Below are 55817 nucleotides of genomic sequence, written 5' to 3'. Positions count from 1 at the left end.
ACTTGCCCTCCAACGGCTGTGCTGCTTGCACGAGCTGGCGGATCAACGTCCCCAGTTCCGTGCTCGACCCCTGCGACTTCGACCTCAGGGTCGAGAGCGTCTGCGCCCCCATGTCGAACTTCATCGGGCTCCCCCTGCCAGACTTGACGATTGTTTGTACTCATGCTTATCAACGGCGAAGCCACTGGTGCAATCCGCAATCCCGATGCTATGACCAAGATGTGACAATGACTCAGGACGGCTACGAGCCCGCCCGCCTACCCATGCCTGCAGCGTGCTTGGCAGGGAGGTCCACGCGGATGCCCAGCCGGTCCAGGTGCTCTCACTCGCCATTCAGATGCCGCACCAGGCGCTCGAAGTCCTGCCAGCCCGACAGGTCCAACGGGTCACCCGGCAGCGGGTAGTACATCGCAGGGCGGGTCTTCGGACCGAGGGGGACAGGCGGCTTGGACAGTGGCGTCTTCCGCGCACGGTCGCCGGGCATCTGGCGGACCTCCTCCGCGCCGAGCACGAAGGCCAGCGGGACACCGGGCCCCTCGAAGCAGGGCGGAACGGCCAGGTCCCGGCGGGCTTTACGGATCTGCACGAGCATCGACAGGAGGCGGTGGCGGGTGGCGAGCACCTCCGCGGCCCTGGGCAGGGACTCTACCGGCGGCTCCTCGTCGGGGCCGTAGCCGAACATCAGCGTGACGTACTCCTCGACGCCCGCCTTCGTCCGGTTGATGCGCACTGTGGCGAGGCCTGGTCGGTCCGGGCTGCCGACCACCACGAACCAGGTCGGTTCCGGCGCCCTCTCATAGGCGAGGTCGGTCATCTGGCGTGGCGACCAGGGGAGGTTGGCGGGTTCCGCGGTTCCCCACCCAGCTGGGGGCTCGCCGGTGAGTTCGCGCCATGTCGACTCCAGCGCGCCGCCGAGGACCAGACGGTCGTCCGCGGGGTGGATCGTGCGGAAGGTAATGGCCAGCTGCTGCTCGCCGGTGTCCGTGGCCTCCTGGTAGGAGGCGGCTACCGGGGTGCGGGGGTCGTCAGCGGTCGCGTCGGCTGCCGCTACCGGTTGGAACATGCCGTCCTGCCAGCGCAGGACGGCTCCGGACTGCCCGTCGTAGTAGCCGTCCCGCTCGTCGCGTACGACCCAGCGGGAGGGCCAGTTATTGAGGCTGGCGCGTACGGCCGGGGAGAGCGTGGTTCCTGGCGGGGTGACGACCTGGAGGCCCAGCTCGGCGCCTGCCGCGGTCTGGATAGCGTCCTGGAGCCAGGCCGTCATGGCGATGACCGGGCGGTCCTGGATGACGACGGCGACCTTGTCGGTCAGGACGTCGACCGCGGGCTGCCCGGCGGCGGGCGTGGGCGCAACGCTCACGCCTTCGGTTTTCACCACGGCCAGGGACTGCGCGGCTTCGGGCGGCCAGGCGGAGCCGTCGGCCAAGGCGGCCAGCCGGGCCGCGAAGGTGCCCGCGAGCCGCTCGGCTTCTTCCACACCGGTGGTCGCGCGGGCCTCCGTCCACCAGTACGGAAGCGGTGGCGGGGTGGCTCCGAGCAGACGCTCGGCCTCGCCCGCGACCTGCACGAGCAGCGGTGCTTCGACGGAGACGAGGGGGCGTCCCTCCTCGTCGCACAGTCGCACGACGGCGCCCTCGCCCGCCGTGTCCACCAGCTTGTCGGGGCCTCCGGAGAGCAGTCCCGCGAGCATGGCCCACGGGTCGGGCATGCGCTGAGTGAGGGCAATGACGTCCTTGGTCATGTGGTCGTCCGGTCCTTCGTCGTTCGTGGCATGGATGCCGTACGTCTCGTGGTCCGCGTGGGCGGGAGAGCTCTCCTCGATGTCACGCGGGGGAGTACACGGTCTGGATCAGGCGGTTGGTCTGGCCCCTGCGGATGAGGACACCGCGGCCCGGCGGCTGCCAGGAGGCGTAGACGCCGGGGAACAGCTGGCCTTCACCGCGGTCGCCGGCCATGAGGAGCGCGGAGGAGCCCGACTCGCGCAGGCCCTGCACCAGGGGCTCGTAGATACCGCGTGAGGCGCCCGCGACGCGGCGGGTGAGGACGAAGTGGAGGCCGATGTCCACCGCGGAGGGGATGTACGGCAGGAACGGCGCCAGGGGTTCCTGGCCCGCGGTGGTGAGCACGTCGTAGTCGTCGACGAGGACCACGATCCGCGGGCCGCCGCCCCAGCTGCCGGGTTCCAGATCCTCCAGGCGCGCGCTGTCATCGGGCAGCCGCTTGTCCAATACGCCGGCGATACCCGTGGCGAGGCCCGCGCACAGCTTGGCGTTGTACGCGTAGCCGCCGTTGAACTCCTCGGGGATCGCGCCGCGCAGACTGCGCCGGGGGTCCATGACGGCGAAGACCAGCTCGTCCTCGCTGTAGCGCTCGATCAGGCCGCCTGCGATGGTCTTCAGGAGATTCGTCTTGCCGCACTCGCTGTCGCCCATGATCAGCAGGTGTTGGTCGTGTTGGAACAGGTCGAGCAGAACGGGTTCGAGGGCCGTCTGGTCCAGGCCGATCGGCACCCGCTGGGATTCGGCGACCGGGCCCGGCAGGAGGTGGGGCTCCAGGAGGTGCGGCAGCACACGCACCGGCTGGGCGACCTCGCCGCTCCAGGTGGCGCGGATCGTCCGGGCCGTGCGCTCCAGCACCGCGCCCATGTCCGTGGTGTCGGCAAGCCCGTCCGTACGGGGCAGCGCCACCTGCGCAAAGAGCTTGCCGGCGGTCAGGATGCGGCCGGGCTCGTCGGGCGAAAGGGTCACTGCCAGCTTGCTGTCGATGCTGGACTCGCTGGGGTCGTTGAGCCGCAGCTCGACGCGGGTGCCGAAGTTCGACTGGACGGCGATACGCACGTCGTTCCAGCGGAGCATGCCCGCCACGACGTGGATGCCGTAACCGCCGCCGCGTTGGAGGATGTCGGCGACGGCGTCGTCCAGTTCGTCGAAGTCGTCGCGGAGCGCGCCGAAGCCGTCGATGACAAGCACGATCTCGGCGGAGGCCAGCTGGGGCAGCCGGCCCGCCGCGTGCAGGGTACGCAGCTGATCGACGGAGTCGATGCCGTGCTCGCGGAAGAGTTCCTCCCTGGCCGCGAGCATGTTGCGTACCTCGTCGACGGTGCGGGCCACCCGCTCACGGTCGACGCGGCCCGCGACACCTCCGACGTGCGGCAGGCCCCCCAGGGCCGCGAGGCCGCCGCCCACTAGGTCGAGGCCGTAGATGCCGACCTCTTGCGGAGTGTGGGTCAGCGCCAGTGAGAGGACGAGGGTGCGCAGGAGCGTGGTTTTTCCGGACTGCGGGCCGCCGATGACGGCGGCGTGGCCACCCGCCATGGTGAGGTCCAGGTACCACTCGCCCTGCCACTGCCTGGCCGGATCGTCGAGCACACCGAGCGGTACCTCAAGCGGCCCGCGTCGCTTGGCAAGCTGCATACCGCGCGCGCCGACGTCGAGTGGTCCGGCGACCGTATCCAGGGCGATCGCGTCGGGCAGCGGGGGCAGCCAGATGCGGCGCACCGGGCCGGCGGCGTTCGCCAGCTGCTCCACCATGACGGCCAGCTCGGTCGGCCCCATCTCGCGGCGCCGCACCGCGGGGTCCTCGACGTCCGAATCCTCCGCACCGGTCATCGTGTTGAAGGTGTCGTAGGGGAGGGCGAGCGGTCCTGCGTCCTCTTCCTCCCCACGCCGCACGGGCCCCCGGTAGGCGCCCGAGACATAGCTCGCCTTGAAGCGGTCGTAGTGGCTGGTGTCGACCTTGAGGTAGCCGAATCCGGGCAACGGGGGCAGGTGGAAGGCGTCCGTGGTGTCCAGAACCGTACGCGATTCGTCGGCGGAGAAGGTCCGCAGTCCGAGCCGGTACGAGAGATAGGTCTCCAGACCCTTGAGGTTGCCGCCCTCGATGCGCTGGCTGGACAGCAGCAGGTGCACGCCGATGGAGCGCCCGATGCGGCCGATGGACAGGAACAGGTCGATGAAGTCCGGCTTGGCGGTGAGCAGTTCACCGAACTCGTCGATGACGACGAACAGGTGGGGCAGCGGCTCCAGGTCGGGCCGTCGGCCGGCGCGCAGCGCGGTGTAGTCACCGATGTCGGCGATGTTGCCCGCGTCCTTGAGGACCTGCTGGCGGCGCTTGACCTCACCGGCGAGCGAGGCGTGAACGCGTTCGACCAGACCGGCCTGGTTCTCCAGGTTGGTGATGACACCGGCCACGTGCGGCAGGCCAGCGAACGGAGCGAAGGTCGCACCACCCTTGTAGTCGACGAGGACCAGCGCGAGGTCTTCCGGCGGATGGGTGGCCACCAGGGCGAGGACGAGGGTGCGCAGGAGTTCCGACTTCCCCGAGCCGGTGGCGCCAACACACAGACCGTGCGGGCCCATACCGAGCTCGGAGGACTCCTTCAGGTCCAACAGCACCGGCTCGTGGCAGTCGTTGATGCCGATGGGTACGCGCAGGAAGGCACGTTCGCCGCGCGGCGCCCACAGGCGTGACAGGTCCAGTTGCGCCACGTCTTCGACACCGAGCAGCTCGGCGAAGTCCACCGGCCCGGTCAGGGGGGCGTCGGTGAGCGATTCGGCGGACAGGCGCAGCGGCGCCAGCATCCGGGCCAGCCCCTCCGCGAACGGGATGCCGGCCTCGTCCACGGTGCCGTGGGCGCTGACCGGCTCCTGCGCGCGCAGGTCCTCGATGAGCACCTCTTCGCCGTCCACGGTGATCCGGACCCCGACATCCCCCGGCTCTTGGACCCGCTGTTCGAGCAGGTGCAGGACGGTGACGCCCATCTCCCGCAGGCCGACCGCCTCGTCGGGACGCGGCAGGTCGACGGCGTCCTCGCCGTGTCCGTCGGCGACGACGAGCAGCCGGGACGTCATGGACAGCGCGTCGTTGCCGGACAGGCCGCGGCGCACCTCGGCCGCGTAGGAGGCCCGTCGGCGCAGCTCGGGGCCGAGCAGCCGGGCGAGTTGGGGCGCGGAGGGGGCGATGCGGCGAGCGGCGACGGGGCCGTCGAACTGCTCGGTGTCGAGCAGATGCGGCAGCCACTTGGCCCACTCCCAGTCGGCGAGCCGCTCCCCGGGCACGGCCAGCGCCATCACCACGTCGTCCGGCGCGTGCACGGCGGCGGCCTGGACGAGCAGGGCCCGCGCCACGCGCAGACAGTCCTCGCGGGGGCCGATCACGCTGACGTTGCCGACACGGTCGAGCGGGACAGTGAGCGGGAGTTCGGTGCCGGTTCGGAAGCGGGCCATCAGCGCCGACGCCTCGTTGAGCATGAAGCGGTCGGGCGGAGTGAGGACCGACGAGCCCTGCTGAGCGATCTGCAGATCGCGTACGGGCATCTCGCCGGTGCCGACCCGTACGCGCAGGAAGTCGCCGTGGACGCGGCGGCGCTCCCACAGGCGAGCCGGATCGCGCACGATGTCGTACAGGGCGGGCGGCGGTGGGTTGAGAATGCCGGCGCGCTCGCGCCGCGCTCGCTCCTCGGCAGCGAGCTCCTCGCGCAAGTCCTCCAGATAGGCGAGATACGCCTCGCGCTGGGTACGCCGGGTGCGCTGGGCTTTACCGCGCTGCGAGAAAACGAGCGCGACGGAGCCGATGACGGTGACGACGAGAATGATCGCCCCGAGCCCGGCGAACTGGCTGTTGCGCACCACCGTCATCATCACCACCGACGACATGACGCCGGCGATGGGCAGCAGCGACATCGCGATGTTGCCCGCCTTCCCCTCGGGGAGGTTGGGCGGGGCCTCGATGATGCGCGCCTCGGAGGCGGCCGGTGGCCGGGTGGCCCTGGCCGGGCGGTGTATCAGTCGGGTACTCATCGTCGTCCGTCATTCACGATCGGGCTCGGCATCTGGTCAGTGACGCTGCTGGGAGAGGGAGAGCTGGAAGACGTCCGCGGCAAGGCGGGCAGCGGCTTCCCTGGTCGGCTGAGCAAGCAACTCGGTATGGACTCGGCCACCGGCTGCCAAATGCCGGTCATACGGCAGAACCTGGACACTTACTCCCGTGGACTTGAGCTCCCGGGCCGCCTGGTCGAGGTCGAGTCCCGAGTGGGGCACCAATTCGGTGAGCACGACGACCGTGCCGGCGATCACCTGACGGGGCAGCTTCTGCATCCACTGGAGCACCGAGTACGTACTGGTGATGCCTTCCGGCGTGGCGGGTGCGGTCAGGACGCGCCCATGGGCGGCGGCGAGTGCAACACGGGCAACTTCGGCGGGCAGTGTCTCGCAGTCGATCACCATCACACCGAAGTAGCGACGCAGCGCGACCACGGCGCGCTCGTACGCCCGGCTGTCCAGCATCACACCGATCTGCCCCTGACTCGCAGGCAGCAGCCAGGCGTTGTCGGGGAGCTGGACGAGATATCCGGTGACGTCGAGCAGGGACATGTCCGGCTTGACGATGTCCGCGATATCGCTGGTCGTCCAGCGCAGTGCCTCGGCGCCGAGCCGCTGCGGCAGCGAGCCAAGTGCCGGATCGGCCTCCAGGAAGAGGACCGGGTCCTGCCGGTAGTGCTCGTACGTGGTGCCGAGTAGCGCGGCGACGGTCGACTTGCCGGACCCGCCCCGGATGGAGGTGACGGCGATCTGCCGGCCCGTTGTCACGGGCTGTTGCAGCGCCGCAGCGGTGCGGGTGATCGCGGCGACCTCGCGCGCGGCTGAGGAGGAAAGCGTACGGCGCAGGGCACGTGCGGCACGCGCCGCGTAGGACTCGCCGTGCCGGGGCTTGCTGCGCAGCGCGTGGGCCAGGCCGCCCTCGTCCACCACGGGCTGAGAGTCGGGACCGTTCTGGGGCTGGGGGCCCGGGGCGTACGCGGTTGGGGCCTGCTGCTCCTGCCGCTGCTCCTGGTACCCGGCTTTCTGCGGCCAGCCGCCCGGATGACCCGCGTGCCCCTCGTACGGGGAGCTGGCCTGCCGTGGCGCACCACCGCCGGGGGTGGCGTCCGGCGCTTGGGTGCCCTGCGCCGGCAGTGCGCGGCCCGGTGCGGAAGCGCGGTACGCCTGTCCGCCGGGGCCTTGTGCACCCTGCTCGGCGCCGCCCCTCAGGTCGCGCAGTACGTCACCCTGCCAGCCGTCTCCGCTCGGCATGCCTGTTCACCCCCCACTCTGCTGCCCGCCCGCAGCGCCGGCACATCGACTTAGAACTGTCAGAACTGGTTGAGCAGTTGCCCATACACACCGAACACGCCAAAGGCGAGCGGGAAGAGCCCCACCATGCCAATGGACTCGACCAGATCGCCCATGCGCCGTAGCCGCACCTGAACATGCTCAGGCACCTGCACCGCCAAAACGACCAACGGCAACACCGCAGCTGCACACAGCACAGCCAGTGGCCCGGCACCCCCCGCGTGCTCCATCCACCAAGCCACCAGGCGCACCACCAGGCACGACGCGGCAGCGAAGAGCGCAACAACCTCAACGACCAGCGGGAACGCTCGCGCCCTCGACACCAGCACCACGACAACGAGCGCTGCCAGCACCACGGTCCATACGGTCGGCTTCCCGGCCAGCGTGAGCAGCCAGCCGGCGGAGGCCGCCGAAACCGCAGTGACGATCGTCGAGAGGGCAAGGCCGCGATGCGTCGCAGCAAGTGCGGTACCCACCTGGTGACGGCTCACCGAAACGCCGCCCGAGCGGCGGTCATCGAGTGCGGTGAGCCCAGACATCATCAGCGCCAGCCGCGGCAGCACACCGAGCACCACCAACGAGAGGACAGCCATAACGGCTCCGAGCCGGGCCGGATCACCCTGAACAGCGGCAGCCGTCTCCCACGCAATGGCGATCGCGGCAGTGGTCACCGCGCCAACGAGTCCACCCTTGCCCAGCGGAGAGAAGTATCCAAGGAACACAAGCGTCACGACCAGCGCACCCGCCATGGCAGCGAGCCGCGCGGTGCCCGGCCAGCCGTACGCATCGGCAGCCGTCCACGCCGTGAGAACACCAAGCCCGCCGGCGGTGAGAAGGAGCGCGGTCGCCAGTCCCCGGTTCCCCCGCCCGATTTTGGCAACGAGCGCACCGGCCGCCAGGAGCACAAGCGCTACAGCTGACAGAGCACCGACCAGGGCGCCAAGCGGGAACTCATGGCGGGCGAGCAGCGCGGCTATCACGGCGAAGACGACCGTTGCCACACCCGCACTGGCTCGGCGCGCAGCAGGACGCCAGCGCCAAGACCGCAGATCGAGGTCGTCAGCCACCTGATCGGTGACGTCGTGCACAACGGGAGCGGGCGGCGCAGAATGCGTCGTCACCAGCCGGAGCACGGCGCCGTCGGCTACCCCGGCCGACGCCAGCGTGCTGTCGTACGGCAGGACAGAACCGTCGGACGTAATCAACTGCCGGGCTACCGGCCGCGATGCGGGCCGATCGCCCAGCAACGGCAGGACATCTGGGATCAGTTGCCCTATCGGCGTATCGGAGAGCAGGACGACATCGGCCCGGCGTCGCTCACCGACCAACGTCACTCGGCTCAGTTGCGCCCGGGAACTCGCTGCTCTGCTCACCACTCACCGGAACCTATCATCGCGGGCTGACGAACTATCAGGCCAACCGGCCATATACCTGCGCTACTGACGTCCGCCCCTACCTCACGTCAGAGCTGACGGAACGCTTCTGCCGTCGCGCAGAACTCATTGCGTATGTCCTTGGATACCGCGAAATCTGTCCGAATCTGATCCATGGAGTCCCGGGACTTCGCCTACTTCGTCGGCTGCCCGTACTGCTGCACCTGACGCTGCTGCTTCTCCTGCTCAGCCTTCTGCGTGGCCAGCGTGTGCTGAAGGAACGACCACCCCACGCACCCCGCGCACAGGACAGCCGTGATCGCGATCCCCGCGAAGACCTTCCCCAGCCGCTCGTCCGCCGTACGCCGCCCCCGCTGCACGCCGAACAGCAAGGCGTCCCGCAACCTGCGTCGCCGTACCGCCACCGACTCCAGCAGCTGACTGTCGTAATCCCGCGCCATTTTCCCATCCGTCGCCGCAATTCGCCTGCGCGTCAACCATGTTCGATGAACTTCGACCATGTGCGGTGCCCCGCTGGCAGCTGCCCCGAAGTCCTCTCACATGATGGCCCACTTCTGAGGCTGCCGTTGAGCAGGCGACCCGTCGAGCACCTTCATATGCCGCGCGTGTGACCTGATGGTGTGTGCGGTACTCGCCTGTGGGCCGGCGCGCAGCCGAATGCCGGCCCACAGTCGGTGCTTGCGGCCCCCGCGTCAGCACGGCTGCGAGGCAGAAAGCTCGCGGCGCCCGGCTCACCGAAGAACCATCGTTCAGCGCTTCGCCGGCGTTTGGAGTATGGGAAGGTAGAGAGTGAAGGTGGAGCCGCGGTCGGGTTCGCTCGTGGTGTGGATCTCACCGCCCAGCAGCCGTGCCACTTCCTTGCTGATGGAAAGCCCCAGGCCGGTACCACCGTACTTGCGGCTTGTGGTGCCGTCTGCCTGCTTGAAGGCTTCGAAGATGACATCCAACTTGCTCTGATCTATGCCGATTCCGGTGTCGGCTACTGAGAAGGCGAGTATGTCGGAATCTGAGGAAGGTAAAGAACCCTGCTCCAGCATCAGTTCACGGATAGTTTCGGGGGCATCGGCCCCCGCCCGTCGAATGGTCAGCTCGACGGTGCCTTCGTCGGTGAATTTGAGGGCGTTGGATAGTAGGTTGCGCAGTACCTGCAGTAGCCGTCGTTCGTCGGAGTGCAGCACTGAGGGCAGCCCCGGGGGCACGTTTACGAAGAAATCTAGCCCCTTCTCGGCGGCCAGTGGTCGGAATGTCGCCTCGATATAGTCGATGAGCTGAGCTAATGCGATTTGAGTTGGGAAAACATCCATTTTCCCGGCCTCGACCTGAGTGAGATCGCGAATATCATTGATGATCTGGAGTAGATCGGATCCTGCGCCATGGATGGTTTCGGCGAATTCCACCTGCTTCGGGGACAGGTGTCCTTCGGCGTTCTCGGCCAGTAGCCGGGAAAGAATCAGCAGCGAGTTGAGTGGGGTGCGCATCTCGTGGGACATGTTCGCCACGAACTCTGTCTTATGGCGCATAGCTACCGCCAGGTACTCGCTGCGCTCCTCCAGAACCTGCCGTGCCTCCTCGATGTCATGGTTGATCTCTTCGATTCGTTGGTTCTGTGCGCGAAGCTGCTCGGCTTTCTCCTCCAGTTCAGCGTTCGAAGTTTCCAGGGCGTTTTGGCGCTGCAATAGCTCTTCGGAACGTTCCCTCAGTTGTTGAGTTAGTTCAAGTGACTGAACGAGCTGTGACTCGGTTTTCTCGTGTGCTACGACCTGTCGCTGACTCTCATCGATCAGGGTGGTCACGTTGGCTGGGATGTCTTGAACGCGCTCACTCAACCAACCCTGAGCCTCGGCCACGCGCTGTGCGGATAGGAGATCGCCTTCGGTGGCTCTTTCTTCCATCATTGTCAGCCACCTCTGAAAGTCCGCATCGGCGTCGACCCAGTTGGTGAGCCTTCGCCATTCGCGAATAAGTGCCTCATGGGCGATTTCAGCGGTACCGGGCCCATGCGACCCCAGCACGACGAGACGGTGCTCCGGGGCCGCCAGCTGCTGGGCGACATGCCAGTCATGTTGGAGGTGATCTTGATATGCCGTGGCACGTAGTGCATCCGTGGCCCCGCTGCGTGCTCTCACCATCGACAGCAGTACGCGGCGGATACGGTCCTCTTCCAGGTGGCGCGTCAACGAGGAGAAAGCTTGCTCAGCATGCCGGTTCAGCGCCCCCGTGACACCGCCCACGCGGTGGTAGCTGTCATAGGTGATGTGGTGCTGCCTTTGCTGTGGCCAAAGTTCAGTTAAGGCAAATTCCAAGAGTGGCAGGCCGCCGGGCCCCTTGCTTGCGTCGGCCGCGATCATGTCGGCCAGCCCTTCGGCGAAGGTGACTCCCGTCATCCGTGCGGGCTCAATGATCACCCGTGTCATCGCTGCCTGGTCCAGGGGCGAGACGTTGAGCTGTCGGTCTTGGAGGCGTGATCCGATGTCTGGAAGATTCAGCAATGTGGGTAGAAAATCAGACCGCAATGTGCATACGAGGCGCACGTTCGGAGTATGAGGGTGGTCCTGAGGAGGTAGAAATGATTGCAGGAAAGGTAATGCTTCTTCTATTGCTCCGTGTGCAGAGCTGAAGAGTTCTTCGAACTGGTCAGCAACAAGAATGAGTCGCTGATTTGACGCGAGAGCGGTCTTCGCCGCAACATTCCAAAACCCCTCTTCGCGTAGACGCTCCACCACGCTATCGAGATCCTTTACGCGGTCGCGCCCGGAGCCTTCTACCTTCAACAGTGCACGGGCGGCCGCATAGGACGGAGAGGTGCCGGGACGGAAGGTGACTACTCGCCATCCTTCAGCTTGCAGTGCGGGCTTCAATCCGGCTGCGACAAGGGAGGTTTTCCCCACTCCAGAGGGCCCTGTCACCATAGCCAAAGGCTGAGATTTCACCATCTCGTGCAAGCGGGACACTTCATTTTCTCGCCCGACAAAGAGACCAGCTTCCGCGTCTTCCGGGGTGAAGGCGTGGAGGCCACGGTAGGGACAGGCGGGAAGCATGCTGCGCCCAAGTACCTGCGGCCAGGCTGCTGCGACCTCCGCTGCTGGCACTGCGTACGCATCGTTGGCAGACTCAACCCGGCTGGCCACCGCAAGCATGGCCACGACAGCATCGCCCCACTGGTCCCGGATCACGACCGGAGCGCCGCTGTAGCCGGGCTGCACCCGTAATGCCGACTCTGATTCCCTATCCAGTTGCATCATGCCGCCGCCAACGGCCCCACGGAGCAGGCAGCTGCTCCAGGCGCCGGTCGCAGCTCGCGTGGGGGTTGCGGGATATCCAAAGACGTCGGCTTCGTCGGCGCGACTTGCAGGAGCATCCAAGAGCCGTGCTGCGCCAGCGCCGGCGGGCAAAGGCTCACCCCCAACCATCACCAAGCCGGCAGTATCACGCCCAGAAACTCCATCGCCTGACGGCGGATCCCAGGCATCGACCCGGCAGTTCCGCAATGGCGCACCCTCAGCATCGCCAAGCAGTACGAATTCAACCTGGACCCGGGCATTCGCACTGGGACGGGATCTGGTGGCCTTGTCCCGGCCCAGTGCAACATTCACTACATGGGCGCACGTCACAATGTGCTTTTCGCCGACGACGTAACCGACCCCCGCAGCTTGCCCGCTCGCGCTCTGTCGGACCTTGACGATGAATCCTTCTCGCTTCACAGGCACTGCTTCAGGAAGCGTCCACCGTGCGAGCCCACTTGAGCCGAACAGCGAAATTTACCTCCGCCGTCCCCTTTGCGATGATCACTGAGGTGTCGCCGCCGATCTTGAGTCCGAACTCAACCTCGGCCTCGTCGGGACCCAATTCCCGCAAGGTATCAACCACCCGGGCGAGTGTCGGTCGGACCTGAGTCATGGCGTCGTCCAACGACACGCGCGCCCGGCTCACCACGCCAGCGTCGCCTGCTGCAAGTTCAAGGTCTGAGCCGATGAGCTCGATGTCAGTTTCGAACACCGCTGGCTCTTTGTCGCCATCGTTAAGCGGTACTGCGATAAGTCCCATACTCTCCACCCCTGTCGGGCGATGTGCTCGCGTTGTCGCTGCCACCACCTTCTGATGATCAGAGTAGGCAAGACCGGTCGTGGACGTTGATGCTTTCGTCAAACGCCATCGTCGTGACGCCCGGGGACAAGGACGGGTGAGTGGAGGAGCTGCACAACAGGCCGACGGGCCTTGAGCCAGCTGTCTCAACCTGAGTCGGATAGGGAGAGAAGCGAGAGGACACAGCGGGCTCGGTCCGGCATGTCCGCCTTGCGGCGCTCCACACTATCGACCAGGCATGAGGCCGGACCCGCTACCAACAACACCAGCCACTGCGGCACGCCAGAGGCCGCCAGGGACCCCGTGTGTTCTCAAGGGCGTCCAGTCCTTGAGGAAGGCGATGAGCGGCTGCCGTCGTCCATCGCCCAGGGCCGCCGGTGCAGGCTCAGCATCGTTGGTCAGGCAGCTCCAACCAGGGGCGCCCGCAGGGACTTTTCAGGGACTTTCAGCTCTGTCCCAGGGACTTTCCAGGGATTTTCCGCTGAGTAAGAGGGAAAGGGCCCGACAGCTCTGAAAGACGCAAAGTCCCACGTCAGGGCTTGATTCTTGTCAGTCGATGACGCTCCGCCGGGCAGACCGCACGGACCGGGCAACGCAGCGTAGGTGAGAGCCCGGAAAGGGCTGTGAAAGCCGGCCGGACGCAGCGCCGTTGCCGGCGCTGCGTCCGGTGAACTCAGCCTTGAACAGGTTCAGTTGGCGCGTCAGCGTACTTCCTAGTACGAGTAGAACCCCGACCCCGACTTCCGCCCCAGCCGCCCCGCGTCCACCATGCGCGCGAGCAGCGGGGGAGCGGCGTACAGGGGCTCCTTGTACTCGTGGTACATCGACTCGGCGACCGAGGCCACGGTGTCCAGGCCGATCAGGTCGGTCAGCTTGAGCGGGCCCATCGGGTGGGCGCAGCCCAGCTCCATGCCGTTGTCGATGTCCTCGCGGCTGGCGATGCCCGACTCGAACATCCGGATCGCGGAGAGCAGGTACGGGATGAGCAGGGCGTTGACGACGAAGCCCGAGCGGTCCTGGGCGCGGATCGCATGCTTGCCCAGCACGTCCTGCACCAGCGCCTCGGAGCGCTTGATGGTCTCCTCGCCGGTGGTCAGGGCCGGGATCAGCTCGACGAGCTTCTGCACCGGCGCCGGGTTGAAGAAGTGGATCCCGATGACCTGGTCGGGACGGGAGGTGGCGACCGCCAGCTTCACCAGCGGGATCGACGAGGTGTTGGAGGCCAGGATGGCGTCCGGACGGGTGATCACCTGGTCGAGGACCTGGAAGATCTCGGTCTTGACCTGCTCGTTCTCCACCACGGCCTCGATGACGAGATCGCGGTCGGCGAACTCCCCGAGGTCGGTGGTGAAGCTGAGCCGGCCGAGCGTCGCGTCGCGCTCCGCGGCGGTGATCTTGCCGCGCTCGGCGGCCTTGCCGAGAGAGTTGGTCAAACGGGTGCGACCCAGCTCCAGAGCTTCGCCGGTGGTCTCGGCGACCATGACGTCCAGTCCGGCGCGGGCGCACACCTCGGCGATGCCTGCGCCCATCTGGCCGCAGCCGACCACTCCGACGCGTTCGATGTCGGTCACATCGTGCCTTTCGCTGATCTTCAGGACCGGCGGTACGCCGTAAGGGTCCGGCACCCGCCTCGACCCCGACGTTACTCCGCGCGGTGCTGGGTCACGGGTGCCGGGGCGGGCATTCTGAGCCCTCAGGACGGACGAACCGGACAACTTGGGGACTTTTGATGAGACGGATCACCCGCAGAACGTTTGCCACGGCCGCTGTGGGGGCGGCCTCCGCACTGCTCGCCACGGTCACGGGGTCCGCGAGCGGGGCGCCGCGACGTGAGCTGCGCGGTATGTGGCTGGCCACCGTCGCCAACCTCGACTGGCCCACCAGCGCGAAGCTCCGCCCCGCCGAGCAACAGCGCGAACTGCGCGCCCTTTTCGACACGGCGGTCGCCCGCCGGCTCAATACGGTGTTCTTCCAGGTGCGGCCCACCGCGGACGCCCTGTGGCCGTCCCCGTACGAGCCCTGGGCGCAGTATCTGACCGGGCAGCAGGGCCGCGATCCCGGCTGGGACCCGCTCGGCTTCGCGGTCCGCGAGGCACACGGGCGGGGTCTCGAACTGCACGCCTGGTTCAATCCGTACCGGGTCGCCAACCACACCGACCCCGGCAGGCTGACACCGGACCACCCTGCCCGCCGGCACCCCCGCTGGGTCCTTCCGTACGGCGGCAAGCTCTACTACAACCCCGGACTGCCGGAGGTCCGGAGCTTCGTCCAGGACGCGATGCTCGACGCGGTGCGGCGCTACCCCGTCGACGGGGTGCACTTCGACGACTACTTCTATCCGTATCCGGTCGCCGGGCAGCGCTTCGACGACGATGCGGCGTTCGACGAGTACGGCAGCGGCTTCGCGAACCGGGCCGCCTGGCGGCGGGACAACATCGACCGGCTGGTGTACGAGATGGCCGGGAAGCTGCGGGACGGGAACGAGCGGGCGGGGCGCCAGGTGCGGTTCGGGGTCAGTCCGTTCGCGGTCTGGCGCAATCACGGCACCGATCCGCAGGGCTCCCGTACGCAGGCCGGCGTGCAGACCTACGACGATCTGTACGCCGACACCCGTCGCTGGGTGCGCGAGGGCTGGCTGGACTACATCGTGCCGCAGGTCTACTGGCCCCTCGGCTCCACGCCCGCCGACTACGCCGAACTCGTGCCCTGGTGGGCACGGACCGTCGACGGCACGGGAGTGGACCTCTACATCGGCGAGGCCCTCTACAAGGCGGGTGACGCCCAGCCCGCCGCCTGGAAGAACCCGGCCGAACTCTCCCGCCACCTCACCTTCGCCCGCGGCTACCCGCAGGTGGGCGGCCATGTCTACTTCTCGGCGAAGGAGGTGGTCAGGGACCGGGCCGGTGCCATGGCGCGGGTCGTACGCGACCACTACGGGAGCACGGCACGCCCGTAGGGGCGGTCCGCGCGGGCGGCACAGCCGTCCGCACGGCCGCGGTGGCGATCCGTGTACGAGGTCCGGCTACCGGCCGGAGTCCACGTCGGTGGTCTTGCCGTGCCGGACGACGGAGTCGGGGCCGGGCGACATGATCGCCTCATGCCCGTCCTCGGAGCGGACACGGTAGGGCGGGTCGCCGTTCGTGCCCAGTACCTCGATGATCTCGACAACCCGGTCGTGATGCCCGACGGTCCTGCCGTGCACCACCAGCCGGTCGCCCCTGCTTGCGTGCATGAGGGTCCTCCCCGCTTCGGGGCGGCCGTGCGACCGGTTCGGCCGACAGCGTGACGGCCAACGGTTGAACGGCCAACGGTTTCAACGGTTCACGGGCCGGGAGCGGCCCGGGCGGCGGTATCTGCCGTCGCGGCAAGTTTACGTCCGCAGGCGGCGGCTGCACCCGGTAAGTGCCGACTCGTCCCCTTCCGGCGACGCGGCCGTCACCCGCGGGACCGCTGGGTGACCGCGATGCACGCCAGGACCGCCAGCGATGCCGCCGGGGCGGCCGGCGGCAGTTGCTCGCCCAGCAGCAGCACGGACCAGACCAGGGTCAGCAGCGGCTGGGCGAGCTGCAGCTGGCTCGCCTTGTGGATGCCGATCGCGGCCATACCGCGGTACCAGGCGACCATCCCGAGGAACTGCGACCCGGTCGCCAGCCACAGCAGTCCGCCGATCGCATGCGCCGTGAGCCGCAGCGGCTCGGTGGACAGCGCTACCGCGGCGCCCGCCACCGTCACCGGCAGCGCCAGGACCAGCGCCCAGCCGATCACCTGCCAGCCCGGCATGTGGCGGGCGAGCCGGCCGCCCTCGGTGTATCCCGCCGCGCACACCAGCAGCGCCGCGAACAGCAGCAGATCGCTGCGGCCCGGCGCCCCGCCGCTCTGCTGCACGGCGAAGCCGATGACGACGACGGCGCCGACCAGCGAGGCGATCCAGAAGGTCCGGGAGGGCCGGGCCCCGGTCCGTACGGCCGAGAAGGCGGCCGTGGTCAGCGGCAGCAGGCCGATCACGACGGCCGCGTGCGAGGTGGTGGAGGTCTGCAGGGCGAGGGTGGTCAGCAGCGGAAAGCCGAGGACGACACCGCCGGCGACCACCGCGATACCCGTCCAGTGGCGCCGCTCCGGCAGGCGCACCCGGAAGACGGTGAGCGCGCCGCCGGCCAGTACGGCGGCCAGCACGCTGCGCAGCATCACCACCGTCCAGGGGCCCATGCCCTCCAGCGCCCAGGCGGTCGCGGGGAAGGTCAGCGAGAAGGCGGCCACGCCGAGGGCGGCGAGCAGGGCACCGCGGCTGACGAGGGTGCCGCGGGCGGGGGTGGCGGCCGCCGTCGGGGTGTCCTGGCCGGCGGTGTCCGGGGTGCTGACCGCTATCGTGACGGTTGCAGTAGCGCTATCGTTGCTTCTCATGCAAGAGCGTAGCAGTGGTGCCGAACTGGCCGCGATCCTCCGTGCGGAGCTGAATCGCTACTCTCCCGGTGAGAAGCTGCCCTCCAGTCGTGCGCTGGTGGAGCGGCACCGGGTCAGCCCGGTGACCGTCTCCCGGGCGCTCGCCGAGCTGGCGGCGGAGGGCCTGGTCACCACCCGCCCGGGCGCCGGGGCCTTCCGGGCCGAGCCGCGCAGCGAGGCGCCCCGGCCGGTCGACACCTCCTGGCAGGAGATCGCGCTGAGCGCGGAGCCGGGCGGCGACCAGGTGCCGCGCAGCGTCGACGCCTCGGGTGTGGTGGCCACGCTCGGCGTCCCGGGCCCCGGCGTCATCGAGCTCAACGGCGGCTATCTGCACTCCGATCTGCAGCCCGAACGCGCCCTGGCCGCCGCACTGGCCCGCGCCGGGCGGCGGCCGGGTGTCTGGGGGCGGCCCCCGGTCGAAGGGGTCCCGGAGCTGCGGGCCTGGTTCGCGCGGGAGATCGCCGGGTCCGGCGGCCCGCTCGCCGCCAGCGATGTCCTGGTCACCGCGGGCGGCCAGAGCGCGCTGACCGCCGCGCTGCGGGCCCTCGCCGCGCCCGGCGCTCCGGTGCTGGTCGAGTCCCCGACCTACCCGGGCATGCTGGCCGTGGCCCGCGCCTCCGGGCTGCGGCCGGTGCCCGTACCGCTCGACGCGGACGGGGTCCGTACGGATCTGCTCGCCGACGCCTTCCGCGTCAGTGGCGCGCGGCTGTTCGTCTGCCAGCCGCTGTTCCAGAACCCGACCGGCGCCGTGCTCGCCGCCGAGCGGCGGCGCGAGGTGCTGCGGGTGGCCCGCGCGGCGGGCGCCTTCGTGATCGAGGACGACTTCGCGCGGCTGCTGGTCCACGGGGACGCCCCCACGCTTCCGCCGACCCTGATCGCCGACGACCGGGACGGCACGGTCGTCCATGTCCGCTCGCTGACCAAGGCCACCTCGGCCAATCTGCGGGTGGGCGCCCTGGCGGCCCGCGGACCGGTGCTCGACCGGCTGCGCGCCATCCAGGTCGTCGACAGCTTCTTCGTGCCCCGGCCGCTGCAGGAAGCCGCCCTGGAACTCGTCGGATCGCCCGCCTGGCCCCGCCATCTGCGGCTGATCGCCGGTGAGTTGACCGCCCGCCGGAACGCCCTGACCGCCGCGCTGCACCAGCAGCTGCCCGCGCTCGCCGGGCCGGAGCCGGGGACCGGGGCGGCGTACGGCCACGACGCTGCGCCCGGCGGCCTCTATGTCCCGCCGGGCGGCTACCACCTCTGGCTGCGGCTGCCGGACGGTACCGACGAGGGGGCCCTGACCGGTGCGGCGCTGCGGGCGGGCGTCGCCGTCGCGGCCGGCCGCCCGTACTTCCCCGCCGAGCCGCCGGCCGCCCATCTGCGGCTGAGCTTCGCGTCGGCGTCCGGCACCGGCGAGATCACGGAGGGCGTCCGCCGGCTCCGGACGGCGTGCGAGGAGCTGGGAGTGCCGGTGAGCTGACGGCGGGGGAAAGGCGGCCGGCCGCCGGGCCGCGGCTCTCGTATACCGGTTCGACGCCGGCCCCGCCCTTCTGCCAACCTCCCGGCATGAATGATCGCGCCCTCGACGGCTACGAGATCTCCACCGACCCGGTCCGCCTGGACACCGACCTGGTCCACTACTGGCTCGCCACCGACGCCTACTGGGCCGTGGACCGCCCCCGGGAGCTGCATGACCGCGCCGTCGCGGGCTCGCTCAACTTCGGCCTGTACGCCTCCGGTTCCGGCCGCCAGGCCGGGTACGCCCGGGTGGTCACCGACCACGCCACCTTCGCCTGGCTCTGCGACGTCTACATCTGCCGGGACGACCGCGGCAAGGGCCTGGGCACGGCCCTGGTCGAGGCCATCGCCGACCATCTGACGCCCTGCGGGCTGAGCCGGCTGACGCTCGCCACCAAGGACGCCCACGGTGTGTACGAGAAGATCGGCTTCCGCGCCCTGGTGGCCCCGGAGCAGTGGATGACCCTCGGGCTGATCGACCCGGGTCCTGTCGAAATGTGATCAACGGGGGCCGCGCGGGCGGTGCTGCTCTTACCATCGGCGGATGAGCGTTCGACTCAAGCTGCTCGCCGCGGCCCGTAACTCCTCGCTGCTGGAGACACGGTTCGACGACGACCGCCCCCTCGACGCCGCCGGATGGCACGAGGCGGAGCGGGCGGCCCCCGTCCTGTGCCGGCTCGCCGCCGCCGAACTCCGCTACTGCTCGCCGTCCGCCCGCTGCCGGCAGACCGGCGAGGCCCTCGGTCTGCGCCCGCTCGCCCAGCCGGCCCTGCGCGACTGCGACATGGGGCGCTGGCGCGGCCGCACGCTGGGTGAGGTGACCGCCGCCGAACCCCGCGCGGTGGAAGCCTGGCTGGCCGATCCGCGCTCCGCACCGCACGGCGGGGAGTCGCTGCTGGAGTTCATCACCCGGATCGGCGGCTGGCTGGACACCCGGCCGGCCGACGACGCCGCCGGGCTGCTCGCGGTCGCCGAACCCGCCGTCGTCCGCGCCGCCCTGGTCTATGTGTTCCAGGCGCCGCCGCATGCCTACTGGCGCATCGATGTCCAGCCGCTCTCGGTGATCACCCTCACCGGCCGGTCCGGCAAGTGGGACCTCCTGCTGGAGGCGTGAGGCGGCGCCCGGTCACGCGGCGCCGCCCGACCGGGCGCGCCCCGGCCGCCACCGGGCCGCCCGGGGGCACCACCCGGAAAGCCCAGCCGTCCGGTTCCGCCGTCCGGGGCGTACGCACCCGTGTGACCTGCGGAAAGACGCAGAAGGCGGGTGTCTTCCGGGGCAGTTGGACCCGGGCGGCGCACCCCATCGAGGTGCGTACCGCCGGGCCGGGCGCTTCTCTCGGTTTATGCACATACGCCACATTCCTCTGTACGCCCTGGCGGCCGGCGCGCTGGCGGTGTCCGTCATGCTCTTCGGTGACGGCGACGGTGCCGACGCCGCCACCGAGGCCGTCTCCGGGACGGTGAGCGAAGCCGTCTCCGAGGCCGCCCCCGCCGTGGACACCTCGCACGCGGTGGTCGTCGAGCCCGACCCGGTGGCACCGGGCGGCACCTTCTCCGTCCACGACGGCGGCACCTGCCCGGGCGACACCGCGGAGGCCACCTTCGACGGTGACATCCCCGCGATGCAGCTGAGCCCCCGGAGCGACCGGATGGGCGGCAGCGCGATCATGCCGGAGGGCACCGCGCCCGGCTCGTACCGGGTCACCATCACCTGCGGCAGCACGTCAGGTGCCCGGCAGAGCGCCACGGACACGGACCGGACCGGCGACGAGGAACAGGGCGAGGCATACGGCGCGGAGCGCGGTGACGCCGACGGCGGAGGGCGCGGGACGGAACACGGCGCCGGCCGCAGGACCGTCACCGGCACCATGGTCGTCTCCGGTGACGCCGGTGAGGTCGTTCCGCAGGGCGGCGCGGACACCGGCCTCGGCGGCGCGGCCGGCTCCGGCCGGGCGGCCACGGCGCTCAGCGGAGTGGTGCTGCTGGCCGCGGCCGGCTGGGGCGCCCTGGCCCGCCGCCGGCGCACCCGCGGCGACCGGAGCTGACGGCGGTGAGCGCACCTCCGCCACGGCGCGCCCTCGTCCTCGGTCTCCTCGCGGCCCTCGCCGTGGCGGGCGTGCTCGCGCTCGCCGCCGCCCGGCTCCGCGACCGCGACGCCACCAGCGAGGTCGACGGCGGCACCCACACCGTGCTGCGCACCGAGATCGCCAGAACCATCAGCGGCCAGCTCACCCTCCCCTTCCGCAACGGGCCCGACGCCGTGCACTGCTCCGGTGACCTGCGCCCGGTACGGAACGACGAGGTGAGCTGTACGGCACACTTCCCCATCGGCCTGGACCGCCATCTGACCGTCGAGGTCACCCGCGTCCGCCACAACCTGGTCACCTACCGGCGCCACTCCCTGCCCCGCTGACCGGCGCCGGCCGGCCTGGGCGCGCCCTACGGCTTGAGGTCCAGGGCGGCCAGCCCCGACCCGTCCATCAGGAACGGCACCGAGTCGTGCGTATGCGTGATCTTCCACGCGCCGTCGGTCTTGCGGAGGCCGACGGTGGAGCGGCTCCACAGCTCCACCTCGAAGCCGCCGGTCTTCGTGCCGTGCATCCGGTTGATGCTGTGGCCGAACGCGACATCGCCGCCGACCGTGATCTCGACCTGGGTGAGCGTCACCTCGATCGGCCCGTCCCAGGTCGCGTACCAGGCCTCGACGGCCTGCTGATCCAGTGCCTCGGGCCCCTTGTGCTGCAGCGGGGGAGCGAGACTGAAGTCCACGAGGTCCGGCGCACAGGACGCCAGGAACCGCCGGGCGTCCCGCTCCTTCGTCGCCTCCGCCCGGTCCGCCAGCAGCTCCCGGATCTGTGCCTCGTCCGTCGGGCGCGCGATGTCGGTGGTCATGAGGGATCCTCCCGTCGGACGGCGCCCGCGGCGCCGGAATCTCTGTCCGACGGGTAGACCCCGGCGGGTACGGAAACTCATCGGCGGGAGCCGCACGAGCCGCACGAGCCGGCGGGGCCGCCGGCTACGCGTCGTCCTCCGTCAGCGCGCTGCGCAGTGCGGCCAGCCAGTGCGCCGTGGTCCGTCGCGCCGGGCCGCTCTCCGGCACGTACGCCTCGAAGAAGTGCCAGGCGCCGGGGACGTCCTTGACCTCGACCGGCACATCGGCCTCCGTCAACCGGCGGGCGTAGTCGAGCCCTTCGTCCCGCAGAGGGTCGAGCCCGCAGGTGAGGAGGTATGCGGGCGGGAGGCCGGAGAGGTCGGTGGCGCGGGCGGGCGCCGCATACGCGGGGACGTCGGGGCCTCGGCCGGGGCCCAGGTAGGTGTCCCAGGTGTGCCGCATGCCGGTGCCGTTGACGATGCGGCGATCGTCGACCCGGCGGGCCGAGGCGGTGCCGCCCCGGTCGTCGAGGCAGGGGACCAGCAGGCACTGGAAGGCGATCCGCGGCCCCCGGCGGTCGCGGGCCATCAGGCACAGCGCGGCGCTCAGACAGCCGCCCGCGGACGCCCCGGTGACGGCGATCCGCCCGGCGTCGAGGCCGAGTTCACCCGCGGCCGCGGCCATCCATTCCAGTACGGCGTAGCAGTCCTCGGCGCCGGCCGGATACGGGTGCTCGGGCGCCAGCCGGTAGTGGACATTGACCACGACCGCACCGGCGGCGGCACAGGCGTCGCGCGCCATGGGGCTTGGCCCGTCCAGTTCCCCGTACACGAAGCCGCCCCCGTGCACATAGAGCACCCCCGGCAGCACCCCCTCGGCCCCGGCCGGACGCAGTACCTGCACCTCGACGGTGTTGCCGTCCGGCCCGGGGACGGAGGTGTGCCGGACGGTGACCCGGGGGTCGTGGGCGGGCATCCGCGGTGCCATCAGCGCCCGGAACCCGGCGCGCACCGCCTCGACGTCGGCGTACGGATTCTCCGGCCGCTCCGGCAACGCTGCGAAGGCGGCGGCCAGTTCCGGATGGACATACGGGCGCGCGCCGGGCTCCGTCGCGGCCCCCGCCCCGCCCCTCGGACCTCCCGCGTCCTTCGTGTCCCTCAGGTCTCCTGCGTCCACTCCGCAGCCCCCGTTCCCTGGCATCCGGATCGCCATCCTCTCATTGATATGGTCTCGGCGGGATGGACGGTATGGTCCCATTGAGATGGTGTCAAGGGGAGCGAGGAGCGACGGATGGCGGAGTTCACCCCGGCGAGATATGTCGTGCTCGGTCTGATCGCCCGGCACGGGCCGATGACCCCGTACGAGCTCAAGGCCCGGGTCGAGGACGACATTCAGCCCTTCTGGCCGATCCTGCATGCGCAGCTCTACCGGATTCCGGCGGAGCTGGCGCAGGCCGGCCTGCTCCGGGAAGAGGCCGAGACGGAGGGCCGCCGCCGGCGGATCTTCCACCTCACCGACGCCGGCCGCGCCGCCCTGGAGCGCTGGCTGGCCGACCCGGACACGGCCGAGGCGGAAACCCGTGACCCGGCGCAGCTGAAGCTGTTCTTCGCCGATCTCGGCGACCCCGCGGACATCGTCGCGCTGGCCACTCGGCAGGCCGAGCGACACCGGAAGTGGCTCGCGCACTATGCGTCGCTGCGCGGTGATCTCGATCCGTCGGCGGACTCCCGGCAGCGCTCCCGCGCGCGGCTGCTGCGGCTGGGTGTGCTGCACGAGCGGGCCCATGCCGAGTTCTGGGAGTCGGTGGCCGCCGACCCGGAGCGGCTCGACGGCTGATCCGCGAGGCGGCCTACGGCCCGAGCCGCACCGCCGCCTGATCGCGGGTCAGCCAGGCGTTCGCCGCCTCGACCCGGCTGCTCACCCGCAGTTTGGCGTAGGCGTGCTCCAGGTGCTTGTCGACGGTGCGCGGGCTGATCGCCAGCCGGTGGGCGATCTGCTGGTTCGTCAGCCCCCGGGCGAGCAGCGCGAGTACGGCCGACTCCCGGTGGGTGACGGGGGAGGGCGGTGGCGTCGGCGGGGCGAGCCGGTGGAGCACGCGGCTGAGCCGGGTGCGCAGCAGAGCGGCGGCCGCCACATCGTCGTCGGAGAAGTCGCTGCCGCTGCGGTTGATCGCCACACAGACCTTGCGCGGCAGGCCGGCGGCGTAGCCCGCGGGGAACGACATCGCGAGCTGCTGCTCGGCGCCGAACGGCCGGTAGACATCGGCGTAGGCGGCGAGGGCGTGGAACTCGGTGCGGGTCTGCAGCGTGGAGCGCCGCATCGGGACGCCGGAGCCGAGAGTGGTGTGGGTGACCAGGGAGTCCGCCGCCGCCTCCCGGGCGAACGCTGCCTGTACGTCCGGGGTCAGCAGACCGGCGGGCAGTGTGAGCGGGCGGTCGGCGGAGCCGGCACGGGGAGACCAGATGATGCTGTCGCCGGGGACGGCGCCGAGCAGCAGCGGGAGCAGTGCCGGAACAAGGGTCTCCTCGTCGACGGCATCGATCAGGAGGTCCACGACGGCGAGAATGCGTCGCAGGCCGGCCTCCGCGGCCGCGGTCATATGTCCAGCGTGCCGAGGGGGCAGGGGCCCGTCAAGCGAGGGCCACCCGGCCGGCCGGGGGAAGACCGGCCGGGCGCGTCAGGCGCCTTAACGCCCGACGGCATAGACGCGGTTGACGGGGCTCTCGGCGGCGAGTCGCCAGTGGTGGAGTCCGGCCTCGTCGGCGATCTCCCGCATCGCCTCCTCACCCGCGTGGTTTCCCAGTGCCCGCGGACCGTGCTGGGCCAGCGCGGACGGCAGACAGACGGCGACCGAGGCGGCGGTCAGCGCCCGGCCGACGGGGTTGGCGTTCTCCTGGGCGTTCGCCGAGGCGTTCGGCTCGACGACCATGCAGGTCCCGCCGTCGGCCAGGGTCTCCTCGGCGTGGTGAAGCGCACCGCCCGGATCGCCGGTGTCGTGCAGACAGTCGAAGAACGTGATCAGGTCGAAGTCCTCGCCCGGGAAGTCCTGGGCGGTGGCGACCTCGAAGCTGACCCGGTCGCCCAGCCCCGCCTCGTCCGCGATACCGCGGGCCGCCTCGATGGACGGGCGGTGGAAGTCGAAGCCGTGGAAGTGCGAGCGGGGGAAGGCCCGGGCCATCAGCGTCGTGGAGTAGCCGTAGCCGCAGCCGACGTCCGCGACGCGCGCGCCGCGCTCCAGCTTCTCCACCACACCGTCCAGCGCGGTCAGCCACTCCGGGACCAGGGCGGCCGCGTAGCCGGGGCGGAAGAACTTCGCGGTGCCGGCGAACAGCGCCGGGCCGTGTTCCTCCCAGCCGACGCCCTCGCCGGTGCGGAACGCCTCCATGAGGGTGTCCTCGGTGGCGTAGAGCGCCTGCATCGCGGTGAAGAAACCCGCCGCGTACGTGGGCAGTTCCGGGTCCGCCAGGACCGCGGCGTGCTCGGCGGGCAGCAGGTAGGTGCCGGCGTCCGGCGCATAGCTGACGTACTCGCCGGCGACCTGGGCGGCCAGCCATTCGCGGACATAGCGCTCGGCCAGCCCGGTGCGGGCGGCGAGCTGGGCGGAGGTGAGCGGACCGGCACCGGCCATGGCGGTGTACAGGCCCAGCCGGTCGCCGAGCGAGGTGCACAGACCCGCGACCGCGGCACCGGCGTCGGTGATCACTCTCTCCAGGAACGCCTGCACCCGGTCCCGGTCCGGGGCCGCGCCCGAGGTGACCTCGGCGGATGTCGCCATGGCCCTCACCTCCTCGTCCTCTCACTGCAGCAGTCCGGCCGCCCCGCGCGCCATACGGGATTCGCCGTATACGGCCGGGGGCGACGACCGGCCGACACTGGAGGAGAGGAGGTGCACCATGCGGAAGAAGGTCGACTGCCGGGACTACCCGAGCGAGATGAACTGCACCCTCGTCATCGTCGGCGAGGAGGAGGAAGTGGTCCGCGCCGCCAGCGAGCACGCGGTCTCCGTCCACGGCCACACGGACAGCCCGGAGCTGCGGGAGCAGATCAGGGCGTCACTGAAGGACGAGATTCCGCAGCACGCCTGACGCGCCCGTCCGACACGCCGCCCCTGACCCGGGGCGGCGGTCGCGCGGTGCCCGGGCGTCGTCGCGGTGACTGAGCGCTTCAGCCGGCGGGCTTCGCCGGCTGAAGCGCTCGGCGCGGGGCGTGTCCGTTACCGTCTTGGTCCTGCGATGGCGTACACCACGGTGCCGCTCGCGAACAGGGCCCACGCGGTCCCGGTGGACGCCGTCGTGGCGGGGGAAGAGATCATCCACATGACCACGTCTCCCGCGGTGCCGCCCGGAGGCGGTCCGAAGAGGGTGAACGCGAGCCAGCCGGTCGGCAGGGTCCATGCGAACTGTGCCCCGCACAGCGCCGCCCCGAGCGCGGCCAGGCCGACCAGGCCCGCGCTGTCCCGGACGACGACCTCGGTGGGGGCGAGCTGCACTCCCGCCGCCTGGACCGTCAGCAGCGCCGCACCGGCGCACGCGCCGGCCAGCAGCACGTGCGCCGCCCGGCGGGGCATCCACCGGATCGCGGCCGTCCTCTCCAGCACGACGTCCCACCCACCGAGCCCGACGGAAGCGGCCGCCACGTTCGCGGTGAGGACCAGGACCGCCATCGCCTGATCCACCGGTCCTGGGCCGTGGAGGGTCCACACCGCCAGCGCGACGAGCGCGACCGCGGCGGCCGAGGCGGGCACCTGCCGTGAACGGCCGTACAGGATCAGCCACCTCATCGCGTCGCCTTGCCCGCCAGCACCGCGAGCTGGCGGTCCGCCGCGCAGGAGAGGCCGGCGGTGCGCAGTTCGGCGATCCGCGAGCGCTGCTCGGCCGGTGACAGCGCCGTCAGCCTCTGCCAGGCGACGTCGGCGTCCAGCCAGATCGTGCGCAAGTACGGGTCGCTGCCCCTCTCCGCCAGCGGCTGGAGCCGGGAATCGTGCAGGGCCCAGCTCACGGCGACGCTCTGGACAGGGACGTTGCCTCGCCCCCCGCCCTCCCGGTCGTTGTTCCCGTAGCAGCTGGGTGCCAGACCCTGGGCGATCAGCGCGCGGGTCAGTTTCTCACCTGTCGCATCGGCGAGCAGCCGGTCGTCGAAGTCGACCAGCACCACGTCGCCGGAGGGTTCGCGTTTGTCGGCGATCGCGCGCAGCCTGGTGTCCTCCCGCACCGCGTTCGGCGCCTTGTCGCCCAGGACCTCGTGCAGCACGCGCAGCGCCTCCTTGCCGCGCCGTGCGAGCTCGGGCAGGCGTGAGCGGTTCGCCTGCGTCACGCACACCGGTCCGTCGCAGACCAGGGCGGCGGCGGCCTTGTCGACGACGTAGGTGTCGCGTGCGGCGGCCGGGAGGACCAGCAGGGCCAGGGCCGCACCGGCCAGGACGGGGATCACCGCGAGCAGCCGGGCCCGGCGGGTCACGGCCGACAGCAGTGCGAAGCCGGTGGCGAGCAGGCCGAGCAGCCAGAGCGTCTGACCGAGGTGCACGGAGCCGGACAGGGTCAGCAGCATCTCCCGCGGCTCCGCGGTCACCGGGAGCAGCTGGGCGAGCCGGTTCGGCGCGATGCTCGACGGCAGTGTCTCGTCACTGTTCTGCTGTAGAAGGGCCGTCAGCATGAGGAAGAACAAGACCAGGCCCGGTGGGGTGAGCACGGAGGGCAGGGCTCGCGCGACGCCCATGCCGAACACCGCCCCCGCGACGAGGGCCAGCGCCGCCACGAGTGAGATCGGCAGCCAGTCGAGCGGCGTGTAGGTGGTCCGGCCGAGGGCCACCTGGACCCCGCCCACGAGGACCAGGAGGCCGAAGCCCGACGCCAGCGCGAGCGCCATCGCACCGGCCGGCAGCGCCGCACGGCGCCAGGCCGGCCGCGGCACGGTCGTCAGCAGTTCGGCCATCCGCGAGCGGGGTTCGCGCAGCCCGTACACCGCTCCCGTGCCCACCGCGAGCGGCCACAAGAAGGTCAGCAGGGACCGGGTCCACAGCGCCATGGAGGTCCACTGGGCCGTCCACCCCGCGGTGCCCCTCCACCAGAGCCCGTCGTACAGACAGAAGATCGCCAGGCTGCCGCCCAGGACGACGATGCCGGGCCACGGGGCGACGGAGCGCTTCAGCTCGATGCGCAGAACACGTCCGGTCACCAGGCGCCTCCCCGCTGCCCGGAGTTGCGCAGCAGCGCCGAGTAGCCGCGCTCCAGGGGGCTGTCGCCCGGGAACTCGGTGCTGCCCGCCGCGGCCAGGTCCTCCGGCGTGCCCTGGAAGACGAGGCGGCCGTCGGCGAAGAGCACCACGTCGGAGCAGGCGGCCGCGACGTCCTCGACCAGGTGGGTGGAGACGACCACACAGGTGTCGCGGCCCAGTTCCTGGAGCAGCTCGCGAAAGCGCAGTCGCTGCGCCGGGTCCAGGCCGGCCGTCGGCTCGTCCAGCAGCAGCACCGCGGGGTCGTTGACGATGGCCTGGGCGATGCCGGCCCGCCGCACCATGCCGCCGGACAGGGTCTTCATCCGGTGGTCGGCGCGGTCCGCCAGGCCCACCCGTTCCACGGCCCGCTGGACGGCCGCGGGGACGTCCGCCTTCGGGACCTCCTTCAACCAGGCCATGTACTCGACGAACTCGCGCACCGTGAAGCGCTTGTAGTAGCCGAAGTCCTGCGGCAGGTAGCCGATCCGGCGACGCAGGGGCCGGTGGTCGACCATCCTGCCCAGGGAGGTGCCGAGCAGCTCCAGTTCGCCCTCGGTGGGGCGCAGCACGGTGGCCAGCGTCCGGATCAGGGTGGTCTTTCCCGCGCCGTTGGGCCCCAGGAGGCCGTGGGTGCCGATGCCCAGGGAGAGGTCGAGCCCGTCGACGGCCATCTTCTTCCGTCCGACGCGTACTCTCAGGCCACTGGCCCGGATCTGCCAGGCGTAGGTTTTCGGCGCGGTGTCGGCCGCGCTCGTGGTGGGTGTCATGCGGTAGTCCCTTGCGAGGGTCGACGATGGTTTCACAGCGTTGAGTACGCGTTTCTGCGGGCGATCACGGCGCCGATGCCCAGCGCCAAGAACAGCCCCCACGCGGGCAGTTGGTCCGGCTGCAGGACACGCTCCAGGTTCACGGGGCCGTGGTCGGTGGCCCAGGCGAGTACCACGACGACGCCCCAGGCGCCCACCAGCCCGGTGGCGGCGCGGGTCACGCCGACCACGCTGCCCAGCGCCAGGGCGGTGGAGGTGAAGGCCAGGGAGGGCAGCAGCCACTGCGCGGCCGACATCGTTCCGGTCAGCCATCCCTCCACCACGAGCGCGGGCAGGACCACCACGAGAACCGCCGTGGTGCGCCGGAGGAGCAGGGGCAGGCCGGCTCGGGCGGTCGAGGCCGTCAGTTCGTGCGCCGGGTCCAGGCCGCGCGACCACGATGCGGCGACACCGCACAGCGGCAGCACGGGTGCGATCGCCAACACGGGAGAGACGCCGCCGAGGAACATGGGCCGCGCGACTGCGTCCAGCAGCAGCGCCATCAGGGTGACGAGGACGGTCATGGCCAACCACGGGGCCATGACCGGCGTCAGCCAGGCAGCGACCCACCTCGGGCGGTGTCGCCGCGAGGGCGCCCTGGCGGCCGCGTCCAACTGCGGTTCCAGACCGGCCCGGACGGTGTCGACGAGCGCGGCGATGCCGGGCGCCTCGGTGGCCACACAGGCCGCCAGGTGGCTCCGGCACAACGCGCAGGTCTCCAGATGGGCCTCCAACGCCCATACCGTGTCCGCGGCCATCGTCGCGTCACCACGTGCGTAGTCGTCGATCAACTGCCTCGACGCGTGTTCCCCGCTCATGTCAGCGCCTCCCGCATCGCGATCCGGGCCCGGCGGGCGCGGGTCTTGACCGTGCCTTCGGGCAGTCTGAGCAGGACGGCGGTCTCCCGGATGGAGAGCCCGTCGAGCACCGTGGCCCGTAGCACTTCCCGGAGTTCCGGCGCCAGCCGCTGCAGGGCGTCGCCGACGTCGCCGCCCACGGTCCCGGCGAGTGCCTCTTCCTCCGCCGCGGGCACCACCGCCCGCTCGGCGGCGGCGACCGGCGGTTCGGCGTGATGGGCACGGCGCCGGAACGCGTCGACGAGGCGGCGCGCCGCGATCGTCCACAGCCACCCGACGGCCGTCCCGCCGACCGCGCTCCCGGCGAACGCGCCGGCCGCGCGCCACACCGCCAGATAGGTCTCCTGCATGACCTCGGCGACGATCTGCTCGTCCGCGCAGCGCCGGCGCAACCGCACCGCCAGCCACGGCGAGGTGCGCCGGTACAACTCGTCGAACGCCCCGCGGTCACCTCTGGCCACCAGCCGGACAAGGCGTTCCTCGTCCAGTTCGTCCAGTGCTCTCCTGCGTGATCTCACACCAGCCAGACGCCCGGTGCGGCGCGCAGGTTCTGGATCTACTGTGAACTGAGTCACAGTCGCTGTGACTGAGCGCTTGAGTTGGCCCGTCTGGCCAACTGTGTGCTCAGGTCCGGCGGCGCCGGCGAGCGGTCAGCCGCCGTGGAGGCCCCACTCGTCGAGGCCGCCGTAGACGTGAGCTTCGAGGCATTGAGGCGCGTCAAGGCCGACGGCCTCGCCTCGGTAGATGGCGATGAGCGAGTCCTTGCCTCGCCACCAGGTGTCGGTCAGGCCCTGCACTTCAGGAACCGGTTCGCACCCGTCTAGGTCCAGGGACTCGACGGCCTTGCCGGTGATCTTCGTGAGGGCCTTGGCCCAGCGTCTCGCGTGGGCGGCGAGCGCCAAGGCCTCCACCCATCCGTCTGTGGTGGCATGTAGGGGTGTCCAGTGGTGGGCGTCGATCCCGAACGCGCCGTCGGGGCCGATCATGAATCCGTAGGCCATGGACACCCGCCCGCTCCCGGCCGAGAACGACCAGCCCTGTGCGGCCGAGCCCTCAGGGCAGTCGGCGTCCAGAATGCGCGGGCCGCCCTCGTAGAACGGGGCCGGCGGCAGGGCGAGGCCGCCCCAGCGGTCCTGGAAGGCCGCGGCCCGGTCGATCTCCGCAGCGGGGATCCCGTGCCCGATCCACGCCTCGCGGTGCCGGTGGATGCCCTGCCGAGGGACACGAATGCCGTCCACCTCGACGAACCTCTGGGCCCTGCCGCTCAGGCCGGCGGGCGCGACCGGGATCGGCGACGCGGAGGTGTCGGCCATTACTGCTGCTCACTGCGGCTGGAGTGGAGTACGGCTGCCGCGATCTCCCGCACGCGGTCGAGAGTGATCCCGGTGCGCTGTTCGACAGCTAAGGTCTGTCCCGTAACGATCTTGGGGTCGGGCGAGGCGACGGCGAGGTTGTGCAGACGGGCGATGCCGAGCATGGCGTGATGTACGCCGTCTCCCTTGAGACGGCAGTCGCGCAGGATCTTCCAGCTCTTCATGCGCGCGAAGGTGTGCTCTACGCGGGCTCTGACCTGCTTGTGCGACCGGTTGTGTTCCTCCTTCCACACCGGGAGTTCTTCGCCCTTGCGCCGACGGTGTGGAATGACCAATCCGGTTCCCCATGCTGCCACTGCCCCACCCGCTGGTCGACGGATTATTTCCTCTTGCACTGCTTACCGCAGGTCTTGGTGCGGCTCCGGGGCGTCGTCGAGAGCATCCCGCTTCGCCCATTGATCGATCATCTCAAAAACAACTCGGTCATCATCTATTTGATCGATCAAAGAAGGGTCCTTCAGCATCGCCTTAAGAAGTTGCCGCAGGAGATAATTTGCAATGTCAGTGGCCAGAAATTCTTCACCTCCCAGATTGACTATCCTTTTCTTTTCGTACTTCACCTGGCCGTGCACAATCAGCGAACGATACGCGTACACCTTTTTGATGAGGCCGGCAGTCTTAGCCGAGTCCTCAAAGCCTTCGCGAGCCAAAATGGCGGCCCCCCGAATGCCGATTTTATACGTCGTGTCACCCGCCTTAGTGCCTCCTAGAAGTGCCTCAATCCCCACGCACAAATCCACGATTTCATCCAGCTCATCGTCTCGCAATGTGGCAAGTTGAAGTCTACTGGCAGCCAAAGAGACTTGCGGATTTTCGCCAGCCAGCGCAGCAAAGTATTGGGAAATCTCCCCGCCGGCCTCGGAACTAAAGGTGAATGCCGGAGCTTCTGCACGCTCGTCCATCTTCTTGGAATAACGGGCAATGCTGAATCCGTTCTGAAGCTGCCCCAGCCCAGCTCTATAGCCCGACGACCAGCCGGCCGGCTCATAACAGACTTGCTGATACCCGACAGGAAAGTCCGACTTCACAGAGATCGCCTGCATAGCGCGATCAATAATGGCGTAAGGAAACTCCCCCCACGCCGGCCCACCGTACCGGCGCGGGTACGTAATAGTTACCGCATCGTCGATGAAAAGAGCGTGTGTAGCCGCCCGATTCGACCACCAGTCGCGCTTATATTGCTCTAGAGAGAACAGCCTTTCCAGGTGCTCCTGGTTCGTGATTCTTCGAATCTGAACATTCCCGTCTAGTGGAATCACATCATCCAGGAAGGAAACGTTCAGAATGGGGACACATAGCCGGATTCCGAGGGGTTCAGACTGCCACCAACGCTCCATCTCCAAATACCGAGAGAGCGCAAAAGATTCATCCCATTCGAACCCTTTCACTTGTGCGTGACGTGCAGCTACCTCCAACACGAGATCGGCTACGCCGGCCTCCAGCATGTGTGGACCAAAGCGATCCGAAGGATCTCCCTCCCAACCATTAAACGGCGCATAAACGGAGTGCGCCCTCACGTACGACAGAAGATCTGAATATCCAGCAAGATCCTCATAAACGTACGGCTTGGTGTTCCAACGCCCCTGGCTCTCGAAAAGTCGTCCGTAATTGGGCACACCATAGTCTGATTCAAGTTGGATGTATTGACCTTCACCCACCGACTTCAGTGCAGGGAAGGACGAATACTTGTCGATCTTCTTTTCGGCAATTACGGCAGCCTTGATTTTACCCAAAGCATCCATGATTGCAGGACGAGTGAGTTCCCAAAGCGCACTATCCCTAGGCTCCATTGGCCCCCCTTACGCTGCGGCACTTGAGGTTATCTCGGAAGCCCAGGGCCGAGGAAGTCGGCTAACGTGCCCGGTCGCCTACTGCCAGCTTCCGACGACGACTCGCGAAGCCTGCGGGTGGGTGGAACGGCGGGCCCTGACGACAGCTCCTCACTAAAGGTTGTTGCGCAAGGTTAGGGGCTGTCCCGTAAATGATCTCTGAGTGGCCTAGGGCATGGTGAGCTGCTGTACCGCTGGGAGGTCTATCCGGCGAGGGCGAGGTTGTGCATCCGGGCGATGCCGAGCATGGCGTGGTGAACGTCGTCGCCCTTGAGGCGGCAGTCGCGGAGGATCTTCCAGGTCTTCATGCGGGCAAAGACGTGCTCGACCCGGGCCCGGACCTGCTTGTGGGACTTGTTGTGCTCCTCTTTCCAGTCCGGGAGTTCGCTCTGCCCCGCGCTCGCGGCGGTGGGGGATGACGAGTCCGGTGCCCGGGTAGCCATCGTCGGTGTGTTGCCGACGGCCGCCTTGGCGCCGGACTCCTCCCACGCCTTGCAGTCGTTGCGGTTCCCGGCGAGTGGCCGGCCGACCACGACGACCAGGCCGGTGTCGACGTCGATGACGACCTGGTGGTTCGTGGAGTACCGATAGCTCTTCGACCGCTCGGCGATGGTGTGATCCCGGGTGGGGACCAGGGTGCCGTCCACGATGAGCGCGGTGTCCTTCGCGAACCGCTTGCGAGGCTGGAGCGCGAGCATCGGCCCGAGATGATCGACGATGCGGTCCGCCGCCGACTTCAAGGCCCCGAACAGCTGCGCGAGCTGCCGCATCGTGAGGTTCGTGCGCCAGTACGCGGCGACCAGCAGTGCCCGGTCCTCCAGCGGAAGGCTCCACGGCCGGCCTCTGCGGACCGCTTCCGCACCTGCGCTTCGCAGCACCGTCACCAGCTTGCCGAACTGCCGTGGGCTGAGCCCGGTGAAGGGGACTATCCAAGAAGGCTCCGACGCCGTGATCACACCAGCCACAGCGAGATCGTTTCACGGTGCCCAGCGCAACGCGAGAATGCCCCTATGACTGAAGAGCTGGTGAAGTTCCTTGAGGCGCGACTGGACGAGGAGGCCGACTTGGCCCGACGCTGCGACGGTGACGGATGCGGTGAGTGGTCCGCCCACGGACACACCGTCGACTTCTGCCAGGTTGACCTCCCCGGCTTCCACCCCACGAGTGCTCAGCACGTGGCTCTCCACGATCCGGCCCGCGTCCTGCGCGAGATCGAGGCCAAGCGGCGCATCCTGGCCCGCCATGCCCGCGAACCCTGGCCCTGCCACGACTTGCGCGACCTTGCTTCGCCCTACGCCGACCATCCGGACTTCCCCGCCCGGGCCTGAGCAGCACGAGCAAAGCCTCCGACGAAGCTTCATGGAGATCGTTTACGGGCCAGCCCTTACGAGCTCGTGCATGGTGGCGGTGCGACGTCGAAAGGTGCAGGTCGGTCCGGTTTTCACTGTGCCTGACAGTCCGTGCGGGTGGCGGTCTGCTGGTGTGAGAGCAGGCTGGCGACGGCTTGGATCGTGTCGCTCATGTGCTCGCGTCGGCCGTGGTGCCGGGCGAGTGACCGCCAGTTCTTCAGGTGTGCGATGCCGTGCTCGACCCGGATACGGCGTGAGGAGTGCGCCTTGCGCCGGCGTTCGTAGATCTCCCCGTACCACTCCGGCGGGCTCTTCTTGAACTTGCGGTGTGGTGGTGTCACCACGCGGCCGCCGGTCTGGGCGCCCAAGCCCTGATAGCCCGCATCGGCGAGGATCTCCACGGGTGGGCCGTCAGTCAGGTGCTTGACCAGGCCCAACTGCCGGGCGTGGGTGATGTCGGCACAGCTAGCCGGCTGGGCTGTAGAGCAGGAGCCTGCCGCGGGCGTCGGTGAGGACCATTGCCTTGACGGCGTTCTGCTTGTTCTTGCCGGGGATGAACTTCTCCCGATCCCTGGCCGGCGGCGGGCCTGCGGACCCGGATCTCGGTGCCGTCGACCTCCCCGGTCTGCCCGCTGGAGCCGAGGTGCTCGATGACCTCGGCGAGGGTTCGGAGCGGGACACCGGGCGCGATGGTGTAGCCCCGCTGGGCGAGCAGCGGCCGCACCTCGCCGACGGCACGGGTGATCGTGGAGCGGTCGACGCCGAACCAGCAGGCCAGCACGTCGTGCGTGGCACCGTGGCGAAGGTGAACGAGGGTGGCCAGGAGCCGGTCGATGAAGACCAACTGGTGCTTTGCACCGGCGCCGACGGCCCGCTTCCGCGGCCTGGACTCCAGTCTCGCCTGGTGATGCTCGCGCCAAGGTGAAGCGCCGCTCGCCGCGACTACACGCTAGGCTCAGCGCCCCGTACGAGACTTGCGGACCTGTCCCAGGGTGTCGTACCGCTGCCCCGGCACCCGATCCTCCGGTCACGGGGCCTTCCCGATGTCCCTCGCCCGGTGCCGGCTCCCCGCGTCCTGCCGGGTGGCGTGCAACCGATGCAGCGGGTCATGGTCGCGGGGGTCGTTGCCGACGAGGGCCCGGGCGTCGTCGATTCTCTGGAGGGCCTGTTTCTTCGCGGGGGCGTCGCAGATGGTGCCGGGGTCGGCTCCGCAGGTACTGCACCGGTGCGCGAGGCGTATTCGTAGTAGGTGGGGAAGCCGTCGTCGGTCATGGAGTCTCCGTTCGGGCGGGGTTGCCGGCCACCCTTCCACCAACCCCTGACAATCCCGTCCGGCCCTCGGGCGTAAGGCTACGGCTCCGGGTGCACCTCGGGCGGTTCACCGCAGGTGGCGCAGACACCGGGGTGCATGAGCGTGTCCCAGAACTTGTGCGCGAAGGAGCCGGGGCCGGCGTAGTCGCGTTGCGCTTCCCTGCGGCAGGTCCGGCCGGGGGTACAGCGGCCGCAGCAGTCGTGGCCCGGGATGGTCCAGTCCGCCTTCTTGGAGCACGGCGTGTGGCGGCATACGTAGTAATGGCCGTGGTTGTGGAGGTAGACGTGGCGGCCGAGATGGTCGTAGCGGCCAGTCTGGGTCTCACCCGCAACCTCGCTTTGAGGCGTCGGTGCGGCCGCAGGGGTACGACTGTCCACGAGAGCCCGGAGGGCCCCTGTAGCCGCGGCGGTCAGGGCGGTGACCACGACGGCCTTCGTGGCGGGTTGGAGGTTGTCCCAGCGGGCGGTAATGCGCTGGCGCAGGGGCGGCTTTCCAGGCTCGTCGGGCTCGGTCTGAGCTGCGGTGTTGGTGTCGGTCATGAGCCCCCCTGGGCATGCGCGGTGGTGGGAGAACGGTAGCGGGCCCTAGGGGGCCGGGGGGTAGTTAGCGCGTTCAGCGCAGGACGCCCCAGTAGACTTCCGTAGCCTCTGGTCTTCCGGTGGCCAGGGGGAATGGGCGTGGGGGAGAGCAGCGCATGGCGGGGATCGATGACTACCGACGCAAGTGCTGGGACGCAGCGCTACACGCCTATGGGACCAGCCACATCTTTCAGAGGCGAGCTCGTGATCTGAAGCGTAAGACCGACGTGCTGACCTGGGTCGGGTTGGCCGTCCCGCTGCTCATTGGGGCCTTGGTTGGGACGTTCGGGAGGAACGAGTTCTGGGGTACAGCTCTAGCTGTTGGCGCGGTTATCGCCGCGGTGCAGCTCGCGATCAATCTCTGGTCCCTCGTCAGGCGCTGGCCCGAGGACCTGGCTTACTCTTCCGCTTCCGCAGTGGCGAACGAGTCGCTGGCTGCTCAGTTCGTGTCCTTGGCAGAAGATCCTCCGGCGCTGCCAGCGTTCCGCACCCGGTTCGAAAAGCTCAGCGTCGAGGACGGTGCCAGGCGGGCCAGGGATGGCGAGAAGAACGTGAAGGACAAGGAGCTCCGCAGAGGCATGCGCGCGGCGCTCCGGAAGTATCAACGGCCGTGCCTGGGATGCCAGCAGACCCCTACGGCGATGACCCCGACCGACTGCGACGTTTGCGGCAAGTTCTAGTTCAGGAGCCAGTGTGGACAGCAAGGTAGCGGCGGTCGTTCAGGGTTTCGCAGCTCTGTCTCAGGCCCAGAGGGCGGAGTTCATCGCCGTCGTGAATCGGTACATCAACGGTGACCTGATAACGAAGGACCGCATCGTGCGGGAGTCTCGGAGGGACTGGATCACCAAGGTTGACTTGGGGCCGGTCAGCCAGGCCTGCCCCTGCTGCGGCCGGTAGCTCTATCGAAGGGTCGTACCGCAGCCCCCGACCGGTATACGGACGGGGACTGTCGGGTGGTCACGTGTGTCGGCCAGGCAGGTCGGAAACGGCCTCGCGGCCGGGCCTGTCCCAAAGATCTGCAGCCCGGGAGAAGTTCTCGCGACTGAGTGAGACCCAGACGCCCCAGGAGAAAACGTCGTCGCTGCCGATGACCGGTATCTCGATCAGGCCCTTGACGAAGTAGTGCTGTGCGTGGATTACGCACTGGTCCGACGAGAGCAAGCAGTGCTCGGCGCCGGCGAAGGCGGGGTCCCACGCGGCCGGGGCCTCGGCCGTGTAGTTCATCGGCAACTCAGGGTGGTGGGCCCCGCAGCATGTGCAGGTGAATCCGAGATCACTGGTCATGACGTGGAGCCTAGTGATCGGCTTCGACGCCACTGGTCACCTCGACCTCAGGTGGATCAACTAGTGATCGCGGGTGCTGGTGATGGCCTCGCGCGCTGGTCCCCAGACGCGTTCGAACTCGGTCGACGTAATCTCGGCCGCGCAGTCGGTCTCCTCCCAGCCGTCCAGGCTTCCCTCGGCAAGGATGCCGTACGTGTGCTGGTAGACGGCCATCGCGGTTCGGTCGCCGCTGTCGCGGATGCCGAGGACCTCGCTCAAAGCCGCTGCGGTCACAGGCTTCAGAGTGGGGCCTTGAAGATCGACATGGCGAAGTGCCCAGCCTTCGGAGTCGAGCTCGAAGTAGGACCAGGTGTCGAGATCGTCGTAGTAGGAGCGTATCCATCGCGTGCCGCTGATTTCTGGGGTCCTTGTCTGTCGCGGTGGAGGGCTAGGGGAGGGCTGTGAAGGGAGCCAAAGCCGCTCCCGTGCGCGGGGCGGCGCTGCACCCGCGTCGATCTGGCGAGCCAGGGAGTCTGCGTGCTCGACGAGAAGCTCTCGCAGCTCAGCGTAGTGGGGCAGGGCGTCGGGCCGGGTCAGTTGAAACCAGGTGGTGTGACGCCGATTCGCCCAGGCGCGTTGAACGTGCTCGGTCTTCCCGGCTTCGATGGGACGGGGAGCGAAGAGATGTTCGCCTCGGGTGACGTGGCTCCAGATGAAGATGGAGGCGTCCTGCCGCTTGCGGTCATCGAGTACCGGCTGCGGGGCCCCGGAGGTGGGTGACAGACGGTTGACCAGCGCTTGCCATTCACCCCGGCTGAGGTTCCAGTCTTCAAGGACGGAACGGCGGTAGTGATAGTCGATGGGGTCGGTCTCGGCGGCCAGCTGGTCGGCGAGGTCATGCAGGGCCTTCTCGAAGACCGCCGGGCCATGTAGGGCGCGTGACCAGCGGTGCGCGTCGTTGGCCAGGGTGAACTGCATCCGTCCGGGCGAGATTCCGAGGAACTCAGCTGCTTCGTTCATGGAGCCTCCGGAGACCCAGTGAACGAGGCGGACGGAAGCGGTTCGGCGCAGGATCTTGGGCGTGATGCCTTCCAGGTCACTGAAGTGTTCTTCGAACCAGCGGGGGTCCAGAAAGGCCGGTACGTGTTCGGGCCGGTAGTCACTGCGGAACATGCCAGTCGATCCGTGAGGGCCACTCGCGCGCCGGAACGTGCGCGTCAGCGGTTCTGCCGCGTGACGTACCCGCGCTGAGCAGGAACTCTCCAGGCGGTTGAACAGACGACTCCAGGTGTCTCTGAGCGTGCCGTTCTTGCGGGAGGACTCGAGCAATTCTGCCAGCGTGTTCCGCAGGTCGCGCGCCTGCAGGAGCGTGTGGGAGGCGCTAAGCAGTGCTGCGCAGAGGGCGGCGTCGCGTGGCGGCGTGTGGAGCACACGGTTGCGCTCGCCGGCTGTGTTGCCCGCGGCCTGGACGTTGTGGACGTACGTATCCATCAGCGCAACGACTTCTCCGTCCACGAGTGACCGGGTCTGTGGCCACGAAGAGGTCACCAGAGCTGCGACGAGTCTCAGATCGGTGAAGTACTGCGAGGCCTCTTCGGGGGGATGGCCAGGGGCGAGTAGATCGAGAATGTGTCCTTGAAGTCTGAGGATCCGTTCCGTGGGTTGGAGTGCTTCCTTCCTGGGACGCGTCCTCTCCAGCCGGGTGCCGCAAGCTGACGTTCTGCGCTTGGCGAGAGACGGCTGGGCGGCTTGTCGGCGGCACTGGGCGGGATGCAGGGATGGGTCGTTCGCTCGGTGGATTAGGGCGTCGGTTCCGCTCTCGGCGGCGCCGCATCGTCGGCAGTGGTGCTCGAGATAGCGCTTGTGCTCCAGGCAGGCGAAGACGACAGGGAGGTGCCATGCCTTTTGCCATGCTCCTCCGAGTTGTTTCTGGAGGGGTGAGGCGTCTCCTGCCAGGCAGTTCGGGCAGTGTCGGGGGCTGATGAACAGCCACGGATCCCGCCCGGCCCGGGAGGTTGTTTCGCTGGAGGCGCCGATCGGTGGGTAGCGCTCCTTCCAGCCGGCCAGCGTGAGTTCCATGACCTCGGCCAGGCTGAGCCTTGTCGCGTGGGCGAAGGCGACGGCGTCGCTGGGATCGAGTTCCAGCAGAAGTCTGTGGCGGATGTGGCTGCTAGTGGGCTCGGAACGGCCCTCTGCCATGCGAGCAATATGCAGTGGGGGAACGTTGAGTCGGTGTGAGAGGCGCAGGATGAACCCCGGCAGCGACTCGCCGGTGAGCGGAACCAGGCTTCGAGGAAGCGGATGCACGCGTCGCCTCCCTCACGTGCCCGTTGCTGCGGCGGGACCGTGGTCGTCGAACACGGTGTTCCTGGGGCGCTTGTGTTCGCTGGAGCCAGCAGGCTTCTTGGCACTGCCGCCGGGGACGTCGGGGATCTCACCAGCACTGGGATCACGGCCTGGCGCGTTGTCGACGGCGATGGCGATGCCGTCCAGCAGGGCTTCTGTAAGGCATTCCGTGCCCGAGTCGATGGCTTCCTGGCAGCCGTCCTCGGCCAGCCGTTCCAGCAGTCCGACCACCCCGTTTGTGCGCTCGAGAAGGTACTCGGGCATGTGGCCGTCGGTGAGCATGCCCGGAGACGCCTTCAGGAGCCGCAACTGGCCCTCGATACCGGTCAGGTGATTGATCCAAGCGGTCATCTGAGCCGGAGTGTCGTAGCGGAATCGGTCCAGTTCGACCAGATCGAAGCGCCGTTCCGTCTGGGTCGACTCCAGTGAGTGGGCTTTGGCATGCCTGGACGGCGGGAAGATCACCTGCCGGGTGCGGGGGTCGTGGCGTCCTTCTCGCAACAGGCCCGAGCCGGGGATGTCGACGCCCACCAGGATGAGGGTGACGTGCATGCTCATGAAGGCCCGGATCAGATCGAGCGTGTCCTGATCATCGGCCCTGTGCAAGCGAAGCCTCGTAATATCATCCAGAATCAAGGCCTTTGTGCCATGGTCATGCAGCGAGGTGGCGACCTGGTGGATGAGGTCGGGCAGATCTATCCGCGGGTTGAGCGGGGCGCCGTAGAAGTTGAGGATGGCCTTGCAGGTGCTCTTCGGCTTCGCGGTCACTGGTGTCTGGACGTATGCGACGGGAATGTGCAGGTCGCGGGCCCCGGCAACTGCATCGGGGTTGAGGTGCTGGTGCAGCTCTAGCCAGGAGTCCTCGAACGTCGCAGCGATCTCGCAGATCGTCTCGGTCTTGCCCTGGTAGCCGCCACCCGTCACCATCACGCCGGCCCTGGTGGTGGGTTTCCGCTTGAGCGCGTTGGTCATGATGCGCCCGTGGAGCAATTTGGTGACGGACTTGGTCATCGGGGTCTGTAGCAGCGGCAGGTTTGCGTGAGTGGCCGCGCGATGCAGATCATGCAGGGATCTCTTTCGCGAGCTCAGGCGCCGCCACTCGGCAAGACTCAGCCGTGGCGCCGGCACGAAGTTGTTTCGGGTCGTTCGCCAGTGCTCCCATCCACTTGCCGTGTCCCGCATTGGCGGCGAGCCGGGCAGGAGGAACGGAACGAGCCCGCCGTTTCCCGGGGCACTCATGCGGGCTCCGGACTCTGTTCGGAGGCCTGATCGTCATCCTCATCGGGCAACAGGAAGAGATTGCGGGCTCGCAGGGCCTCGCCCAGCAGGAGTGGAGGTGTCGGCGGCTGGGAGACCGCGGCTTCGCGGCGCTGCTGACGGTCCGCTGTGACGGCCCGGCGAGTCCTTTGGGCCAGCTCGGCTGGCCTGGCCGGCGGAGGAAGCGCGCTCAGCGGGGCGGACGGCCGGTCGGCGTCAGCAGTACGGGCCCGTGCCAGCTCCCGGGCCCGTTCGCTCTTCTGCTTGGCGGTCATCTGGGTCGGCCAGGCCGTAACTGGCGTCCGCGCGGCCACCAAATGAAGGAGCATGGGCAGCAGTTCGCCATCATCGCGTGGTTTGAGACCGGCTCGGGCCGCCTCGCGGAGCACTTCGCGTACGCGTGTATCGGAGAAGGCCGGGAGGTCATCTCCCGGCGGCAGGCCGTTCCAGCTCAGGGCATGCCAGAGCCCCGGGTGTTCGGGGTCTTCGAAATGGACCTCGCGGCAGTCCCGCGGATCGCGGTTGATTGCCCACTTGCCCTCGTGTCGTCCGCTGCGGCCGGAGCGCCGGCCGCGGTAGGGCTCCAGGACTGGGTCGGTGCCGCCGTACCAAAGTCCGCCGATCTTCACCCCGCGACGGCGGTCAATCTTTACGAAGTGGGCGGGCAGAAGCTCGTAATACAGACTCGGCTCGGGGATCTCCAGGCTGATCCCGTCACGGGCCGCCGCGGCGGCGAACAGCGTGTTCGGGCTGTGCCGCCCGCCAGGGTCCCAAGCAGGCGAATACTGATCGAGTCTCCGGTTCTGCCACACCGCGACAATCCAGGTCGCCAACAAGTGCTCCATCTCAGCCAGCGTCCAGACTGCATCCCCCTCCGGGTCCACCCCGCGGTCAGCGACATCGACACCGCGGAACCCGAGCAGGAGTTCTAGCAACAGCGACTGGATTCCGGCGAAGGCACGTTCGCAGGCGGCCTTGTCGGTCGGACGCATCGCACGGGCCGGAAGCAACTCAACCCCCAACGTGCGTGCGACCTGGACGATCTGGTGATTCTTGTAGACGCTGCCGTGATCGCTAGTCACCGTCTCTGGGGCGAAGAACGGCAGCCCCGCCACCCGGTGCCCCGCGAATTCGGCGACCAGGGCAGCCGGAACACCTGGGTAGGGCCACTCCAGCTCCTCGCCCCAGCCCGGGCGCATCGGCAGCGGCAGCAGCACATCCCGCAGCAGCATCGCCACCTCCACCGACGAGTCCGACACCGGCGTGAGACGGAACGCGACGAGCGAATGCGAATAGGTGTCCAGGGCCAGGGTGAGATGGACGGAGATCGGGGTGCCGAAGACATCTCGAGCACCTTCACCGGCAGCGGCGTGGTGTCCAGCGCGACCACCTGTCCCGGCCGGACGATCACTACCTTCGCCTTCCCCGTCTCCACCGCCGCAGCGGAGCGGATGTATCGCTGCCGAGCCCCCTCGGCGCCGAACCACTCCTTCCACACCTTCGCCAGCGTGGTGTAGTGCGGCACCTCCACTTTCCTGCCCTCGACCTCGAACTTCTCCCGCACGTACTGGTGGATCATCCGTTCCTTCGTCTTCATGCTCACCTTCGAGCGATGCAGCGACTCAGCATGAACGGCCCGGATTGCCTCGGCGACCTCGTCGCCGATCGCCCGGCGGCCACGCAGGGCGGCGTCCACCTTCCGTCCGCCAGGCCCATCAACCCGTTCTCGTTGTACTGAGCGGCCATGCGTTTCAGCGTGCGCTCACTGATCCACTCCAGCCCCAGCTGTTTGGCCTCTTGGCGGTCTAGATCCTTCAGCTCGGCCACCTTCGCCCGCCGCCGCTCAGTCAGCGTGGTCCGCTCCGGGTCGTACTCAACCCTGGGCTCACCCGGCCGCGCCCAGGACCGGCTGCCACTGCGGTAGCCCGTCTCCGCCTCCAGCAGATGAGCCATCCGGATCCGGGCCCGCGTCAGGTCGTGCTCTTCAAGATCCTCGCTTCGAGGCCGCTGCCGCCCACCGGTCATGACGCCCTCCCCACCGGATAGATCCAGCTGGCATCGTCCAGCGGCTTAGCCAGGTCCATCGCCAGACGGCGGTGCCAGAGCAGGTGAACCGCATGTGCACGGGCCACCGCCGGCAGCGACGTAGCCTCCGCCAGCTCGCCGAACCGCCGAGGACGCTCCCTTAGCAGCTCCAGCAGTTCGCCCCGAAGCCCGAGGCGGTCGGACATCGGGCGTCGCCGAGCGGATAGCGCATCAAGGCTGGTCAGCACCTGGCGGCGCCAGCCGGAGGCCACCAGGTAGCGCCATCCCACCGCGCTGGCCGCCCACTCCGTCGCGGCGAACTTCACCAGATCGTTGTCCTTGACCAAGTGCCCGGGCCGGACATCGATCAGCATCGCCGAGTCGGGCGAGAGCACCAGGAAGTCCGGCGTGTGGTCCTCGCTGCCGTCCACAGTGGTGAACCGCAGTTTGAACGGTTGCGACAGCACCTCCACCACGTTGCCGACGAAGTCCAGGGCCATCAGCAGATTCCGTTCAGCCAGGCTCTCAAAGCCATGCATCCGCCCCGTGGCCAGCAGGTACTGCAGCCCAGGACGGTGCCGCTGTCCCGCCCGCCAGGTGAACCCGCGAACCGGCACCGATGCAATGGCCGGGACGCTGGTCAGGTCCTGGACCGGGGAGATCACATCCGCTTGTGCGGTTTTCCACCTCGCCGTCCAGCGCCGGGCCCATCCGGGCTCGGTGTCCAACCCCTCGGTCACCGCCGGATCGATCGCATACGGCGCGACGAGGTCATCCAGGGCGCAGCTGTGCGACCAAGCAGGCCGGGATTCGATCTCCGGAGCACGGACCGTTTCCTTCATGCCCCCAGAAGACCCGGTTCGTACCGCCTCCGTACGACTTTTCCGAAGACTCAGCAGGAGAATGGGGGTGGCCGCTACCCTGCGGGCCAACACTGACGCTCGGACGGGCCAACTCAAGCGCTAAAGGGCCAACTGAAGCACTAAGTCTCAGTCGCCTGCGGGGGCCTCGCGGATAGTCATTGCATAAAACTGCTGGATTCCGTATAGTCATGCCATCAAGGAGGAGGGCCCATGACAGTACGAGCAGCAGTGGCCGGTGCGAGCGGATACGCCGGGGGTGAGGTGCTGCGCCTGCTTCTGGGGCACCCGGAGGTGGAGATCGGCGCGCTGACCGGCCACTCCAACGCCGGGCAGCGCCTGGGTGCGCTGCAGCCGCATCTGGCGCCGCTGGCCGACCGGGAGCTCCAGGCGACCTCCGCCGAGGTCCTGGCCGGGCACGACGTCGTCTTCCTCGCGCTGCCGCACGGCCAGTCCGCCGCGGTCGCCGAGGAGCTCGGGCCCGATGTCCTCGTCGTGGACTGCGGCGCCGACTTCCGGCTGAGCGACGCCACCGACTGGGAATCGTTCTACGGCTCGGACCACGCGGGCACCTGGCCGTACGGGCTGCCGGAGCTGCCCGGAGGCCGCACCGCACTGCAGGGGACCCGGCGCATCGCGGTCCCGGGCTGCTACCCCACTGCCGTCTCGCTCGCCCTGTTCCCCGCGTACGCGGACCGGCTCGCCGAGCCCGAGGCCGTGATCGTCGCGGCCACCGGCACCTCCGGCGCGGGCAAGGCCCTCAAACCGCATCTGCTGGGCTCCGAGGTCATGGGCTCGATGAGCCCGTACGGCGTCGGCGGCGGCCACCGGCACACCCCCGAGATGATCCAGAACCTGAGCGCGGTGGCCGGTGAGCGCATCAGCGTCTCCTTCACCCCGACCCTGGCCCCGATGTCGCGTGGCATCCTCGCCACCTGCTCGGCCCGGGCGAAGCCCGGTGTGGACGCCGCAGCCGTACGGGCCGCCTACGAGAAGGCGCTGGCCGACGAGCCGTTCGTCCAGCTGCTGCCCGAGGGCCAGTGGCCGTCGACCGCCGCCGTGTACGGCTCCAACACCGCCCAGATCCAGGTGACCCTCGACGCGGCGGCCGGCCGGATCATCGCGATCAGCGCCCTCGACAACCTCACCAAGGGGACCGCGGGCGGCGCGGTGCAGAGCATGAACATCGCCCTGGGCCTCCCCGAGGGGACGGGGCTCCCGAAGGTCGGGGTCGCGCCGTGACCCGGACCTGCACAGGGCGGCACGGCATGACCGGCGGGGCCGGAGAAGTGACGGAGGACAAGCAGTGAGCGTGACGGCAGCACAGGGATTCACGGCGGCGGGCATCGCCGCCGGGATCAAGGCCCCTCCTGCCAATGGGAGCGGCGGCGTTCCGGACCTCGCCCTCGTGGTGAACAACGGGCCCCGACGCGCCGCCGCCGGTGTCTTCACCTCCAACCGCGTCAAGGCGGCGCCGGTCGTCTGGTCCGAGCAGGTCCTCAAGGGCGGCACGGTCTCCGCCGTCATCCTCAACTCCGGTGGCGCCAACGCCTGTACGGGCCCGCTCGGCTTCCAGGACACCCACGCCACCGCGGAGAAGGTCGCCGAGGTGCTCGAAGGCCACAGCGCCGGAGAGGTCGCGGTCGCCTCCACCGGACTGATCGGCCTGCGGCTCCCGATGGACAAGCTGCTGCCCGGAGTCGAGCGGGCCGCGGCCGAACTGACCGCGCACGGCGGCGAGAAGGCCGCGATAGCCATCAAGACCACGGACAGCGTGCACAAGACCGCGCAGCTGAGCCGCGACGGCTGGACCGTCGGCGGTATGGCCAAGGGCGCCGGCATGCTCGCCCCGGGCCTGGCCACCATGCTCGTCGTCCTGACCACCGACGCCGATCTGCCGGCCGCGGATCTCGACACGGCACTGCGGGCCGCGACCCGTACCACCTTCGACCGCATCGACTCCGACGGCTGTATGTCGACCAACGACACGGTGCTGCTGCTCGCCTCCGGAGCCTCCGGCGTCGTACCGGCCGCCGACGACTTCGCCGAGGCGGTGCGCACGGTCTGCGACGACCTCGCCCGGCAGCTGATCGGGGACGCCGAGGGCGCCAGCAAGGACATCAGGATCGAGGTCGTGGGCGCGGCCAGCGAGGACGACGCCGTCGAGGTCGGCCGCTCCATCGCCCGCAACAACCTCCTCAAGTGCGCCATCCATGGCGAGGACCCCAACTGGGGCCGGGTGCTCTCCGCCATCGGCACCACGTCCGCCGTCTTCGAGCCCGACCGGCTGAACGTCGCCATCAACGACATCTGGGTCTGCAAGAACGGCTCGGTGGGCGAGGACCGCGAGCTGGTCGACATGCGATACCGGGAGGTCCGCATCACCGCCGACCTCGCCGCCGGCACCGAGTCCGCGGTCATCTGGGCCAACGACCTCACCGCCGACTACGTCCACGAGAACAGCGCGTACTCGTCATGAGCAGGCAAACAGAGGAAAGCGAGGCCGGCGCATGAGTGCCCGCAAGCACACGGCGTTGCCCAAGGCCCGCACGCTCATCGAGGCGCTGCCCTGGCTGACCCGCCACCACGGCAAGACCGTCGTCATCAAGTTCGGCGGCAACGCCATGGTCGACGAGGAGCTCAAGCGCGCCTTCGCCCAGGACGTGGTCTTCCTGCGGCACGCCGGACTGCGCCCCGTTGTCGTGCACGGCGGCGGCCCGCAGATCAGCGCCCAGCTGGATCTGCTCGGCCTGGAGTCGGAGTTCAAGGGCGGCCTGCGGGTCACCACCCCCGAGGCGATGAACGTCGTCCGGATGGTGCTGGCCGGCCAGGTCCAGCGTGAGCTGGTCGGACTGCTCAACGAGCACGGCCCGCTCGCCGTCGGCATGACCGGCGAGGACGCCCATCTGATGACCGCGACCAAGCACTTCGCCGACATCGACGGCGAGCGGGTGGACATCGGCCGGGTCGGTGAGATCACCGCCATCGACCCCGGCGCGGTGCAGGCGATGCTGGACGACGGCCGGATCCCGGTCATCTCCTCCATCGCCCGCAGCAGCGACGCCGAGGACGCCGCCTCCGGTGCCTCGGGCGTCTTCAACGTCAACGCCGACACCGCCGCGGCCGCCCTGGCCGCCGCGCTCGGCGCCGAGACCCTGATGGTGCTCACCGACGTCGAGGGCCTCTACGAGGACTGGCCGAACAGCGACGAGGTGATCTCCCGCCTCACCGCCACCGAACTGGAGAAGCTGCTGCCCGACCTGGCCAGCGGCATGGTCCCCAAGATGCGGGGCTGTCTGCACGCCGTCCGCAACGGGGTGCACACCGCCCGGGTCATCGACGGGCGGGTCCAGCACTCGATCCTGCTGGAGATCTTCACCGACGAAGGAATCGGCACGATGGTCGTGCCGGACGCGAACACGATCGAGGGGGCGGCATGAGCGACGTGGCACAGGCCCACGGCCCGGAGACCAACGCAGGCCTCACCGGGCGCTGGCAGGGCGCCATGATGGACAACTTCGGCACCCCCCGCGTCCCGCTGGTCCGCGGTGAGGGCACCACCGTGTGGGACGCCGACGGCAAGGAGTACCTCGACTTCCTCGGCGGCATCGCCGTCAACGCCCTCGGCCACGCCCACCCGGCGGTGGTCCGTGCGGTCTCCGACCAGGTCGCCACCCTCGGCCATGTCTCGAACTTCTTCGTCGCCGAGCCCACCGTGGCCCTCGCCGAGCGCCTGCTCGCGCTGGCCGGACGCCCCGGCCGGGTCTACTTCTCCAACTCCGGCGCCGAGGCCAACGAGGCCGCCTTCAAGATCGGCCGGCTGACCGGGCGCACCCATATGGTCTCCACCGCCGGCGGCTTCCACGGCCGCACCATGGGCGCCCTCGCGCTCACCGGCCAGCCCGCCAAGCAGGCCCCGTTCGCCCCGCTCCCCGGCGACGTCGACCATGTCCCGTACGGGGACGTCGAGGCCCTCCGCGCCGCCGTCACCACCGACACCGCCTTCGTCATCCTGGAGCCCGTCCAGGGCGAGAACGGCGTCATCGTCCCGCCGCCCGGCTACCTCCAGGCCGCCCGCGAGATCACCGCCGCCACCGGCACCCTGCTCGTCCTCGACGAGATCCAGACCGGCATCGGCCGGACGGGCCACTGGCTGGAGTCCCGGGCCCAGGGCGTCGAGGCCGACATCATCACCCTCGCCAAGGGCCTCGGCGGCGGACTGCCGATCGGCGCGACGCTGGCCTTCGGCCCGGCCGCCGACCTGCTCACGCCCGGTTCGCACGGCTCGACCTTCAGCGGCAACCCGGTGGTCTGCGCCGGCGCCCTCGCCGTCCTGGACACCATCGAGACGGACGGCATCCTGGAGAACGTCAAGCGCGTCGGCGAGCGGCTGCGCACCGGGACCGAGGCCCTGGGGCACCCCTTGGTCAGCCAGGTCCGCGGCGCGGGGCTGCTCCTGGGTATCGTCTTGACGGAGTCGCTGGCGCCGCAGGTGCAGCAGGCGGCTCAGGACGCGGGCCTCCTGGTGAACGCGGTCGCGCCGGACGTCATCCGGCTCGCCCCGCCGCTGATCGTCTCCGACGACGAAGCGGAGGAGTTCCTCCGGAAGCTGCCCGCCGTCCTCAACACGGCCCGCCAAAGGGCCGACGGGGAACGACGAGCCGGAGACTGACGACAACGATGACCGAGCCGCAGGACAACGAGGCGCAAAACGGCGGCCAGGCCGTACCGCAGACCCGCACCGCCCGCCACCGCCGGATCGTGGACATCCTCAACCGGCTGCCGGTCCGCTCCCAGAGCCAGCTCGCCAAGCTGCTCGCCGACGACGGTCTGTCCGTCACCCAGGCGACGCTCTCCCGCGATCTGGACGAACTGGGCGCGGTGAAGATCCGCAACACCGGCGGTGAGCTGATCTACGCGGTGCCCAGCGAGGGCGGCGACCGCAAGCCACGGGCGCCGCTGGGGGAGTCCGCCAAGGAGGAGCGGATGCGCCGCCTGTCCAGCGAACTCCTCATCTCCGCCGAGGCCTCCGCCAACCTCGTGGTCCTGCGCACCCCGCCGGGCGCCGCCCAGTTCCTGGCCTCGGCCATCGACCAGGCCGAACTCCACGACATCCTCGGCACCATCGCCGGCGACGACACCCTGATGCTCATCAGCCGCGACCCGGCGGGCGGCCAGGCCCTCGCCGACCATCTGCTGCGGCTGGCGCAGAAGGCGCACTGAGCCCCTCCGCACGCGCTCCCGGGGGCCTTTCGTCGCCCCCGGAGCACCTCACTCCGCCCCCGGACGGCGGTTGTGCGGAGCATCCGCCCGAGCCACTCTCTCCCCGCCGAACCGCATACGGCAGGATGGCAGTTCGCGCCGGGACGTCCACGGATGTCCCGGCGCTTCACAGCCCTAGAGACAAGCAGGTGGCATGGTGACGAGACATCACATCCGGCTCATAGCACGTCCGCTCCTCCCGGTCGCGGGAGGAGCCGGCCGGTGAACCGCGCTGTGACACTGCACGACCTGATCGTCGCCGGCGCCGCGCTCGCCGCCGGCATCGTGGCCGGACTGCTGCTGCGCTGGACCCTGCGGTGGCTGGGCAAACACGCACTCAAAACCCGGTGGAGCGGGGACGACATCCTCGTCGACGCGCTGCGGGCGGTGGTGCCCTGGGCGGCGGTCACCGGCGGTCTGGCGGCCGCGGCCGCGGCACTGCCGCTGACGGAGACCGTCGGACGCACCGTCAACCGGTCGCTGATGGTGCTGCTCATCCTGGTCGGCACGCTCACCGCGGCCCGGGTCATCACCGGTGTGGTGAAGTCCCTTGCGCAGTCCCGGTCCGGGGTAGCCGGATCGGCCACAATTTTCGCCAACATCACCCGCATCATCGTGCTGGCGATGGGCTTCCTCGTGGTCCTCCAGACCCTGGGCATCTCCATCGCCCCGCTGCTCACCGCGCTCGGCGTGGGCGGCCTCGCGGTCGCCCTGGCGCTCCAGGACACCCTCGCCAACCTCTTCGCGGGCGTGCACATCCTCGCCTCGAAGACCGTGCAGCCCGGTGACTACATCCGGCTCAGCAGCGGCGAGGAGGGCTATGTCGTCGACGTCAACTGGCGCAACACCGTGGTGCGTCAGCTCTCCAACAACCTGGTGATCATCCCCAACACCCAGCTGGCCGGCACCAACATGACCAACTTCACCCGCCCGGAACAGAAGTTGACGATCCTGGTGCAGGTGGGCGTCGGCTACGACAGCGACCTCGACCACGTCGAGCGGGTCACCACCGAGGTCATCGACAGCGTGATGAAGGACGTCAACGGCGGCGACCCCGACCACGAAGCGGCCGTCCGCTTCCACACCTTCGGCGACTCCCGGATCGGCCTCACGGTGATCCTGGGCGTCGGCGAGTTCAGCGACCAGTACCGGATCAAGCACGAGTTCATCAAGCGCCTGCACCAGCGCTACCGGGACGAGGGCATCAGGATCCCCTCCCCGGCCCGCACCGTGGCCCTCCAGAAGCCGGAGGAGATCGTGATTCCGCACCAGCGGGACCTCTCGGAGACCGTGCCGCCCGTGCCGTAGGGCGCACCGGCCGGCGCCGGTGACACCCGCGGGCTGCGGCAGCCGTGGGGCCGGCGCCGGCTCGCTCCCGTCGGCCCGGCCTTCCCCGCCGTCCGGCCACCCGGCCGCAGGGCGAAGGCCGTGCGGGGCCGCGGCAGGCCCCCGCCCGGACCCGAGCACGGCAAAGGCCGCTCCCGATCTTCGGAAGCGGCCTTTGACCTGCAAAAACACCGTCGGGACGACAGGATTTGAACCTGCGACCCCTTGACCCCCAGTCAAGTGCGCTACCAAGCTGCGCCACGTCCCGGTGCTCGTGCCGGCCGGAGAACTCCCGGCCGGGGCGTGCAGAAGAAAAATACCCTGTCCCGGGCCATGAATCCAAAGCGGGTCCCCCGCGGGGCCTTCCGGGGCCTCCGGCGGGGGCCCTGCTTCCGTGGTTCGATGAGGTTATGGGTGAAATGTCCGCGAAGAAGAACCTCCGGCTGCGCCGGGTTTATGAGGCGCCGGAGCCGTCGGACGGGGCGCGGGTGCTGGTCGACCGGCTGTGGCCGCGGGGGCTGTCCAAAGCGGATGCGCAGCTCACCGAGTGGTGCAAGGAGGTGGCGCCCTCGTCCGAGCTGCGGCGCTGGTTCCACCATGAGGAACCACGGTTCACCGAGTTCGCCGAGCGCTATCGCGAGGAGCTGGCGCAGGAGGCGGTGCAGCCGGCGCTGGAGCGGCTGCGGGAGCGCGCCGCGCAGGGGCCGCTGACGCTGCTGACGGCCACCAAGGACGTGTCGGTGAGCCATGTGAACGTGCTGATCGAGGTGCTTCAGGAGGGGCTCTGAGGCTCCGCGCCACGCCGACGACCCGCCGCTGACCTGCATATTCATCGATGCGTTGACGAAACATACGGTGGAGTGCATACTTATACCCATCAGCGAATGCACCGTAAGGAGAAACCCGTGACCGAGCGCGTCGTACTCGCCTACTCGGGCGGCCTGGACACTTCTGTCTGCATCGGCTGGATCGCCGAGGAGACGGGCGCCGAGGTCATCGCCGTTGCCGTGGACGTCGGCCAGGGCGGCGAGGACCTGGACGTCATCCGCAAGCGTGCGCTCGACTGCGGTGCGGTCGAGGCCGAGGTCGCGGACGCCAAGAACGAGTTCGCCGACGAGTACTGCCTCCCGGCGATCAAGGCCAACGCCCTGTACATGGACCGCTACCCGCTGGTCTCGGCGCTCTCCCGGCCGACCATCGTCAAGCACCTGGTGGCCGCCGCCAAGAAGCACGGCGCCACGACCGTCGCCCACGGCTGCACCGGCAAGGGCAACGACCAGGTCCGTTTCGAGGCGGGTATCTCCTCCCTCGCCCCCGACCTGAAGTGCATCGCCCCGGTCCGTGACTACGCGATGACCCGGGACAAGGCGATCGCGTTCTGCGAGGAGAAGAACCTCCCGATCGCGACCACCAAGAAGTCGCCGTACTCGATCGACCAGAACGTCTTCGGGCGGGCCGTGGAGACCGGCTTCCTGGAGGACATCTGGAACGCGCCGATCGAGGACGTCTACGAGTACACCGAGAACCCGGCCACCCAGCGGGAGGCCGACGAGGTCATCATCTCCTTCAAGGAGGGTGTCCCGGTCGCCATCGACGGCAAGCCCGTCACCGTCCTGCAGGCCATCCAGCAGCTCAACGAGCGGGCCGGCGGCCAGGGCATCGGCCGGATCGACATGGTCGAGGACCGGCTGGTCGGCATCAAGTCCCGTGAGGTGTACGAGGCGCCCGGCGCCATCGCGCTGATCACCGCGCACCAGGAGCTGGAGAACGTCACCGTCGAGCGCGAACTGGCCCGCTACAAGCGGCAGGTCGAGCAGCGCTGGGGCGAGCTGGTCTACGACGGCCTGTGGTTCTCGCCGCTCAAGCGGGCCCTGGACGGCTTCATCAACGAGGCCAACCAGGCCGTGTCCGGCGACATCCGGATGACGCTGCACGGTGGCCGCGCGGTCGTCACCGGCCGGAAGTCCGACCAGTCGCTGTACGACTTCAACCTCGCGACGTACGACACCGGCGACACCTTCGACCAGTCGCTCTCGAAGGGCTTCATCGAGCTCTTCGGCATGTCGAGCAAGATTGCGGCCAAGCGCGACCTGGCCTGAGCCCGTCTCGTTGGATTCGTAAGGCTGCCGCCTCCCTGCCCTCGCGGCGGGGAGGCGGTGGCACATCTACAGCAGCCATGAGGAGCAGCAGTGAGCAGCAACAGCGGTGACGTCCGGCTCTGGGGCGGCCGGTTCGCCGACGGGCCGGCAGAGGCGCTGGCCCAGCTGTCGGCGTCGGTCCACTTCGACTGGCGGCTGGCCCCGTACGACATCGCGGGCTCCCGTGCGCACGCCCGGGTGCTCCACAAGGCGGGCCTGCTCACCGAGGACGAGCTGACCCGGATGCTCGCCGGCCTCGACCAGCTCGCCGCGGATGTCGCCGACGGCTCGTTCACCGGCACCATCGCCGACGAGGACGTGCACACCGCCCTGGAGCGCGGGCTGCTGGAGCGGCTCGGTGCGGACCTCGGCGGCAAGCTGCGGGCCGGCCGGTCCCGTAACGACCAGGTCGCCACGCTCTTCCGGATGTACCTGCGCGACCACGCCCGGATCATCGGCGGGCTGATCGCCGACCTCCAGGAGGCGCTGGTGGGCCTCGCCGAGACCCACCCGGACGTCGCGATGCCGGGCCGCACCCACCTCCAGCACGCCCAGCCGGTGCTCTTCGCCCACCATGTGCTGGCGCATGTGCAGTCGCTGTCCCGGGACGCGGAGCGGCTGCGGCAGTGGGACGAGCGCACCGCGGTCTCCCCGTACGGCTCGGGCGCGCTGGCCGGTTCCTCGCTCGGTCTCGACCCCGAGGCGGTCGCCGCGGACCTCGGCTTCGAGCACGGCTCGGCCGGCAACTCCATCGACGGCACGGCCTCCCGTGACTTCGTCGCCGAATTCGCCTTCATCACGGCGATGATCGGGGTGAACCTCTCCCGGATCGCGGAGGAGGTCATCATCTGGAACACGAAGGAGTTCTCCTTCGTCACGCTCCACGACGCCTTCTCGACCGGCTCGTCGATCATGCCGCAGAAGAAGAACCCGGACATCGCCGAGCTGGCGCGGGGCAAGTCGGGGCGCCTCATCGGCAATCTGACCGGGCTGCTGGCCACGCTCAAGGCGCTGCCGCTCGCGTACAACCGTGACCTCCAGGAGGACAAGGAGCCGGTCTTCGACTCCTGCGACCAACTGGAGGTGCTGCTCCCGGCGTTCACCGGGATGATGGCCACCCTGACCGTCAACCGTGAGCGCATGGAGGAGCTGGCCCCGGCCGGGTTCTCGCTGGCCACCGATATCGCGGAGTGGCTGGTCAAGCAGGGCGTGCCGTTCCGGGTGGCGCACGAGGTCGCGGGCGAGTGCGTCAAGGAGTGCGAGGCGCACGGCATCGAGCTGGACCAGCTCACCGACGAGCAGTTCGCGAAGATCTCGCCGCATCTGACCCCTGAGGTCCGCGGCGTGCTCAACGTCCCCGGCGCGCTCGCCTCGCGCAGCGGCCGTGGCGGCACCGCGCCCTCGGCGGTGGCGGTCCAGCTCGCCGAGGTGCGGGCCGATCTGGTCACGCAGCAGGAGTGGGCGACGGCGAAGCAGGCCACCGAGCTGGCCTAGCGGGCAGAGCTGTACGACGGCGGCCCGCCCCCGGGAGAGACCGGGGGCGGGCCGCCGTCGTGTGCGTGGGGGACACGTGGGAGACCCCGATGAGACATTGATGTCTCATTCGGCTAGTGTGTGTCTCATGGCCGTGGACCGTGAACGCGTACTCAAGGAAGCCGCCGCATTGCTCACGCGGCGGGCCTCGACACCGATGGACGAGATCGCCCGCGCCGCGGGCATCAGCCGGGCGACCCTGCACCGGCACTTCGCCGGGCGGGACGCCCTGATCAGGGCGCTGGAGGAGCACGGGATCGCACAGTTCGTGCAGGCGATGGACGCGGCCCGGCTGGACGAGGGCGACGCCGTCGAGGCGCTGCGCCGGCTGATCGCCGAAGCCGAACCGGTCGCCGGCGTACTGGCCTTCCTCTTCACCGAGAACCAGCTCTTCGAGGACGGTGAGATCAACGCCGGCTGGGCGGAGCTCGACGACCGCCTCGCCGCCCTCTTCCGACGCGGCCAGGAAGAGGGCGACTTCCGGATCGATCTGAGCGCCGCCTGGCTCACCGAGGCCTTCTACGGGCTGATCGGCGCCGGCGCCTGGGCCGTGTACGAAGGGCGGGTCGCCCGTAACGACCTCAACCACTCGATCGCCGAGCTGCTGCTCGGCGGCATCCGACGGAGCATGGAGAAATGACCGAGACCATAGCGTCAGGACCGGCAGGCTCGGCCCATGTGGACGACCAGCCCCGACCGGGCCGCTGGCTCGCACTCGCCGTCCTCGTCCTGGCCGTCCTGCTGGTCGGCGTCGACGCCACGGTCCTCGGCCTCGCCACTCCCTTCCTCAGCGAAGACCTTCAGCCGTCCGGCACCCAGCTGCTGTGGATCGGTGACATCTACTCCTTCGTCATCGCCGGACTGCTGGTCTCCATGGGCAGCCTCGGCGACCGCATCGGCCGCAAGAAGCTGCTGCTGCTCGGCTCCGTCGGCTTCGGCGCGATGTCGGTGCTCGCCGCGTACGCCACCACGCCCGAGATGATGATCCTGGCCCGTGCGCTGCAGGGCGTGGCCGGTGCGACGCTGATGCCGTCCACGCTGGCGCTGATCCGCAACCTCTTCCACGACCCCAAGGAACGCAGTCTGGCCGTCGGCATCTGGGGCGCCATGGCCTCGGCCGGAATGGCCGTGGGGCCGGTCCTCGGCGGCTTTCTGCTGGGGCACTTCTGGTGGGGCTCGGTCTTCCTGATCAACCTGCCGGTGATGTTGCTGCTGGTGGCCGTCGGCGCCAAGGTCATCCCGGAGTCGCGCAACCCGGACCCCGGCCCCTGGGACATCCCCAGTGTCCTGCTGGCCCTGGTGGGCATCGTCTGTGTCGTCTACGCCATCAAGGAAGCGGCGGTGCACGGCTACCGCTGGGACATCGCGCTGGCGGCCGTCGTCGGCGTGCTCACCCTGACCGTGTTCGTCCGCAGGCAGCTCACCCTCCCCTCGCCGCTGCTGAACATGAAGCTCTTTCACCACCGGGGCTTCTCCGGGGCCGTACTGGCCGATCTGCTGACCATCCTCGGGCTGTCCGGGCTGGTCTTCTTCCTCTCCCAGTTCCTCCAGATGGTGCAGCTGCGCTCACCGCTCAACGCCGGGCTCGTCGAACTCCCGGCGGCGGTCGGCGCGGTGGGTGCCGGTCTGGCCGCCGGCTGGGTCGCCCGGCGGCTGTCCGTACGGATCGTGGTGGCCGGCGGCCTCGCCGTGGTCGGCCTCTCGCTGGTCGGCTGCACCACCCTGCACGGCGACACCGGCACCGCCGCGCTGTGCGTCATCCTCTTCGTCGTCGGCGTCGGCGCCGGGTTCTCGTTCACCGTCACCGCCGATGTGATCCTCTCCAGCGTGCCCAAGGAGGAGGCGGGCGCCGCCTCCGCGGTCTCCGAGACGGCCTACGAACTGGGCGCCGCGCTCGGTATCGCCCTGCTCGGCTCCATCGTGACCGGCATCTACCGGGGCTTCGAGGCACCGCCGGGGATTCCCGGACCCGCCACGGACGCCGCCCGCGAATCGCTCGGCGGCGCCTTCGAGACGGCCGGCCAACTCCCGGCCGACCAGGGCGCGGCGCTGGTGAAGGCCGCTCAGGACTCCTTCGTCGCGGGCGTGG

The 55817-nt window shown here is 69.3% G+C and carries 53 protein-coding genes, 1 tRNA gene and 5 pseudogenes (2 of these 59 cut by a window edge); 23 read left to right on the top strand and 36 right to left on the bottom strand.

Annotated features, from left to right (window positions below):
• The 10 genes and pseudogenes from NUT86_RS08695 to NUT86_RS08650 form a co-directional block, all read right to left on the bottom strand.
• Positions 1–124, bottom strand: partial view of a hypothetical protein gene (locus NUT86_RS08695; RefSeq protein WP_274734556.1) — the 5' end (the start) only. Its footprint begins 209 nt before the window's first position; 124 of the gene's 333 nt are visible here — the first part of the coding sequence; the start codon lies at positions 122–124; the stop codon falls past the left edge of the window.
• Positions 125–322: 198 nt separating this feature from the next.
• Positions 323–1741, bottom strand: coding sequence for a DUF6177 family protein (locus NUT86_RS08690; protein ID WP_274734555.1), 1419 nt, complete (start codon positions 1739–1741; stop codon positions 323–325).
• A gap of 82 nt (positions 1742–1823) precedes the next feature.
• The gene (gene eccCa / locus NUT86_RS08685; RefSeq protein WP_274734553.1) at positions 1824–5798 is read right to left on the bottom strand and encodes a type VII secretion protein EccCa; all 3975 of its coding nucleotides are present in this window, start codon (positions 5796–5798) and stop codon (positions 1824–1826) included.
• A 36-nt stretch (positions 5799–5834) separates the two neighbouring features.
• Positions 5835–7070, bottom strand: coding sequence for a MinD/ParA family ATP-binding protein (locus tag NUT86_RS08680; protein WP_274734551.1), 1236 nt, complete (start codon positions 7068–7070; stop codon positions 5835–5837).
• A gap of 59 nt (positions 7071–7129) precedes the next feature.
• On the bottom strand, positions 7130–8485 hold the full coding sequence (gene eccD, locus NUT86_RS08675) for a type VII secretion integral membrane protein EccD (protein ID WP_274734549.1): 1356 nt from the start codon (positions 8483–8485) through the stop codon (positions 7130–7132).
• A gap of 191 nt (positions 8486–8676) precedes the next feature.
• On the bottom strand, positions 8677–8943 hold the full coding sequence (locus tag NUT86_RS08670) for a hypothetical protein (RefSeq protein ID WP_274734547.1): 267 nt from the start codon (positions 8941–8943) through the stop codon (positions 8677–8679).
• Positions 8944–9276: 333 nt separating this feature from the next.
• Positions 9277–10251, bottom strand: a pseudogene (locus NUT86_RS08665) (sensor histidine kinase); the annotation flags it as partial.
• A gap of 138 nt (positions 10252–10389) precedes the next feature.
• Positions 10390–12204 (bottom strand): annotated as a pseudogene (locus tag NUT86_RS40600) (nSTAND1 domain-containing NTPase); the annotation flags it as partial.
• Positions 12205–12214: 10 nt separating this feature from the next.
• Positions 12215–12499 carry a CU044_2847 family protein gene (locus NUT86_RS08655; protein ID WP_274734545.1) on the bottom strand — a complete coding sequence of 95 codons (285 nt, stop codon included), beginning with the start codon at positions 12497–12499 and terminating at the stop codon, positions 12215–12217.
• Between the two features lie 800 nt (positions 12500–13299).
• On the bottom strand, positions 13300–14157 hold the full coding sequence (locus NUT86_RS08650; protein ID WP_127155037.1) for a 3-hydroxybutyryl-CoA dehydrogenase: 858 nt from the start codon (positions 14155–14157) through the stop codon (positions 13300–13302).
• Between the two features lie 158 nt (positions 14158–14315).
• Here NUT86_RS08650 and NUT86_RS08645 point away from each other — a divergent pair, with 158 nt between their 5' ends.
• Complete coding sequence (locus tag NUT86_RS08645) at positions 14316–15542, top strand: glycoside hydrolase family 10 protein (RefSeq protein WP_274734543.1); 1227 nt, start codon at positions 14316–14318, stop codon at positions 15540–15542.
• Positions 15543–15608: 66 nt separating this feature from the next.
• Here NUT86_RS08645 and NUT86_RS08640 read toward each other — a convergent pair whose 3' ends face one another.
• Together NUT86_RS08640 and NUT86_RS08635 are read right to left on the bottom strand one after the other, a co-directional pair.
• Entirely contained in the window at positions 15609–15818 is a 210-nt protein-coding gene (locus NUT86_RS08640) for a DUF1918 domain-containing protein (protein ID WP_018087718.1), read from the bottom strand.
• Between the two features lie 203 nt (positions 15819–16021).
• Positions 16022–16987: a DMT family transporter gene (locus NUT86_RS08635; protein ID WP_274734540.1), complete on the bottom strand. Its 966-nt coding sequence runs from the start codon at positions 16985–16987 to the stop codon at positions 16022–16024.
• Between NUT86_RS08635 and NUT86_RS08630 the strand changes: the two genes are divergently transcribed.
• The 5 genes from NUT86_RS08630 to NUT86_RS08610 all read left to right on the top strand — a co-directional run bounded on the left by NUT86_RS08630 (position 16986) and on the right by NUT86_RS08610 (position 20942).
• On the top strand, positions 16986–18491 hold the full coding sequence (locus NUT86_RS08630; protein WP_159489818.1) for an aminotransferase-like domain-containing protein: 1506 nt from the start codon (positions 16986–16988) through the stop codon (positions 18489–18491). The two genes, NUT86_RS08635 and NUT86_RS08630, sit on opposite strands and share 2 nt — an antisense overlap.
• Before the next feature lie 86 nt (positions 18492–18577).
• Positions 18578–19030 carry a GNAT family N-acetyltransferase gene (locus tag NUT86_RS08625; RefSeq protein ID WP_093647747.1) on the top strand — a complete coding sequence of 151 codons (453 nt, stop codon included), beginning with the start codon at positions 18578–18580 and terminating at the stop codon, positions 19028–19030.
• A 43-nt stretch (positions 19031–19073) separates the two neighbouring features.
• A complete protein-coding gene (locus NUT86_RS08620; RefSeq protein WP_148588279.1) occupies positions 19074–19643 on the top strand; it encodes a histidine phosphatase family protein in 570 nt (189 codons plus the stop codon).
• 229 nt (positions 19644–19872) lie between these two features.
• A complete protein-coding gene (locus NUT86_RS08615; protein WP_109888599.1) occupies positions 19873–20574 on the top strand; it encodes a hypothetical protein in 702 nt (233 codons plus the stop codon).
• Between the two features lie 5 nt (positions 20575–20579).
• Positions 20580–20942, top strand: coding sequence for a DUF4333 domain-containing protein (locus NUT86_RS08610; protein ID WP_266448167.1), 363 nt, complete (start codon positions 20580–20582; stop codon positions 20940–20942).
• A 26-nt stretch (positions 20943–20968) separates the two neighbouring features.
• On the opposite strand, the gene NUT86_RS08605 is transcribed toward NUT86_RS08610, so the two are convergent.
• Together NUT86_RS08605 and NUT86_RS08600 are read right to left on the bottom strand one after the other, a co-directional pair.
• Positions 20969–21421 carry a YybH family protein gene (locus NUT86_RS08605; protein ID WP_274734535.1) on the bottom strand — a complete coding sequence of 151 codons (453 nt, stop codon included), beginning with the start codon at positions 21419–21421 and terminating at the stop codon, positions 20969–20971.
• Between the two features lie 124 nt (positions 21422–21545).
• Positions 21546–22601, bottom strand: a complete 1056-nt coding sequence (locus NUT86_RS08600; RefSeq protein WP_274734533.1) for an alpha/beta hydrolase — start codon at positions 22599–22601, stop codon at positions 21546–21548.
• Between the two features lie 90 nt (positions 22602–22691).
• Between NUT86_RS08600 and NUT86_RS08595 the strand changes: the two genes are divergently transcribed.
• Positions 22692–23237, top strand: coding sequence for a PadR family transcriptional regulator (locus NUT86_RS08595; protein WP_018087709.1), 546 nt, complete (start codon positions 22692–22694; stop codon positions 23235–23237).
• Positions 23238–23250: 13 nt separating this feature from the next.
• Here the strand turns inward: NUT86_RS08595 and NUT86_RS08590 are convergent, their stop codons facing one another.
• Both NUT86_RS08590 and NUT86_RS08585 read right to left on the bottom strand, forming a co-directional pair.
• Positions 23251–24000 carry a helix-turn-helix transcriptional regulator gene (locus NUT86_RS08590; protein ID WP_018087708.1) on the bottom strand — a complete coding sequence of 250 codons (750 nt, stop codon included), beginning with the start codon at positions 23998–24000 and terminating at the stop codon, positions 23251–23253.
• 87 nt (positions 24001–24087) lie between these two features.
• Positions 24088–25176, bottom strand: coding sequence for a methyltransferase domain-containing protein (locus NUT86_RS08585; RefSeq protein ID WP_266448159.1), 1089 nt, complete (start codon positions 25174–25176; stop codon positions 24088–24090).
• Between the two features lie 118 nt (positions 25177–25294).
• On the opposite strand from NUT86_RS08585, the gene NUT86_RS08580 reads away from it, so the two are divergent.
• Complete coding sequence (locus tag NUT86_RS08580; RefSeq protein WP_018087706.1) at positions 25295–25486, top strand: DUF1059 domain-containing protein; 192 nt, start codon at positions 25295–25297, stop codon at positions 25484–25486.
• A 128-nt stretch (positions 25487–25614) separates the two neighbouring features.
• Here the strand turns inward: NUT86_RS08580 and NUT86_RS08575 are convergent, their stop codons facing one another.
• The 10 genes and pseudogenes from NUT86_RS08575 to NUT86_RS08535 form a co-directional block, all read right to left on the bottom strand.
• The gene (locus NUT86_RS08575; protein WP_274734528.1) at positions 25615–26181 is read right to left on the bottom strand and encodes a hypothetical protein; all 567 of its coding nucleotides are present in this window, start codon (positions 26179–26181) and stop codon (positions 25615–25617) included.
• Positions 26178–27575 (bottom strand): hypothetical protein, encoded by a 1398-nt coding sequence (locus NUT86_RS08570; RefSeq protein ID WP_274734526.1) that lies wholly within the window; start codon positions 27573–27575, stop codon positions 26178–26180. Before NUT86_RS08570 ends, NUT86_RS08575 begins: the two co-directional genes overlap by 4 nt.
• Positions 27572–28381: an ABC transporter ATP-binding protein gene (locus tag NUT86_RS08565; RefSeq protein WP_274734525.1), complete on the bottom strand. Its 810-nt coding sequence runs from the start codon at positions 28379–28381 to the stop codon at positions 27572–27574. The genes NUT86_RS08570 and NUT86_RS08565 overlap by 4 nt, the downstream gene beginning before the upstream one ends.
• 32 nt (positions 28382–28413) lie before the next feature.
• Entirely contained in the window at positions 28414–29238 is an 825-nt protein-coding gene (locus NUT86_RS08560) for a zf-HC2 domain-containing protein (protein ID WP_174876463.1), read from the bottom strand.
• Positions 29235–29795, bottom strand: a complete 561-nt coding sequence (locus NUT86_RS08555) for an RNA polymerase sigma factor (protein ID WP_263268144.1) — start codon at positions 29793–29795, stop codon at positions 29235–29237. Before NUT86_RS08555 ends, NUT86_RS08560 begins: the two co-directional genes overlap by 4 nt.
• Positions 29796–29927: 132 nt before the next feature.
• Entirely contained in the window at positions 29928–30590 is a 663-nt protein-coding gene (locus NUT86_RS08550; RefSeq protein ID WP_274734520.1) for a hypothetical protein, read from the bottom strand.
• Positions 30590–30694, bottom strand: a pseudogene (locus NUT86_RS40425) (DUF2199 domain-containing protein); the annotation flags it as partial. The pseudogene NUT86_RS40425 and the gene NUT86_RS08550, both read right to left, overlap by 1 nt.
• Before the next feature lie 21 nt (positions 30695–30715).
• Positions 30716–30934 (bottom strand): annotated as a pseudogene (locus NUT86_RS08545) (transposase); the annotation flags it as partial.
• Between the two features lie 54 nt (positions 30935–30988).
• Positions 30989–32383 (bottom strand): HEPN domain-containing protein, encoded by a 1395-nt coding sequence (locus NUT86_RS08540; RefSeq protein ID WP_274734518.1) that lies wholly within the window; start codon positions 32381–32383, stop codon positions 30989–30991.
• A gap of 299 nt (positions 32384–32682) precedes the next feature.
• Complete coding sequence (locus NUT86_RS08535; protein ID WP_274740415.1) at positions 32683–33435, bottom strand: transposase; 753 nt, start codon at positions 33433–33435, stop codon at positions 32683–32685.
• A gap of 54 nt (positions 33436–33489) precedes the next feature.
• Here NUT86_RS08535 and NUT86_RS08530 point away from each other — a divergent pair, with 54 nt between their 5' ends.
• On the top strand, positions 33490–33807 hold the full coding sequence (locus tag NUT86_RS08530) for a DUF6221 family protein (protein ID WP_274734515.1): 318 nt from the start codon (positions 33490–33492) through the stop codon (positions 33805–33807).
• Positions 33808–33920: 113 nt separating this feature from the next.
• Here NUT86_RS08530 and NUT86_RS08525 read toward each other — a convergent pair whose 3' ends face one another.
• From NUT86_RS08525 to NUT86_RS08515, 3 genes are all read right to left on the bottom strand, one after another.
• Positions 33921–34265, bottom strand: a complete 345-nt coding sequence (locus NUT86_RS08525; RefSeq protein ID WP_274734514.1) for a transposase family protein — start codon at positions 34263–34265, stop codon at positions 33921–33923.
• A complete protein-coding gene (locus tag NUT86_RS08520; protein WP_274734513.1) occupies positions 34244–34672 on the bottom strand; it encodes a helix-turn-helix domain-containing protein in 429 nt (142 codons plus the stop codon). Before NUT86_RS08520 ends, NUT86_RS08525 begins: the two co-directional genes overlap by 22 nt.
• Before the next feature lie 506 nt (positions 34673–35178).
• Entirely contained in the window at positions 35179–35679 is a 501-nt protein-coding gene (locus NUT86_RS08515; RefSeq protein ID WP_274734512.1) for a hypothetical protein, read from the bottom strand.
• Positions 35680–35834: 155 nt separating this feature from the next.
• On the opposite strand from NUT86_RS08515, the gene NUT86_RS08510 reads away from it, so the two are divergent.
• Complete coding sequence (locus tag NUT86_RS08510) at positions 35835–36398, top strand: mobilome CxxCx(11)CxxC protein (protein WP_274734510.1); 564 nt, start codon at positions 35835–35837, stop codon at positions 36396–36398.
• Positions 36399–36411: 13 nt separating this feature from the next.
• Positions 36412–36615, top strand: a complete 204-nt coding sequence (locus tag NUT86_RS08505; protein ID WP_274734508.1) for a hypothetical protein — start codon at positions 36412–36414, stop codon at positions 36613–36615.
• 90 nt (positions 36616–36705) lie between these two features.
• Here NUT86_RS08505 and NUT86_RS08500 read toward each other — a convergent pair.
• The 4 genes and pseudogenes from NUT86_RS08500 to NUT86_RS08485 form a co-directional block, all read right to left on the bottom strand.
• Positions 36706–36942: pseudogene (locus tag NUT86_RS08500) on the bottom strand (DUF2199 domain-containing protein); the annotation flags it as partial.
• A gap of 120 nt (positions 36943–37062) precedes the next feature.
• Positions 37063–39288: a TniQ family protein gene (locus tag NUT86_RS08495; protein WP_274734507.1), complete on the bottom strand. Its 2226-nt coding sequence runs from the start codon at positions 39286–39288 to the stop codon at positions 37063–37065.
• Positions 39289–39300: 12 nt separating this feature from the next.
• Complete coding sequence (locus tag NUT86_RS08490; RefSeq protein WP_274734506.1) at positions 39301–40338, bottom strand: TniB family NTP-binding protein; 1038 nt, start codon at positions 40336–40338, stop codon at positions 39301–39303.
• A gap of 224 nt (positions 40339–40562) precedes the next feature.
• Positions 40563–41816, bottom strand: a complete 1254-nt coding sequence (locus NUT86_RS08485) for a hypothetical protein (RefSeq protein ID WP_274734505.1) — start codon at positions 41814–41816, stop codon at positions 40563–40565.
• 84 nt (positions 41817–41900) lie between these two features.
• Between NUT86_RS08485 and NUT86_RS08480 the strand changes: the two genes are divergently transcribed.
• Complete coding sequence (locus NUT86_RS08480; RefSeq protein ID WP_274734503.1) at positions 41901–42101, top strand: hypothetical protein; 201 nt, start codon at positions 41901–41903, stop codon at positions 42099–42101.
• Positions 42102–42183: 82 nt separating this feature from the next.
• On the opposite strand, the gene NUT86_RS08475 is transcribed toward NUT86_RS08480, so the two are convergent.
• Together NUT86_RS08475 and NUT86_RS08470 are read right to left on the bottom strand one after the other, a co-directional pair.
• Positions 42184–42609, bottom strand: coding sequence for a hypothetical protein (locus NUT86_RS08475; RefSeq protein ID WP_274734502.1), 426 nt, complete (start codon positions 42607–42609; stop codon positions 42184–42186).
• A complete protein-coding gene (locus NUT86_RS08470; RefSeq protein ID WP_274734501.1) occupies positions 42606–43451 on the bottom strand; it encodes a TnsA-like heteromeric transposase endonuclease subunit in 846 nt (281 codons plus the stop codon). The genes NUT86_RS08475 and NUT86_RS08470 overlap by 4 nt, the downstream gene beginning before the upstream one ends.
• Before the next feature lie 231 nt (positions 43452–43682).
• Between NUT86_RS08470 and argC the strand changes: the two genes are divergently transcribed.
• From argC to NUT86_RS08440, 6 genes are all read left to right on the top strand, one after another.
• The gene (gene argC / locus NUT86_RS08465; RefSeq protein ID WP_159489802.1) at positions 43683–44711 is read left to right on the top strand and encodes an N-acetyl-gamma-glutamyl-phosphate reductase; all 1029 of its coding nucleotides are present in this window, start codon (positions 43683–43685) and stop codon (positions 44709–44711) included.
• 64 nt (positions 44712–44775) lie between these two features.
• Positions 44776–45948 (top strand): bifunctional glutamate N-acetyltransferase/amino-acid acetyltransferase ArgJ, encoded by a 1173-nt coding sequence (argJ, locus tag NUT86_RS08460; RefSeq protein WP_093647724.1) that lies wholly within the window; start codon positions 44776–44778, stop codon positions 45946–45948.
• A 31-nt stretch (positions 45949–45979) separates the two neighbouring features.
• Complete coding sequence (argB, locus tag NUT86_RS08455; protein ID WP_018087698.1) at positions 45980–46909, top strand: acetylglutamate kinase; 930 nt, start codon at positions 45980–45982, stop codon at positions 46907–46909.
• Complete coding sequence (locus tag NUT86_RS08450; RefSeq protein WP_148588272.1) at positions 46906–48141, top strand: acetylornithine transaminase; 1236 nt, start codon at positions 46906–46908, stop codon at positions 48139–48141. Before argB ends, NUT86_RS08450 begins: the two co-directional genes overlap by 4 nt.
• A gap of 8 nt (positions 48142–48149) precedes the next feature.
• Positions 48150–48692, top strand: coding sequence for an arginine repressor (locus NUT86_RS08445; protein WP_018087696.1), 543 nt, complete (start codon positions 48150–48152; stop codon positions 48690–48692).
• Positions 48693–48953: 261 nt separating this feature from the next.
• Complete coding sequence (locus tag NUT86_RS08440) at positions 48954–50039, top strand: mechanosensitive ion channel family protein (RefSeq protein ID WP_159489800.1); 1086 nt, start codon at positions 48954–48956, stop codon at positions 50037–50039.
• A 212-nt stretch (positions 50040–50251) separates the two neighbouring features.
• Here NUT86_RS08440 and NUT86_RS08435 read toward each other — a convergent pair.
• Positions 50252–50325, bottom strand: a tRNA-Pro gene (locus NUT86_RS08435).
• Between the two features lie 142 nt (positions 50326–50467).
• Between NUT86_RS08435 and NUT86_RS08430 the strand changes: the two genes are divergently transcribed.
• The 5 genes from NUT86_RS08430 to NUT86_RS08410 all read left to right on the top strand — a co-directional run.
• Positions 50468–50845 carry a DUF488 domain-containing protein gene (locus NUT86_RS08430; protein ID WP_274734499.1) on the top strand — a complete coding sequence of 126 codons (378 nt, stop codon included), beginning with the start codon at positions 50468–50470 and terminating at the stop codon, positions 50843–50845.
• A gap of 117 nt (positions 50846–50962) precedes the next feature.
• Entirely contained in the window at positions 50963–52156 is a 1194-nt protein-coding gene (locus NUT86_RS08425) for an argininosuccinate synthase (RefSeq protein WP_018087687.1), read from the top strand.
• 90 nt (positions 52157–52246) lie between these two features.
• Positions 52247–53689 carry an argininosuccinate lyase gene (gene argH / locus NUT86_RS08420; protein WP_109888566.1) on the top strand — a complete coding sequence of 481 codons (1443 nt, stop codon included), beginning with the start codon at positions 52247–52249 and terminating at the stop codon, positions 53687–53689.
• A 127-nt stretch (positions 53690–53816) separates the two neighbouring features.
• Positions 53817–54368 (top strand): TetR/AcrR family transcriptional regulator, encoded by a 552-nt coding sequence (locus tag NUT86_RS08415; RefSeq protein ID WP_018087685.1) that lies wholly within the window; start codon positions 53817–53819, stop codon positions 54366–54368.
• Positions 54365–55817: the 5' portion of an MFS transporter gene (locus NUT86_RS08410; protein WP_093647706.1), read on the top strand. It continues 185 nt past the right edge of the window; 1453 of the gene's 1638 nt are visible here — the first part of the coding sequence; it begins with the start codon at positions 54365–54367; the stop codon falls past the right edge of the window. The genes NUT86_RS08415 and NUT86_RS08410 overlap by 4 nt, the downstream gene beginning before the upstream one ends.

Source organism: Streptomyces sp. G7(2002), assembly GCF_028870195.1.
GTDB classification, from domain to species: Bacteria; Actinomycetota; Actinomycetes; order Streptomycetales; family Streptomycetaceae; genus Streptomyces; species Streptomyces nigrescens.
Note: the sequence above shows the minus strand (reverse complement) of the source record. Positions and strands in the feature narration are given on the sequence as shown.

Coding starts and splice junctions, on each gene's coding strand:
- NUT86_RS08690 (WP_274734555.1), bottom strand. CDS start 1,741: ATGACCAAGGACGTCATTGCCCTCACTCAGCGCATGCCCGACCCGTGG.
- eccCa (WP_274734553.1), bottom strand. CDS start 5,798: ATGAGTACCCGACTGATACACCGCCCGGCCAGGGCCACCCGGCCACCG.
- NUT86_RS08680 (WP_274734551.1), bottom strand. CDS start 7,070: ATGCCGAGCGGAGACGGCTGGCAGGGTGACGTACTGCGCGACCTGAGG.
- NUT86_RS08670 (WP_274734547.1), bottom strand. CDS start 8,943: ATGGCGCGGGATTACGACAGTCAGCTGCTGGAGTCGGTGGCGGTACGG.
- NUT86_RS08645 (WP_274734543.1), top strand. CDS start 14,316: ATGAGACGGATCACCCGCAGAACGTTTGCCACGGCCGCTGTGGGGGCG.
- NUT86_RS08640 (WP_018087718.1), bottom strand. CDS start 15,818: ATGCACGCAAGCAGGGGCGACCGGCTGGTGGTGCACGGCAGGACCGTC.
- NUT86_RS08630 (WP_159489818.1), top strand. CDS start 16,986: ATGCAAGAGCGTAGCAGTGGTGCCGAACTGGCCGCGATCCTCCGTGCG.
- NUT86_RS08635 (WP_274734540.1), bottom strand. CDS start 16,987: ATGAGAAGCAACGATAGCGCTACTGCAACCGTCACGATAGCGGTCAGC.
- NUT86_RS08625 (WP_093647747.1), top strand. CDS start 18,578: ATGAATGATCGCGCCCTCGACGGCTACGAGATCTCCACCGACCCGGTC.
- NUT86_RS08620 (WP_148588279.1), top strand. CDS start 19,074: ATGAGCGTTCGACTCAAGCTGCTCGCCGCGGCCCGTAACTCCTCGCTG.
- NUT86_RS08615 (WP_109888599.1), top strand. CDS start 19,873: ATGCACATACGCCACATTCCTCTGTACGCCCTGGCGGCCGGCGCGCTG.
- NUT86_RS08605 (WP_274734535.1), bottom strand. CDS start 21,421: ATGACCACCGACATCGCGCGCCCGACGGACGAGGCACAGATCCGGGAG.
- NUT86_RS08600 (WP_274734533.1), bottom strand. CDS start 22,601: ATGCCAGGGAACGGGGGCTGCGGAGTGGACGCAGGAGACCTGAGGGAC.
- NUT86_RS08595 (WP_018087709.1), top strand. CDS start 22,692: ATGGCGGAGTTCACCCCGGCGAGATATGTCGTGCTCGGTCTGATCGCC.
- NUT86_RS08590 (WP_018087708.1), bottom strand. CDS start 24,000: ATGACCGCGGCCGCGGAGGCCGGCCTGCGACGCATTCTCGCCGTCGTG.
- NUT86_RS08585 (WP_266448159.1), bottom strand. CDS start 25,176: ATGGCGACATCCGCCGAGGTCACCTCGGGCGCGGCCCCGGACCGGGAC.
- NUT86_RS08580 (WP_018087706.1), top strand. CDS start 25,295: ATGCGGAAGAAGGTCGACTGCCGGGACTACCCGAGCGAGATGAACTGC.
- NUT86_RS08575 (WP_274734528.1), bottom strand. CDS start 26,181: ATGAGGTGGCTGATCCTGTACGGCCGTTCACGGCAGGTGCCCGCCTCG.
- NUT86_RS08565 (WP_274734525.1), bottom strand. CDS start 28,381: ATGACACCCACCACGAGCGCGGCCGACACCGCGCCGAAAACCTACGCC.
- NUT86_RS08560 (WP_174876463.1), bottom strand. CDS start 29,238: ATGAGCGGGGAACACGCGTCGAGGCAGTTGATCGACGACTACGCACGT.
- NUT86_RS08550 (WP_274734520.1), bottom strand. CDS start 30,590: ATGGCCGACACCTCCGCGTCGCCGATCCCGGTCGCGCCCGCCGGCCTG.
- NUT86_RS08530 (WP_274734515.1), top strand. CDS start 33,490: ATGACTGAAGAGCTGGTGAAGTTCCTTGAGGCGCGACTGGACGAGGAG.
- NUT86_RS08515 (WP_274734512.1), bottom strand. CDS start 35,679: ATGACCGACACCAACACCGCAGCTCAGACCGAGCCCGACGAGCCTGGA.
- NUT86_RS08510 (WP_274734510.1), top strand. CDS start 35,835: ATGGCGGGGATCGATGACTACCGACGCAAGTGCTGGGACGCAGCGCTA.
- NUT86_RS08490 (WP_274734506.1), bottom strand. CDS start 40,338: ATGACCAAGTCCGTCACCAAATTGCTCCACGGGCGCATCATGACCAAC.
- NUT86_RS08485 (WP_274734505.1), bottom strand. CDS start 41,816: ATGCTGCTGCGGGATGTGCTGCTGCCGCTGCCGATGCGCCCGGGCTGG.
- NUT86_RS08480 (WP_274734503.1), top strand. CDS start 41,901: ATGGACGGAGATCGGGGTGCCGAAGACATCTCGAGCACCTTCACCGGC.
- NUT86_RS08475 (WP_274734502.1), bottom strand. CDS start 42,609: ATGACCGGTGGGCGGCAGCGGCCTCGAAGCGAGGATCTTGAAGAGCAC.
- NUT86_RS08470 (WP_274734501.1), bottom strand. CDS start 43,451: ATGAAGGAAACGGTCCGTGCTCCGGAGATCGAATCCCGGCCTGCTTGG.
- argC (WP_159489802.1), top strand. CDS start 43,683: ATGACAGTACGAGCAGCAGTGGCCGGTGCGAGCGGATACGCCGGGGGT.
- argB (WP_018087698.1), top strand. CDS start 45,980: ATGAGTGCCCGCAAGCACACGGCGTTGCCCAAGGCCCGCACGCTCATC.
- NUT86_RS08450 (WP_148588272.1), top strand. CDS start 46,906: ATGAGCGACGTGGCACAGGCCCACGGCCCGGAGACCAACGCAGGCCTC.
- NUT86_RS08445 (WP_018087696.1), top strand. CDS start 48,150: ATGACCGAGCCGCAGGACAACGAGGCGCAAAACGGCGGCCAGGCCGTA.
- NUT86_RS08430 (WP_274734499.1), top strand. CDS start 50,468: ATGGGTGAAATGTCCGCGAAGAAGAACCTCCGGCTGCGCCGGGTTTAT.
- NUT86_RS08415 (WP_018087685.1), top strand. CDS start 53,817: ATGGCCGTGGACCGTGAACGCGTACTCAAGGAAGCCGCCGCATTGCTC.